The sequence below is a fragment of the Mesorhizobium sp. B2-7-2 genome, from assembly GCF_006440775.1.
Lineage (GTDB): Bacteria > Pseudomonadota > Alphaproteobacteria > Rhizobiales > Rhizobiaceae > Mesorhizobium.
In genome coordinates this window covers 1-57,671 of record NZ_VFTZ01000010.1, presented here as the reverse complement: position 1 = coordinate 57,671, position 57,671 = coordinate 1, and the positions used below count along the sequence as shown (strand labels likewise).

General features: G+C 64.6%; 53 protein-coding genes. 27 read left to right on the top strand and 26 right to left on the bottom strand.

Annotated features, from left to right (window positions below; genetic code table 11):
- Positions 1–124 precede the first annotated feature (124 nt).
- The 3 genes from FJ425_RS15615 to FJ425_RS15605 all read right to left on the bottom strand — a co-directional run bounded on the left by FJ425_RS15615 (position 125) and on the right by FJ425_RS15605 (position 2,662).
- Positions 125–880, bottom strand: a complete 756-nt coding sequence (locus FJ425_RS15615; protein WP_246677948.1) for an SDR family NAD(P)-dependent oxidoreductase — start codon at positions 878–880, stop codon at positions 125–127.
- Positions 881–962: 82 nt separating this feature from the next.
- Positions 963–1,733 (bottom strand): SDR family oxidoreductase, encoded by a 771-nt coding sequence (locus FJ425_RS15610; protein WP_140724689.1) that lies wholly within the window; start codon positions 1,731–1,733, stop codon positions 963–965.
- 95 nt (positions 1,734–1,828) lie between these two features.
- Positions 1,829–2,662, bottom strand: a complete 834-nt coding sequence (locus FJ425_RS15605) for a GNAT family N-acetyltransferase (RefSeq protein WP_140724686.1) — start codon at positions 2,660–2,662, stop codon at positions 1,829–1,831.
- A gap of 465 nt (positions 2,663–3,127) precedes the next feature.
- Here FJ425_RS15605 and FJ425_RS15600 point away from each other — a divergent pair, with 465 nt between their 5' ends.
- Complete coding sequence (locus tag FJ425_RS15600; protein WP_140724683.1) at positions 3,128–3,994, top strand: hypothetical protein; 867 nt, start codon at positions 3,128–3,130, stop codon at positions 3,992–3,994.
- A 130-nt stretch (positions 3,995–4,124) separates the two neighbouring features.
- On the opposite strand, the gene FJ425_RS15595 is transcribed toward FJ425_RS15600, so the two are convergent.
- Positions 4,125–5,327: an ROK family transcriptional regulator gene (locus FJ425_RS15595; RefSeq protein ID WP_140724680.1), complete on the bottom strand. Its 1,203-nt coding sequence runs from the start codon at positions 5,325–5,327 to the stop codon at positions 4,125–4,127.
- Positions 5,328–5,550: 223 nt separating this feature from the next.
- Between FJ425_RS15595 and FJ425_RS15590 the strand changes: the two genes are divergently transcribed.
- From FJ425_RS15590 to ugpC, 6 genes are all read left to right on the top strand, one after another.
- Positions 5,551–6,789 (top strand): extracellular solute-binding protein, encoded by a 1,239-nt coding sequence (locus FJ425_RS15590; protein WP_140724678.1) that lies wholly within the window; start codon positions 5,551–5,553, stop codon positions 6,787–6,789.
- An 88-nt stretch (positions 6,790–6,877) separates the two neighbouring features.
- Positions 6,878–7,762, top strand: a complete 885-nt coding sequence (locus FJ425_RS15585) for a sugar ABC transporter permease (RefSeq protein ID WP_140541781.1) — start codon at positions 6,878–6,880, stop codon at positions 7,760–7,762.
- Entirely contained in the window at positions 7,762–8,607 is an 846-nt protein-coding gene (locus tag FJ425_RS15580; protein ID WP_140724676.1) for a carbohydrate ABC transporter permease, read from the top strand. The genes FJ425_RS15585 and FJ425_RS15580 overlap by 1 nt, the downstream gene beginning before the upstream one ends.
- 2 nt (positions 8,608–8,609) lie before the next feature.
- On the top strand, positions 8,610–9,626 hold the full coding sequence (locus FJ425_RS15575; protein WP_140632204.1) for an SIS domain-containing protein: 1,017 nt from the start codon (positions 8,610–8,612) through the stop codon (positions 9,624–9,626).
- Complete coding sequence (locus FJ425_RS15570; protein WP_140632703.1) at positions 9,626–10,564, top strand: PfkB family carbohydrate kinase; 939 nt, start codon at positions 9,626–9,628, stop codon at positions 10,562–10,564. The genes FJ425_RS15575 and FJ425_RS15570 overlap by 1 nt, the downstream gene beginning before the upstream one ends.
- Positions 10,551–11,627, top strand: a complete 1,077-nt coding sequence (gene ugpC / locus FJ425_RS15565) for a sn-glycerol-3-phosphate ABC transporter ATP-binding protein UgpC (RefSeq protein WP_140632207.1) — start codon at positions 10,551–10,553, stop codon at positions 11,625–11,627. The genes FJ425_RS15570 and ugpC overlap by 14 nt, the downstream gene beginning before the upstream one ends.
- 83 nt (positions 11,628–11,710) lie before the next feature.
- Here the strand turns inward: ugpC and FJ425_RS15560 are convergent, their stop codons facing one another.
- The 8 genes from FJ425_RS15560 to FJ425_RS15525 all read right to left on the bottom strand — a co-directional run bounded on the left by FJ425_RS15560 (position 11,711) and on the right by FJ425_RS15525 (position 24,550).
- Positions 11,711–13,225: an aldehyde dehydrogenase family protein gene (locus FJ425_RS15560; protein WP_140724674.1), complete on the bottom strand. Its 1,515-nt coding sequence runs from the start codon at positions 13,223–13,225 to the stop codon at positions 11,711–11,713.
- Positions 13,226–13,404: 179 nt separating this feature from the next.
- Positions 13,405–14,679, bottom strand: coding sequence for an RNA polymerase sigma factor (locus FJ425_RS15555; RefSeq protein ID WP_140724672.1), 1,275 nt, complete (start codon positions 14,677–14,679; stop codon positions 13,405–13,407).
- Entirely contained in the window at positions 14,676–15,050 is a 375-nt protein-coding gene (locus tag FJ425_RS15550) for a YciI family protein (RefSeq protein WP_095766415.1), read from the bottom strand. The genes FJ425_RS15555 and FJ425_RS15550 overlap by 4 nt, the downstream gene beginning before the upstream one ends.
- 110 nt (positions 15,051–15,160) lie before the next feature.
- Positions 15,161–16,252, bottom strand: coding sequence for a DNA topoisomerase IB (locus FJ425_RS15545; RefSeq protein WP_140724670.1), 1,092 nt, complete (start codon positions 16,250–16,252; stop codon positions 15,161–15,163).
- A gap of 90 nt (positions 16,253–16,342) precedes the next feature.
- Positions 16,343–17,218 (bottom strand): transglutaminase family protein, encoded by an 876-nt coding sequence (locus FJ425_RS15540; protein ID WP_140724668.1) that lies wholly within the window; start codon positions 17,216–17,218, stop codon positions 16,343–16,345.
- Positions 17,219–19,630, bottom strand: a complete 2,412-nt coding sequence (locus FJ425_RS15535) for a circularly permuted type 2 ATP-grasp protein (protein WP_140724666.1) — start codon at positions 19,628–19,630, stop codon at positions 17,219–17,221.
- Positions 19,631–19,636: 6 nt separating this feature from the next.
- Positions 19,637–22,987, bottom strand: coding sequence for a transglutaminase family protein (locus FJ425_RS15530; RefSeq protein ID WP_140724663.1), 3,351 nt, complete (start codon positions 22,985–22,987; stop codon positions 19,637–19,639).
- 366 nt (positions 22,988–23,353) lie between these two features.
- Complete coding sequence (locus FJ425_RS15525) at positions 23,354–24,550, bottom strand: acyl-CoA dehydrogenase (protein ID WP_140632227.1); 1,197 nt, start codon at positions 24,548–24,550, stop codon at positions 23,354–23,356.
- Between the two features lie 105 nt (positions 24,551–24,655).
- Between FJ425_RS15525 and FJ425_RS15520 the strand changes: the two genes are divergently transcribed.
- Positions 24,656–25,567 (top strand): LysR family transcriptional regulator, encoded by a 912-nt coding sequence (locus FJ425_RS15520; RefSeq protein ID WP_140632229.1) that lies wholly within the window; start codon positions 24,656–24,658, stop codon positions 25,565–25,567.
- Here FJ425_RS15520 and FJ425_RS15515 read toward each other — a convergent pair whose 3' ends face one another.
- The 8 genes from FJ425_RS15515 to FJ425_RS15475 form a co-directional block, all read right to left on the bottom strand.
- Positions 25,568–27,889: a Tex family protein gene (locus tag FJ425_RS15515; protein ID WP_140632232.1), complete on the bottom strand. Its 2,322-nt coding sequence runs from the start codon at positions 27,887–27,889 to the stop codon at positions 25,568–25,570.
- Between the two features lie 310 nt (positions 27,890–28,199).
- Entirely contained in the window at positions 28,200–29,378 is a 1,179-nt protein-coding gene (locus FJ425_RS15505; protein ID WP_140632235.1) for a serine hydrolase, read from the bottom strand.
- 29 nt (positions 29,379–29,407) lie between these two features.
- Entirely contained in the window at positions 29,408–30,604 is a 1,197-nt protein-coding gene (locus FJ425_RS15500) for a serine hydrolase (RefSeq protein ID WP_140632238.1), read from the bottom strand.
- A gap of 229 nt (positions 30,605–30,833) precedes the next feature.
- A complete protein-coding gene (locus tag FJ425_RS15495) occupies positions 30,834–31,868 on the bottom strand; it encodes an extracellular solute-binding protein (RefSeq protein ID WP_140541766.1) in 1,035 nt (344 codons plus the stop codon).
- A 28-nt stretch (positions 31,869–31,896) separates the two neighbouring features.
- A complete protein-coding gene (locus FJ425_RS15490) occupies positions 31,897–32,700 on the bottom strand; it encodes an ABC transporter permease (protein ID WP_140632241.1) in 804 nt (267 codons plus the stop codon).
- Positions 32,693–33,616, bottom strand: a complete 924-nt coding sequence (locus FJ425_RS15485) for an ABC transporter permease (RefSeq protein WP_140632243.1) — start codon at positions 33,614–33,616, stop codon at positions 32,693–32,695. Before FJ425_RS15485 ends, FJ425_RS15490 begins: the two co-directional genes overlap by 8 nt.
- Positions 33,617–33,625: 9 nt before the next feature.
- On the bottom strand, positions 33,626–34,726 hold the full coding sequence (locus FJ425_RS15480; protein ID WP_140632246.1) for an ABC transporter ATP-binding protein: 1,101 nt from the start codon (positions 34,724–34,726) through the stop codon (positions 33,626–33,628).
- 140 nt (positions 34,727–34,866) lie between these two features.
- A complete protein-coding gene (locus FJ425_RS15475; protein WP_140724660.1) occupies positions 34,867–36,534 on the bottom strand; it encodes an amidohydrolase in 1,668 nt (555 codons plus the stop codon).
- A 145-nt stretch (positions 36,535–36,679) separates the two neighbouring features.
- Here FJ425_RS15475 and FJ425_RS15470 point away from each other — a divergent pair, with 145 nt between their 5' ends.
- From FJ425_RS15470 to FJ425_RS15455, 4 genes are all read left to right on the top strand, one after another.
- Entirely contained in the window at positions 36,680–37,438 is a 759-nt protein-coding gene (locus FJ425_RS15470) for a TetR/AcrR family transcriptional regulator (protein WP_246677947.1), read from the top strand.
- Between the two features lie 42 nt (positions 37,439–37,480).
- Positions 37,481–38,512: a histone deacetylase family protein gene (locus FJ425_RS15465; RefSeq protein ID WP_140632252.1), complete on the top strand. Its 1,032-nt coding sequence runs from the start codon at positions 37,481–37,483 to the stop codon at positions 38,510–38,512.
- A 437-nt stretch (positions 38,513–38,949) separates the two neighbouring features.
- Positions 38,950–39,660, top strand: a complete 711-nt coding sequence (locus FJ425_RS15460; RefSeq protein ID WP_095766396.1) for a helix-turn-helix transcriptional regulator — start codon at positions 38,950–38,952, stop codon at positions 39,658–39,660.
- Positions 39,657–40,427 (top strand): helix-turn-helix transcriptional regulator, encoded by a 771-nt coding sequence (locus tag FJ425_RS15455; RefSeq protein ID WP_140541759.1) that lies wholly within the window; start codon positions 39,657–39,659, stop codon positions 40,425–40,427. The genes FJ425_RS15460 and FJ425_RS15455 overlap by 4 nt, the downstream gene beginning before the upstream one ends.
- Positions 40,428–40,588: 161 nt before the next feature.
- Here the strand turns inward: FJ425_RS15455 and FJ425_RS15450 are convergent, their stop codons facing one another.
- The 6 genes from FJ425_RS15450 to motA are packed head-to-tail and all read right to left on the bottom strand — an operon-like array spanning position 40,589 to position 45,476.
- Positions 40,589–41,026, bottom strand: coding sequence for a hypothetical protein (locus tag FJ425_RS15450; RefSeq protein ID WP_140632254.1), 438 nt, complete (start codon positions 41,024–41,026; stop codon positions 40,589–40,591).
- Positions 41,027–41,043: 17 nt separating this feature from the next.
- Positions 41,044–42,126, bottom strand: a complete 1,083-nt coding sequence (gene flhB, locus FJ425_RS15445) for a flagellar biosynthesis protein FlhB (protein ID WP_140724657.1) — start codon at positions 42,124–42,126, stop codon at positions 41,044–41,046.
- 24 nt (positions 42,127–42,150) lie between these two features.
- Entirely contained in the window at positions 42,151–43,173 is a 1,023-nt protein-coding gene (locus FJ425_RS15440; protein WP_140541756.1) for a flagellar motor switch protein FliG, read from the bottom strand.
- A gap of 43 nt (positions 43,174–43,216) precedes the next feature.
- Positions 43,217–43,597, bottom strand: a complete 381-nt coding sequence (gene fliN, locus FJ425_RS15435; RefSeq protein WP_140541755.1) for a flagellar motor switch protein FliN — start codon at positions 43,595–43,597, stop codon at positions 43,217–43,219.
- A 30-nt stretch (positions 43,598–43,627) separates the two neighbouring features.
- On the bottom strand, positions 43,628–44,566 hold the full coding sequence (locus FJ425_RS15430) for a FliM/FliN family flagellar motor switch protein (RefSeq protein ID WP_140632260.1): 939 nt from the start codon (positions 44,564–44,566) through the stop codon (positions 43,628–43,630).
- Positions 44,567–44,600: 34 nt separating this feature from the next.
- Complete coding sequence (gene motA / locus FJ425_RS15425) at positions 44,601–45,476, bottom strand: flagellar motor stator protein MotA (protein WP_140632262.1); 876 nt, start codon at positions 45,474–45,476, stop codon at positions 44,601–44,603.
- A gap of 148 nt (positions 45,477–45,624) precedes the next feature.
- Here motA and FJ425_RS15420 point away from each other — a divergent pair, with 148 nt between their 5' ends.
- The 15 genes from FJ425_RS15420 to FJ425_RS15350 form a co-directional block, all read left to right on the top strand.
- On the top strand, positions 45,625–47,436 hold the full coding sequence (locus FJ425_RS15420) for a DUF1217 domain-containing protein (protein ID WP_140632265.1): 1,812 nt from the start codon (positions 45,625–45,627) through the stop codon (positions 47,434–47,436).
- Positions 47,437–47,443: 7 nt separating this feature from the next.
- Entirely contained in the window at positions 47,444–48,166 is a 723-nt protein-coding gene (gene flgF / locus FJ425_RS15415) for a flagellar basal-body rod protein FlgF (RefSeq protein WP_112096306.1), read from the top strand.
- Between the two features lie 4 nt (positions 48,167–48,170).
- Complete coding sequence (gene fliI / locus FJ425_RS15410; RefSeq protein WP_140632267.1) at positions 48,171–49,571, top strand: flagellar protein export ATPase FliI; 1,401 nt, start codon at positions 48,171–48,173, stop codon at positions 49,569–49,571.
- Positions 49,552–50,328, top strand: coding sequence for a hypothetical protein (locus FJ425_RS15405; protein WP_140632270.1), 777 nt, complete (start codon positions 49,552–49,554; stop codon positions 50,326–50,328). Before fliI ends, FJ425_RS15405 begins: the two co-directional genes overlap by 20 nt.
- A gap of 195 nt (positions 50,329–50,523) precedes the next feature.
- On the top strand, positions 50,524–50,904 hold the full coding sequence (flgB, locus tag FJ425_RS15400) for a flagellar basal body rod protein FlgB (protein ID WP_140632272.1): 381 nt from the start codon (positions 50,524–50,526) through the stop codon (positions 50,902–50,904).
- Between the two features lie 2 nt (positions 50,905–50,906).
- Positions 50,907–51,323 carry a flagellar basal body rod protein FlgC gene (gene flgC, locus FJ425_RS15395; RefSeq protein ID WP_095766383.1) on the top strand — a complete coding sequence of 139 codons (417 nt, stop codon included), beginning with the start codon at positions 50,907–50,909 and terminating at the stop codon, positions 51,321–51,323.
- Positions 51,323–51,652, top strand: coding sequence for a flagellar hook-basal body complex protein FliE (locus tag FJ425_RS15390; RefSeq protein WP_140632275.1), 330 nt, complete (start codon positions 51,323–51,325; stop codon positions 51,650–51,652). Before flgC ends, FJ425_RS15390 begins: the two co-directional genes overlap by 1 nt.
- 4 nt (positions 51,653–51,656) lie before the next feature.
- Entirely contained in the window at positions 51,657–52,445 is a 789-nt protein-coding gene (flgG, locus tag FJ425_RS15385; protein ID WP_140632277.1) for a flagellar basal-body rod protein FlgG, read from the top strand.
- 3 nt (positions 52,446–52,448) lie between these two features.
- Positions 52,449–52,973 (top strand): flagellar basal body P-ring formation chaperone FlgA, encoded by a 525-nt coding sequence (gene flgA / locus FJ425_RS15380; RefSeq protein ID WP_140632280.1) that lies wholly within the window; start codon positions 52,449–52,451, stop codon positions 52,971–52,973.
- 149 nt (positions 52,974–53,122) lie between these two features.
- Entirely contained in the window at positions 53,123–54,211 is a 1,089-nt protein-coding gene (locus tag FJ425_RS15375; RefSeq protein ID WP_245442033.1) for a flagellar basal body P-ring protein FlgI, read from the top strand.
- A 68-nt stretch (positions 54,212–54,279) separates the two neighbouring features.
- A complete protein-coding gene (locus FJ425_RS15370; RefSeq protein WP_246673399.1) occupies positions 54,280–54,825 on the top strand; it encodes a MotE family protein in 546 nt (181 codons plus the stop codon).
- A complete protein-coding gene (gene flgH / locus FJ425_RS15365; RefSeq protein ID WP_140632288.1) occupies positions 54,822–55,526 on the top strand; it encodes a flagellar basal body L-ring protein FlgH in 705 nt (234 codons plus the stop codon). Before FJ425_RS15370 ends, flgH begins: the two co-directional genes overlap by 4 nt.
- A gap of 18 nt (positions 55,527–55,544) precedes the next feature.
- Positions 55,545–56,039: a flagellar basal body-associated FliL family protein gene (locus FJ425_RS15360; RefSeq protein WP_140724654.1), complete on the top strand. Its 495-nt coding sequence runs from the start codon at positions 55,545–55,547 to the stop codon at positions 56,037–56,039.
- Positions 56,036–56,767 (top strand): flagellar type III secretion system pore protein FliP, encoded by a 732-nt coding sequence (gene fliP, locus FJ425_RS15355; protein WP_095766375.1) that lies wholly within the window; start codon positions 56,036–56,038, stop codon positions 56,765–56,767. Before FJ425_RS15360 ends, fliP begins: the two co-directional genes overlap by 4 nt.
- A gap of 244 nt (positions 56,768–57,011) precedes the next feature.
- Positions 57,012–57,671, top strand: a 660-nt coding sequence (locus FJ425_RS15350; protein WP_140724651.1) for a flagellin, incomplete at its 3' end; no start/stop codon positions are given.

Here is a 57,671-nt window from a genome sequence, read left to right as displayed (position 1 = left end):
GACAGCGCAGAGAGCGGCCCTATTTTGCGGGTCCCTCTGATTACCGGCCAGTTCCTCGTGTTCCTGGGTTCGCATTTCATCCTGTTATGAGCTGCGTACCAAAGCGGTCCCTGAATCTTCGCGGTCATGCCTTGCGTTCCTGCAGGATGTTGCCGCCGTCCACGACGAGAACGGCGCCGTTGACATAACTGGCTCCGTCGGACGCCAGGAACAGCACGGCCGCCGCGACTTCCTCGGGGCTGCCGGCGCGGCCAAGCGGCGTGTTGCGGGCAGCGGTCAGTTCCTCAGGCGTCGAGGCGCCCGTCGCGATCCATCCCGGTGCCACGGCATTGACCGTGACGCCGCTGCGGCCGACCTCCAGGGCAAGCGCGTGCGTCAGGCCGATCATGCCGGCCTTGGCCGCGGAGTAGGCGGCCTCGCCTTCATTGGATACGTAAGGCCCCGTCACCGATGCCATGTTGACGACGCGTCCATGGCCGCGCTGCACCATGCCGGCCAGAAATCCGCGCGTGCTTAAGAAAGCGGTTTTCAGGCTGACATCGATGCCGCGGTCCCAGTCGCTTTCGCTGAGGTCGAGAAACCGCCGCTGCAATGCCGGCTGGGCGATGGTGCCCATCCCGGCATTGTTGACGAGGACGTCGATCTCGCCGGCCTCGGAGCGTAAACGATCGACATCGCCCGAGAGCGTCAGGTCGGCCATGAAAGCGCGGACATCGAGCCCCTCCGCCCGCAGTTCCGCCGCGCGTTGCTCGACGCGTGCGGACGAAGCGGTGATGGTGACCGAAACACCGGCCTCGGCCAACGCCCGCGCGATCGCCACGCCGATGCCGTCGGCGGCGCCCGCGCCGGTCACCAGTGCCTTGCGGGATTTGCGAAACACGATCATTTCCCCTCCACGATTAGAACGCCGGCATGCCGGCGCAGGCACTCATATCCGCGATGAAACCGATCCCGCGCTGGGTTCAATAACCGGCACTGACGCCGAAATCGATCGAAAGCGCGGCCCCGGTGATCGGCGCCGCGCCCAGCTGGCACAGATAGTGGATGAAGGAAGCGATCTCCTCCACCTGGATGAACCTTGCCTTGTCCCCTTGCGGATAGTGCCCAAGGAGCCGGCGCTTGTAGCCGTCGGGGTCGTCCGCGCCATAGGTCTTGGCCTGATATTCGATCATCGGCGTTGCCGTGTCGCCGGGACAGACTGCGTTGACCCTGATGCCTTGCGGGGCGAGTTCCAGCGCGAGAGCCTTGGTCAAAAGCACCAGTCCGCCTTTTGAGGCGCAATACACGGCCGCCCCGTTATTTCCGACGATGCCGGCGTCGGATGCAATGTTGACGATCACGCCCTGCGCCGCCGACAGATGCGGTATGGCTGCCGAGATCAGGAAGAAGGCTCCCTTGAGATTGACGTCCAGCACCAGGTCCCACTGGTCTTCCTCGACATCGCGTGCCGGTCCCTCGAGCCAGACCCCGGCGGCGTTGACGAGAATGTCGATCGCACCGCCCCACTCCCTGGCCTTGCCCACCACGTCGCGGCAGGCAGCGACGGAGCGGATATCGAGCGGCAAGCCGATCGCGTCCGCCCCGGCCGCGGCAATCTTCGCCACGGCGCCGTCGAGCTTGGAGCCGGGAAGATCCGCGAGCACGATCCGCTCGCCGTCGGCGGCGAAACGCAGTCCGGTCGCCAGACCCATTCCTCCGGCGCCGCCGGCGATCAGAACCGTCCTTCCAGCCATTCGATAATCTCCGAAACGCAGCTCGGCAAAGGCAACCACATCATTGAGCCATGTCGCATGGACCAGCCAGGCAAAACAATGACCTCAGCACGCGATCATCCCAGCTCGAGCGTCGTGACGCCGAAAACCGTCGACTGGTTGTTGCCGGGCTTGCCGCCCTTGTACATGCGTGTCGTCGTGAACCCCGGAACCATGCCGGCGGCCTGCAGCGTGGCGGTGAATTGAACCTGGCCGGCCGGCACGTCGATATGCAATTCCTCGCCGGCAGTTGCGTCCGACAGGTCCGCCAGCATTGCCAGGGCAAGCTCCGTCCTGTCGGCGAACAGCGGCCCGACCTTGAAACCCTGCCTGCAACGGCGCGCCACGCCGTAGCCGGCAATGCCGTCCGATCGGGCTGAGAGCCGCGCAATCCGCGGCGGCCGCAGCCACTCGCCAAGGAAGGTCTCGCGCGGTGCTGGAAAGCACTTGCGATCGTAGGCGAAAATCTCAGCCGTGTCGCCGGCCGTCACGGGTCTTGTCTTGCCGCCCTCGGGCAAGCCGGATGGACCGCCGCTGTGGCGGACGGTCTCATAAGCAGGCACGAAGCCCATGCGCTGGTAGTTGGCCCGCTGCTCGGCCACCCCGTCGAGACCGATGATACGGTTGCTCAGACGCGCCATGCCGGCGTCCCAGACCGCCTTGCCGTGACCTTCGCCACGCCGGTCGGGCCGGCAGATGTAAAGGCCGATGAAGCCGAAGCCGGGGCCGTATACGACGGCCGAAATGCCGGCCACCATCTCGCCGCCGACAAAGGCGCCGATGAACCCTTGTGGATCCGCCGCCCGAAACGCCGCGGCATCGCCGGTGCCCGGATTCCAGCCTTCCTCCGCTGCCCAGCCAACAAGCGTTTCCACCTCGCTGGCGGTCAGCGTCCTGATTGTTCTCGGCATCGTTTCACTCAGGGTTGGCCATCACCGCCAGGATAGGCCGCCCTCCGCAGGCTGCAAAGGGCTGCGCGGATTCCTCGTCACGTTATCGATCGGCGCCGACCGGCGCGGCCGACGCCAGAGCGCATGTGTTGGAGACCGTCGCGATGGCCGACAGAATGCGGCATCCTTGAAGCGCGAATCCTGCAGGATTGTCTGCGGATCGGCACCAGGGACGGAGCCCGACCCGGGAGGCGCTCCCCGCAGCCCGATGGCGCGGAACCCATGCTCGTCTGGCGGGACTCGTCAATTCAGCGCAGGGCTGCGGGCCCGACTATTATTGGGACGGCTTTCCAGAACCGATGCAAAGAGTTAGCAACGAATTCACGGCCTGATCGTTCGTTGTTCCAATGGGCAACTGGACACGACCGGCGAAGACTGGGAATCTTCATTTGTCGTTGCTTGGAATCGCATGGAGTACCATAGGAAATGCCGCTGAATGCCGCAGAAATCGCCCGTCATCCGGCAGCGCTTCGCGGTGTCCAGGAGCAGTCCAAGGCGCTCATCCATATCTATCAAACGAGCCCGCGGCTGGCTGCCGTGTTTGCCACCCAGCAGCGCTGGCTGCTCGCTCATGTCGGCTTGGCTCTGCATTTCCGGCGCGATCCCAACGACCGCCGCACCGACATGACGATGGCGCGTTTCATCGACGTCGTGCGCCGCAATTCCGTGGCCAGCCGCAACACCGCCGAGGCCTTCGTCAAGGAGATGCTGCACTACAACATCGCCGAATATATTTCGGCCAGCGGTGATGGCCGCGCCCACCCGTTGCGGGTCACGGCGGGCACCATAGAGACCTTCACCGGCTGGATTTATGCGCATCTGAGGACGCTGGACCACATAGATGGCGCCAACCGGCTGGAAAACCTCCTCGAGCGACCCGAGATGCTGCCCACCTTGCAGCCGCTGATCGCCGATGGATTGCTGGCCAGCAGCGCAGTGCGGGAGCCTGGGCAGACTTTTTCATTGTTTATCTGGCTAAACAACGGCGGCATCATCATGGACTGGCTGATGTCCGGCATCGATCCTGAGGATGTTCATCTCGACAGGATACCGACCGGCGTCATCTCGGTCAGTGAATTCGCCCACTGGCTGAAGCTCTCACGCACCCATCTGGCGCGCAAACTATATGATGCCGAGGCGCTCGGCAGCATCGGCTGGATCGGCCAGCGCGGCCATTCCGTGATGTGGGTTTCGAGGGCTTTCTTCGACGAATACATGGCCGTCCAGGCAGCCAAGCTCGCCGTCGTCGACGAGGCCTTCGAAGCCTGTATCTCAGCTCTGAAGAATCGCTGACCGTCAAGACTCCGCCCGGCGCCGCGCAAGACCGGTGCCCGCGCTGGCGTCGCCGCGCAGGCGGTCAAGCTCGCCATCATCGACGCGGCTTTCGCCACAAGCATGACGCAGGCGACGGGGCTGGCCGCTTCTATCCGGCCTTCAGGATCGCGGAAAAACGCGGATCGAAGGCCCGGCTGATCGGCTCTGCCGCGGCGCCGACCGCGATCGCCCAGGGATCGGTGGTGCCCAGTTGCAGCCGTGGCAGGCGCCGGACGGGGCGATCCGCGATCGACGGCAGCAGCGGATGCATGGCCCGAAGCAGGAGCCGCGCGAGTGCTTCGGGCGCGCTGGAGGTGAGGATGACGGTTTGCGGATCGAAGATCGTTTCGATCAGATGCACGCTCCAGCGCAGGTCGGACCCGGCTCTTTCGACCCAGCCCATGACCCGCGGATCCTGCGCAAGCGCCAGTGCGCCGAGCGTCTCGTAAAGCCCCCTCTCGGTGGGGTCGAGGCCGAGATGCTGGTAGAGCGAGGCCAGCGACGCACGATGTTCGAGCGGCGTGGAACCGGGGCCGGCCGGCGAAAGCAGCGCCATGCCGACCTCGCCCGCATTGCCGTTGCCGCCGCTGTAGAGCTCGCCATTGAGGATCAGCCCGGCGGCTATGCCGTAACCAACATAAAGGCAGACGGCGTGATCGACGCCATGCGCCGCGCCGACGATCCGCTCCGCCGTCGCGCAGGCCGCCGCATCGTTCTGGAGGCCGACATCGAGCCCGGTGCCGGCCGCAAGCGCCTCCACCAGCGGAAATTGCTGCCAGGCCGGCATCATCCATTTGTTGTCGGGGTTCTTTAGCCCGAACGGTCCCGGCATGGCGACTCCCAATCCGACCAGTCGCCGCTCGGACTGGGCAAACAAGCAAGCCAGTTCGCGCCTGACGCGGTCGACCAGGCCGAGGATGATCCTGACGCCCGCCGAAGGCTCGTCGAACGGCAGCCCCGCCTCGGCGCGCGCGATCACCTTGCCGACGAGGTCGACCACCACCACGCGCGTCAGATGCCGGTCGATCTGCAGCCCGATGGCGAAGGCCCCTTCGGGAACCAACCGGTAGGGCGTGAAAGGTTGCCCCCTGCCCTTGCGCACCGCATCCAGCGCCACGACCAGGCCATCGCGCTCGAGATCCTCGATGATGTTGGAAACCGCTTGCTTGGTAAGCTGCGTCGCCCGCGCCAGGTCGGCGCGCGACAGCGCGCCGTTGAGCCGCAGCGCTTCGATCATGACGCGGCGGTTGTGGGCGCTCGTTCCCTCCTGGTTGGTGCCGCTTTTGGCGCGGATCGGGCTGATGTCGTGCACCGTCGTTTCCCCTCTTGACTCCATTAAAGGATTGATCGACTAATTAAGTCAAGCGAATTGACTTAATAGGGGACATCCGCGCGGTTCTACAAAAAGACGGCAAAAGCTTTCGAGCTCCGCCGCACGCCGTTGGGGATGGATCCGGTCAGACGCGATGCGAATTCGAGAAAGCGGCACAGCCTTGGCCGCCCACTCGCAGCCGTCGAAAATGGGAGAAAGACAAATGCTGAAATCGATCGGTAAGACACTTTTGGGCGCGGTGTTCGTTGGCGGGCTGCTCGTCCCCCACGCCTTTGCTGAAACAACCTTGAACGCGCTCTTCATGGCGCAGGCCGCCTATAGCGAGGCCGACGTGCGCTCGATGACGGAGGCCTTCGCCAAGGCCAATCCGGACATCAAGGTCAACCTCGAATTCGTTCCCTATGAAGGCCTGCACGACAAAACCGTGCTCGCCCAAGGATCCGGCGGCGGCTACGACGTGGTGCTGTTCGACGTCATCTGGCCGGCCGAATACGCGACCAACAAGGTGCTGGTCGACGTGTCCTCGAAGATCACCGATGACATGAAGAAGGGCGTTCTGCCCGGGGCCTGGACCACCGTCCAGTATGACGGCAAGTACTATGGCATGCCGTGGATCCTCGACACCAAATACCTGTTCTACAACAAGGAAATCCTGGAAAAGGCAGGTATCAAGGCGCCGCCGAAGACCTGGGAAGAGCTCGGCCAGCAGGCCAAGATCATTCAGGACAAGGGCTTGCTGAAGACGCCGATCGCCTGGAGCTGGTCGCAGGCCGAAGCCGCCATCTGCGACTACACCACGCTGGTCAGCGCCTATGGCGGCGACTTCCTCAAGGAAGGCAAGCCCGACTTCCAGAACGGCGGCGGCCTCTCGGCGCTGAAATACATGGTCGACAGCTACAAGTCGGGCCTGACCAACCCGAACTCCAAGGAATTCCTCGAAGAGGACGTGCGCAAGGTGTTCGAGAACGGCGACGCCGCTTTCGCGCTGAACTGGACCTACATGTACAACATGGCCAATGATCCGAAGGACTCCAAGGTCGCGGGCAAGGTCGGCGTCGTGCCGGCGCCGGGCGTTGCCGGCACCAGCGAGGTCTCGGCCGTCAACGGCTCGATGGGCCTTGGCGTCACGGCGGTGTCGAAGCACCAGGACGAAGCCTGGAAATATATCGAGTTCATGACCTCGCAGGCGACGCAGAACCAGTATGCCAAGCTCTCGCTGCCGATCTGGGCCTCGTCCTATGACGACCCGGCCGTCACCAAGGGCCAGGAAGAACTGATCGCCGCCGCCAAGCTCGGTCTTGCCGCGATGTATCCGCGCCCGACCACGCCGAAATACCAGCAGCTATCGACGGCGCTGCAGCAGGCGATCCAGGAATCGCTGCTCGGCCAGGCGACGCCGGAAGACGCGCTCAAGACCGCTGCCGAAAACAGCGGCCTCTGATCTGGCGTTCCCCGACGGGCGGGCGGCCTCAAAATACGAGTGCCGCCCGTGCTATTTCTAACCGGATGAAGGAAGAGAGGCGCCTCTGATGTCGGGCACCTGGATGACGACGCGTGCGTGGCTGTTGATGCTGCCGCTTCTGGTGATCATGGTGGCCGTCATCGGCTGGCCGTTGGTCGATACTGTCAGGCTTTCCTTCACCGACGCCCAGCTGGTCGGTACGGCGGGCAACTATGTCGGCTTCGACAATTACACCAAGATGCTGACGAGCTCGAATTTCACCCGCACGCTGACCACCACCACTTGGTTCGCGGTCATCTCGGTCGCCGCCGAGATGGTGCTCGGCGTCCTTGCGGCTCTCCTGCTCAATCAGGAATTCCGCGGCCGCGCCGTGCTGCGCGGCCTGATGATCCTGCCCTGGGCGCTGCCCACCGTCGTCAACGCGACGCTCTGGCGGCTGATCTACAATCCCGAATATGGCGCGCTGAACGCGGCGCTGACGCAGCTCCATATCATAGACGATTACCGCTCCTGGCTAGGTGAGCCTGGAACGGCCCTGGCGGCGCTGATCGTCGCCGACTGCTGGAAGAATTTCCCGCTGGTCGCGCTGATTGCGCTGGCCGCCCTGCAGGCCGTGCCGCGCGACATCACCGCCGCGGCGCTCGTCGACGGCGCCGGCCCGTTCAACCGCTTCCGCTTCGTCATCCTGCCCTATCTTGCAGGCCCGCTCATGGTGGCGCTGGTGCTGCGCACCATCGAGGCGTTCAAGGTCTTCGACATCATCTGGGTGATGACACGCGGCGGTCCGGCCAACAGCACGCGCTCGCTGTCGATCCTCGTCTACCAGGAAGCCTTCTCCTTCCAGCGCGCCGGTTCCGGCGCCTCGCTGGCGCTGATCGTCACCCTGCTCGTCACCGTGCTCGCCGTCGCCTATGCGACGCTGGTCAAGAAGACCGCCGGGAGCGCGGCCTGATGGAACGCAAGAGCTCTGTCTTCACTGCTTTTATCTACGTCTGCGCCATTCTGCTCGCCGCCGTAATCCTGGCGCCGCTCGCCTGGCTCTTCATCATGAGCATATCGCCGGCCGCCGACCTCGCCGCCAAGCCGCTGCGCTGGTGGCCGCAGGCGGCCGACTTCTCCCGTTACACGCAGCTTATATCGAGGGCCGAGAACAGCGCCGGCGCCGCCTTCACGTCATCGCTGCGCAACAGCCTGGAGGTCGCCGGCATGGCGACGCTGGCAGCGATCGTCCTTGCCGTGCCGGCCGGCTGGGCCGTCTCGCGCACGCCTTCGGTCGGCTGGTCGCTGTCGATGGTGATCGCCACCTACATGCTGCCGCCGGTGGCCCTCTCCGTCCCGCTTTACATGGGTCTCTCCTATCTCGGCCTGCTCAACAACGTCTTCGGCCTGGCGCTGATCTATCTGACGATCCTCGCGCCCTTCACCACCTGGCTGATGAAATCGGGGTTCGATTCCATCCCGCGCGAAATCGAGGCCGCGGCGATGATCGACGGGGCGGGACTGCTCCAGACCTGGCGCATCATCACCTTGCCGCTGGCCGCGCCCGTGGTGGCGACGTCGGCGCTGTTTGCCGTGCTGCTTGCCTGGGACGAATTCTTCTATGCCCTGCTCTTCACCTCGGACCAGCGGGCAAAGACGCTGACGGTCGCCATCGCCGATCTCGCCGGCGGCCGCGTCTCCGACTATGGACTGATCGCCACCGCCGGCGTGCTTGCGGCCTTGCCGCCGGTGCTGATCGGCCTCGTCATGCAACGCGCGCTGATCTCGGGTCTGACCAGCGGCGGAGTGAAAGGATAATCATGATTGCGCAAAAGAACCGCCCGGCAGGGCTTGTCGCGATCGACCGCGAGATGGCACGCCAGCATGAGGATGCGCTTGCCTCGTTCGCCAGCAATCGAGAAGTAGCTGCCGAGGTCGCTGCCTCGATCAGCAAGAACGGCAGGCTCCTCCTGCTCGGCATGGGCGCCTCGCATGCCGTCGCCCGCGCCGTCGAGCCGCTCTATCGCGCGCATGGCATCGATGCCATCGCGCTGCCGCTGTCGGAGCAGCTCGGCCAGCCGCTGCCGCTGACCGGCAAGACGGTGATCGTCACCTCTCAATCCGGCGAAAGCGCCGAGGTGTTGCGCTGGTTTGCCGAGACCGGCGATCGCACGGAGACCTTCGGTCTGACGCTGGAGGAAGGCTCCTTCCTCGGCCGCACAGTGCCTTGCCTCGTCGGCGCCGGCGGTAGCGAGCTTGCCTTTGCCGCGACCCGCAGCCTGACCGTGACCTTCGCCCTGCATCTCGCCATCCTGACTGCGCTAGGCGACGATCCCGCCGGCGCGCTCGCCGGGCTCAATGCGCCCCAGGCGGTCGAGATCGATGCCGCGCTCGCGGCGCTGAGGATGGTCACGACCATCGTCACTTCCGGCCGCAAGCTTCAAGGCGTGGCTGAAGCCCTTGCGCTCGGCTTCACCGAACTGTCGCGCCTGCCTTGTTTCTCGCTCGAAGGCGGTCAGTTGCGCCACGGGCCGATGGAGATGCTGGGTCCAAGCATTGGCGTCGTGCTCTTCCGCGGCGACGACCCGACCGCCGACCTCGTCACCGCCATGGCCGTTTCAGTGGTCGAGACCGGGGCGCCGCTGATCGTATTCGACGCTTCGGGCAAACCGCCGGTCGCAGGCGCCGCGACACTCGCCTTCAGACCCGCCTCTGGGCTGGCGGCGATCTTTGCCATGCTGCCGGTGGCGCAGCGCCTGATGATCGCCTTCGCCGATTCCCGCGTCGAGAATGCCGGAACGCCGGTGCGCACCACCAAGATAACCAGGAGCGAATGATGCGGCCGCTCGCGGTGATCGGCAACGTCAACGTCGATCTGATCGTTGGGCCGGTCGCGCCCTGGCCGAAGGCGGGCACGGAGACCGTCGTCGATCATGACGACCTGCGCGTCGGCGGCCAGGCCGGCAACACCGCACTTGCCTGGCAGGCGCTGGGCATCGATTTCGACATCGCCGCCAATCTCGGCGATGACCAGTTCGGGCGCTGGCTGCGCGAGGCATTCGGGAGCCGCGCCGCGAGATGGCCGGTCCATACGGAGGGCACGACGCTGTCGGTCGGTATGACCCATCCGGACGGCGAACGCACCTTCTTCACCACCCGCGGTCACCTGCCGCGCTTCAACCTCGACGACGTGCTTTCGGTTCTGGACGGCAGGCGGCTTTCCGGTGGCTATGCGCTGCTCTGCGGCTCCTTCCTGACCGACGACCTGACGCGCCAGTACGAGGCTTTTTTCGACTGGGCGGAGGCACACCGCATCGCCGTCGCGCTCGACACCGGCTGGCCGATGGACGGCTGGACGGCGCAAAATTGTGCCGCGGCGCGCGCTTGGCTGTCGCGTTGCGAGCTTGCGCTCTTCAACGAGGTCGAGACGACGACGCTGGCGGGGTTGAAGGATCCCACGGACGCGGCACGCAAGATCCGCGACGGCATGAAAAAAGCCGCGACCGTGGTCGTCAAGCGCGGACCCGAGGGCGCGATCGCTATCGGCCCGGACGGCCAGCTCATCGATGCGACCGCGCCACGCGTCAACGTCGTCGACACGATCGGCGCCGGCGATGTCTTCAACGGCGCCTTTCTGGCGGCATTTGCTCGGGAGCACGCTCTGGCACGTTGCCTTGCAGCGGCTGTTCAGGTGGCATCGCGGGCCATTTCCACCCTGCCCCGCGACTATGGCGGGCCGATTTTCTTCGAGGAAGCCATCCATGAGCGCGCTTGAAATCCGCGATATCCGCAAGAATTACGGCAGCGTCGAAACGCTGAAAGGCATCGATGTCGCGCTCGAGAACGGCGAGTTCCTGGTGCTGCTGGGTTCCTCCGGCTGCGGCAAGTCGACCTTGCTCAACATCATCGCCGGCCTCGCCGAGGCGACCAGCGGCGACGTGTTGATCGGCGGCCGCTCGGTGCTTGGCGTGCATCCGAAGAACCGCGACATCGCCATGGTCTTCCAGTCCTACGCGCTCTATCCGAACCTGACGGTGAGCCGCAACATCGGCTTCGGGCTGGAGATGCGCAAGGTTCCCGTCGCCGAGCGCGACAAGGCGGTGCGCGAAGCGGCAAGGCTCCTGCAGATCGAGAACCTGCTCGACCGCAAGCCCGGCCAGCTCTCCGGCGGCCAGCGCCAGCGCGTTGCCATCGGCCGGGCGCTGGTGCGCAAGCCGCAGGTCTTCCTGTTCGACGAGCCGCTCTCCAACCTCGACGCCAAGCTGCGGCTCGAGATGCGCACCGAGCTGAAGCGCCTGCACGAGATGCTGCGCACCACCGTCGTCTACGTCACCCACGACCAGATCGAGGCGATGACGCTGGCGACCCGCGTCGCCGTCATGCGCGACGGTCGTATCGAACAGCTGGGCACCCCGGAAGAGATCTACAACCATCCGGCGACACTCTATGTGGCAGGCTTCGTCGGCGCGCCTGCGATGAACATGCTGGAAGCGGTTGTCGAGGACGGCAAGCTCGCCATTGCCGGCACGGATGCGCGGCTGGCGCTGCCGGCGCGCTACGCCAACGCAGGCCGCGGCGGTGCTCAGGTCATTGCCGGAGTGAGGCCGGAAGCGCTCCGGCTGGGGCCGGGCAGCGGCGCGGATCTGTCGCTGCCGGTCGAGATCGACGTCGTCGAACTGACCGGTCCCGAACAGGTCACCACGGCCCGGATCGGCGCGCAGAACTTGACGGCGACCTTGCCGCCACGCGCCCGCGTCGCCAAGGGTCAGCCATGCGCGTTCGTCTTCGATGCGGACGCGCTCCGCCTCTTCGATCCGGCCACCGGCAAGGCTTTCTGAGCAATCGCCCGCCTTCCGCCTGCACGATCTGATCGATAGTCGGGCCGGATCAGCTCGCGGGCGAGGCTGACCCGGCGCTTCATTCAATCGATGTCGAACGACACGCCCTGCGCGAGCGGCAGCGCTTTCGAATAGTTCACCGTGTTGGTGGCGCGGCGCATATAAGCCTTCCAGGCATCCGAGCCGCTCTCGCGGCCGCCGCCCGTCTCCTTCTCGCCGCCGAATGCGCCGCCGATCTCGGCGCCCGACGTGCCGATATTGACGTTGGCGATGCCGCAATCCGAACCGTCGACGCCAAGGAAACGCTCCGATTCCTGCAGGTCGCGCGTGAAGATCGACGATGACAGCCCGGCGCCCACCGCATTGTGCTGCTCGAGCGCCTCGTCGAAATCGGAGTATTTCATCACGTAGAGGATCGGCGCGAAGGTCTCTTCCGTCACCGGCGAGACCTGGGCAGGCATTTCGACCAGCGCCGGATGCACGTAATAGGCATCCGGATGGCCGTTCTCGACGCGCGTGCCGCCGGTCACGTTGCCGCCATGCGCTTCAGCCTCCTTCAATGCCTTCTGCATGTTGTCGAAGGCCGCCTTGTCGATCAGCGGACCGACCAGCGCCTTGCCTTCCAGCGGATTGCCGACCGAGACGGACTGATAGGCCTTCTTCAGCCGCGGCAAGAGCGCGTCATAGACGCTGTCATGCACGAAGAGGCGCCTCAGCGTCGTACAACGCTGGCCAGCCGTGCCCATGGCGCCGAAGGCAATCGCCCGCAGCGCCATGTCGAGATCGGCGGTGGGCGTGACGATGCCGGCATTGTTGCCGCCGAGCTCGAGCACGGCGCGGGCAAAACGCTTGGCCAGCCTGGGGCCGACCTCGCGGCCCATGCGGGTCGAGCCGGTGGCTGAGACCAGCGGCACCTTCGGATGGTCGACCAGCACCTCGCCGGCGGCGCGGTCGCCGATCAGCACCTGCAGCAGCCCCGCCGGCGCGTCCGCGCCGAAACGCTTGGCGGCGCGCTTGAAGATCGCCTCGCAGGCAAGCGCCGTCAGCGGCGTCTTTTCCGACGGCTTCCACACCACCGCATCGCCGCAGACGAAGGCCAGCGCCGAGTTCCAAGACCAAACAGCAACCGGGAAATTGAAGGCCGAGATCACGCCGACGACGCCGAGCGGATGCCAGGTCTCCATCATGCGGTGTCCGGGGCGCTCGGTGGCGATGGTGAGGCCATAGAGTTGCCGGGAAAGACCGACGGCGAAATCGCAGATGTCGATCATCTCCTGGACTTCGCCCAGCCCCTCGGACGGAATCTTGCCGACCTCGATCGACACCAGCCGGCCGAGCTCGTCCTTATGCGCGCGCAACTCCTCGCCGAGCAGGCGCACCAGCTCGCCGCGCTTTGGCCCCGGCACCAGCCGCCAGGCCTGGAAGGCCTTGTGCGCGGCATCGATGGCCTTGCCGGCGTCGGCGGCCGAGATCGACTTCAGCGCCGCGACCTGTTCGCCCGTCACCGGACTGCGCACGATCAGGTCGCCCCCCCAAAGCGCATCCTTGGCGACACCCAGTTTCTCAAGAAGTGAAGCGGTTTCCTTCGCTAACGTCATCTTTGTCCCTTTCATATCCCGCCGCTCATAGGACGGGCGTGGAAGCTATGCGCCGAGTCCGTGCCGTCGGGCACAGCCGGGCGCTTTCATGGCGTGGCATTACGCGTTTCGGGGGAAAACCGCTACCCCGGCATGGTCCAAGGCCGGATTGCGAAATTGGGCCAGACGGCGAAGCCGGATCAGCGCGCTTTTTGGAAGGAAGACTTCTCAGCGCTTTCCTTGATCAGCCGGTCGATATGCATGCGGATATGCGCCGCCTCGGCCGCGGTGTTGGCCAGGGCGATGGCGCGGTCGAAGGCGACACGCGCCTCGTCGTTGCGCCCAAGCTGCATCAGCAGCCCGCCCCTCAGCCCGAAGAAGTGGAAATAGCCCGACAGCCGCTCTTCCAGCGGCTCGATCATGGCAAGTGCGGCTTCCGGGCCGTGCACCTTGCTGACCGCGACGGCGCGGTTGAGCGTTACCACCGGCGACGGCTGCATCTGCTCCAGCAGACCGTAAAGCAGGTCGATCTCGGTCCAGTCGGTATCCTCGGCCGTCGCCGCCCGCGCATGCAGCGCCGCGATCGCCGCCTGCACCTGATAAGGGCCGGGCTTGCGGTGGCGCAGCGCCTTGTCGACCAGCGCCAAGCCCTCGTCGATCATCTTGCGGCTCCAGAGCGAGCGGTCCTGGTCCTCGAGCAGCACGATCTCGCCATCTTCGTCGAAGCGCGCCGGCGCCCGCGCATGCTGGAGAAGCAGCAGCGCCGTCAGCCCCATGATTTCAGGTTCCTGCTGGAACAGCCTGAGCAGCAGCCGGGCGAGCCGGATCGCCTCCTCGCACAGCGGCGCGCGAGCCGGCGCCTCGCCGCCATTGCTCGAATAGCCCTCGTTGAAGATCAGATAGACCATAGCGGAGACTGCGGCGAGCCGCTCCGAGCGCTCGACCGCGCCCGGTGTCTCGAACGGCACGCCGGCATCGGCAATGCGCGCCTTGGCGCGGGTGATGCGCTGTTCCATGGCGCTTTCGCCGACGAGAAAGGCGCGCGCGATCTGCTTGACGGTGAGGCCGGACACGATGCGCAGCGCCACCGCGATCTGCTGCGTCGCCGGCAGATCCGGATGGCAGCAGATGAACAGAAGCCGCAGGATATCGTCGCGATAATGCGCACCGTCCAGCCGCTCGGCCATATCGCCTTCGGCATCCTCGAGATCGGAAATCTGGTCCTCTTCCGGCATCGGCGCCTGCTTGGCGCGCTTGCGCACGGCGTCGATGCCGCTGTTGCGGCCGACGAAGATCAGCCAAGCCGCGGGATCGCGTGGCGGCCCGTTCTTCGGCCAGTTGTTGAGCGCCCTCAGGCACGCGTCCTGGAAAGCCTCTTCCGCGGCGTCGAGGTCGCGGAAGTAGCGCAGCAGCGCGCCCATCGCCTGCGGGCGGGCATTGCTGATCGCGGCATTTATCCAGGCGAGTTCCGTCATACCGCGACCTTTGTCGGATTGAAGACCGAAACCGGCCGGATCTCGTAGGAGCCGCCGCTCGGATTGACCTCGGAAAGCTCGCGCGCGAATTCGACGGCTTCGTCGAGATCGTTGCATTCGAGCGTATAGAAGCCGAGGAATTGTTCCTTGGTCTCGGCGAATGGGCCGTCGAGCACGATCGATTCCCCTTTGACCTTTCGCAGCGTCGTGGCCGCCGTCGTCGGCAACAGGCGCGCCACCGGCCCCAGCCGGCCCGCCTTGGCGTATTTGTCCTGCACGTTGAGGAGCTTTGCCATGACCTCGTCGTCCTGTTCCTTGCTCCAGGAGCAGACGACGTCTTCGGAGGCGTAGCAGAGGATGGCGTAAAGCATGGCAGGTCCTTTCCGTATCAAAGGACGCGACACTAGGACCCTTCCCGACACCAGGTCGATAAAAAAATTTATCGAGGGATCACTGGCTTGACGATCTCCGCAACCGCCTGTCAGGCGCCGCGCGCCTGCAGCCATCTGAGCACCAGCGTTTCTTCCTCGTCGAGGCCGGGTATGACGCGCTTGTGCTTATTGGCTTCGGCCATTTCGTCGAGCAGGCGTCCGTTGCTCCACGCCTCGAACACCAGCGGGTGGATGTAGCATTTGCGACAGACGGCACGGGTGTTGCCCAACCGCTCGGCGACCTTGTCGACGATGCTGTTCGTCACCCGTTTCCGTAGCGCTTGGCTTTCCGGCAGTTCGGTCTGCGCAAACAGCGAAGCGGCGTGGATGGTGCCGCCCCAGGTGCGGAAATGCCTTGAGCTGAATTCGGCGCCGGAAGCTTCGCGAATATAGCGGTTAACGTCCTCCGAACGCACCGGCCGCCGGTCGCCATCCTCGCCGAGATATTGGAACAGCTTCTGCCCGGGCAGGTCCTGGGCGCCGCGCACGATCTTGGCGACGCGGCGATCGGCCAGCTTCAACTTCCATTCCTTGCCCGACTTGCCCTTGAAGGCGAAGCGCAGGCTGGAGCCTGTGATCTCGACATGGCGGTCGCGCAGCGTGGTCAATCCGAAACTCTTGTTGTCGCGCGCATAGGCCGCGTTGCCGATCCGGATCATGGTGTTGTCGAGCAACCAGACCACCGAGGCGACGACGCGCTCCATCGGCAGCCCGTGGCGGCGCAGATCGGCATCGATCTGCCGTCTGAGGGCAGGCAGGCTTTGCGCGAAGGCGACGAGGCTGGAATATTTGACGCCGTCGCGTTCCTCGGTCCATTGCGCGTGATAGCGGTACTGCTTGCGGCCGCGCTGATCCCGGCCTGTTGCCTGGATATGGCCGTCCGGATTGGGCGATATCCATACATCCGTCCAGGCCGGCGGAATGACGATCGCCTTGATGCGGGCAAGTGTCTGCGCGCTGACCTTGCGCCCGTTCGGACCGACATAGGAAAATCCCTTGCCTTTTCTCATTCGTCGGACGCCGGGATCGGTGTCGCTGACATAGCTGAGCGACGCGCGCTCGGCCGAATCCTGCGCACCGTTCCTTACTGTTTCCTCGCTCCGCGTTGAACGGTCCGAGGACAATTGTGAATGCTGCAACATGCCGGCTCCGCGAAATTATCCGTAGATAAAGCCGCTCGCCGATGACTGGTTCCGATGCAAATGGCGGTGCGCGTCATCGACGCCCGCGGGTCAGGCTTCCACCGGGATGACGTCGACCGCCTGCTCCCCGACCTGACCGCCCGTCGTCTTCAACACGCCGACGATTGGCGCAACGTCGGAATAGTCGCGGCCATAGCCGACCGTGATATGGTCGTTGCTCGCCCGCATGCCGTTGGTCGGGTCGAACTCCTGCCAGCCGGCATCGCGTCCGCACCAGGCCTTGACCCAGGCATGCATGGCATCGGCGCCCTCGAGCCGAGGCTTGCCCTTGGGCGGGATCGTGCGCAAAAAGCCGCTGACATAACCGGCGGGAATGCCAAGCCCGCGCAGGCCAGCGATCATGATATGCGAGAAATCCTGGCAGACGCCGCGTTTCAGCGCGAAGGCGTCGCTTGCCCGCGTCTGCACCGTGGTTGCCTTGCCGTCATAAGTGAAATCGCGATGGATGCGGTTGCAGAGATCGGCCGCCGTGGCGACCGCGGAGCCGGCCAAGCTTTCCCGCGCATAGGCCGTGATCGCCGCGTCGATGCCGGCATGGTCGCTGGCGGGGAGGAAATGATGCGGCGCGGACGGCAATAGCGAGCGCACCAGGTCGAGCTCCGACCTCAGCCCGCTTATGTCGGGCGAGACGTCGAGGCCTTGCTCGGGGCGCGAAACCGACACGCGCGCGCTCATTCGGATGTCGAGCGTCTCATGCGCGTCGCGAAAGGCGATCGATGTGACATTGTTGCCGAAGAAATCGGAAAAATCGGCACGCTCGGCCGGCGACGGCTGGAACGACAGCGAGGCGGCGATCACGCGCTGCACCCCGGCGATCGTCTGCGGCATGACGCGCACCTGGTGCCGTCCCCCACCGGCGGCAGCAGCGTAGTCGTAATGCAAATGGAGTTTGATGTCGTAGAGCATCTAACCGAAATAGGCTCTGGAGAGGCTGTTGTAGAGATCGCCGATCTGGCCGGCGAGGTCGTCGAGCACCTTGGCGCTCATGTCCGACGGCTCCATGACGGCTATTGCCGTGTTGAGCCGCAATATCTCCTTGGCGGCGGGTGACATGTGCCCCTCGCCGCCGATCGAAGGCAGCATGCCGATCTCGGCCTTCAGCCGCTCCAGCTGGAACAGGATCGAGCGAGGATTGAGCGGGTCGAGCGCGAGCAGGTCGATCACCGTGCGCCGCCCGGCCTGCACCGGATATTGCCGGCGATGGGTCATGACGCTGTCGCCGATCTCCAGCATCATGTCCAGCGCCCCTTCCGGCGCCCCATTCCTTGTCAGCTGGCTGAGCGTGCGGGCGATCTGGATGCCGCGTTCCAGCCTGCGGCCGATCTCCAGGAAACGCCAGCCGGTGAAGCGGTACATGTTCTCGTGCAGCAGGCCGGAAAAGCCAGCAAGCTTGCGCAGCATCACCGTCATCGCCCGCGTCGCGTCGTCTCCCGGCGCGACCGTCTCCGCGAATTTGTGGATGGTCTTGGACAGATCCTTCAGCGCCAGCCAGCCATCGGGAGAGAAGCGGTCGCGAATCTGGCCGGCGCTGTAGACCGCGCTGTCCAAAGTGCCGATCAACCCTGGTGGTATCGCCGTGTAGACGTCGATGCCGAACGGCTCCAGATAGTCCCTGATATCGGCAAGCAGCGGCATATCCGGATCGGACGTCTCGGCAAGCCGCACATGATAGGCGCGCAGCACGCGCACCGTGTCTTCGGAGCGCTCGATATAGCGTCCGAGCCAGGTAAGGTTCTCGGCCGCGCGGCTGGGCAGGCTGCCCGGCATGGTGCGGGTGAAGCCGTCATGTTCCTGCGGCAACAATGTCTCGCGTTCGACCGGCCTGTCGCTGACCACCCAGACATCCGCCGCCTGGCCGCCGCGCTGCATGGCGATCGCCGTCGGGTCGAGCGAAAAGCCGACACGGGCGAAGCCGCCGGGCATCACCGTCCAGCCTTCCGGCGTGCGCGCCAGATAGACGCGCAGGCTGGCAGGCCGCGGCTCCAGCAGGCCGTCGACGAACACCGGCGTGGTCGAGAGCGTCACGGCTTCCTGGCCGACGAAGCCGGCGCCGTCCGCCTCGATGCGCGCGATGAGCTCGGCTCGCTCGCCGGCCGAAAGGGACGATCCGAGCCGCGTCGCGCCATCGTCCTCGAAGGCAAGCCGGGTCGAGAGCGCCGGGCCGACCACCATGCGGTCGATATTGGCCAGCACATGGGCGCGCTCGGCCTCCTGCCCGCACCACCAGGTGGCGATGCTCGGCAGTTTGAGATCGTCACCTTGCAGTTCTCGCGCGATCCTGGGCAGGAACGACAGCAATGCCCGTGTCTCCATCAGGCCCGAACCCAGCGCGTTGACGGCCGAAACGGAGCCGCGCCGGATTGCCTCGACCAATCCTGGCGTGCCGATCTGCGAGTCCGGCCTGAGTTCCAGCGGATCGGCGAAGGCGGCATCGAGCCGCCGCCACAGGACGCCGATCGGCATCAGGCCGGAAACGGTTCGCACCATCAGCCTGCCGCCGGAAACGGTCAGGTCCTCGCCCTCGAGCAGCATGATGCCCAGATAGCGGGCGATATAGGCGTGCTCGTAATAGGTTTCGTTGAGCGGTCCCGGCGTCAGAATGGCGACGCGGCCGCCCGACTCCCTTGCCATAGCGTTCAGCGCGTCGCGGAAGCGGCGGAAAAAGCCGGCAAGCCGATGCACATGCATCTCGCCATAGATATCCGACAGCGCACGCGTTGTGGCGACGCGGTTCTCCAGCGCGAAGCCTGCGCCCGACGGCGCCTGGGTGCGATCGCCCAGCACCCACCAGCGGCCGTCCGGGCCACGACCGAGCTCGAAGGCGACCATATGCAGAAAATGCCCGTTGGCCGGCCGGACGCCGGCTATCGGGCGCAGATATTCCGGGCTGGCTGCAATCAGGCCGGCCGGCAGAATGCCTTTCTCGACCAATCGGTTCGGCCCGTAAATGTCGGACAGGATCGCCTCGAACAGGTCGGCGCGCTGGACTAGGCCGGCGCTGATCTCGGCCCATTCCTTCTCGTCGATCAGCAGCGGGACATGCGCGAGCGGCCACTCCCGCTCATTGGCGCCAGCCTGCTCATAGACACGGTAATAGACGCCGGCATCGCGCAGATACTGATCGGCGCGGGCAAACCGCTGCCCGAGCCGATCCGCCCCCAGATCGTCTAGCGCGTCGATGAAGGAGCGCCAGGCCGGGCGCGGGCTGCCAGCCGGGTCGACCATCTCGTCGACGACGCCTTCGATCGGTCGGTAGCGTTCCAGCAGGCTCGGCGCCCGCGGCCTGCCGCCCGCCCGTCTCTGATTCCCCTTGGCCATTGTCGATCAGAATCTCGCCGGCTGCCTGAGGTCAAGGGTCATCGGGAACTCTTCAGCAGGTTCCTCGTCACGCAGCACATATCCGCCCGGCGTGTGGCCGCGCGGTTCGAACCGGGCAAGCCGTCGCGCCTCGGCCTCGTTGCCGTTGACCGGGAAGGTGTCGTAACTGCGGCCGCCCGGATGCGCGACATGGTAGACGCAGCCCCTGACCGAGCGGCCCGACCAGCGGTCATAGATGTCGAAGACCAGCGGCGTGTTGACCGGCAGCGCCGGATGCAGGCCGGACGCCGGCTGCCAGGCCTTGAAGCGAACGCCGGCCACCGCGACCTCGCGATTGTCGGTGACCTTCATCGGCACGACGCGCCCGTTGCAGACGATGGCGTGGCGTTCCGGATTGAGGCCTTCGGTTCGCACCTGCAGCCGCTCCACCGAGGAATCGACGAAGCGGACCGTGCCTCCGATAGCGCCCTGCTCGCCCATCACGTGCCAGGGCTCCAGTGCCTGCCTCAACTCCAGCTTGACGCCGGCATGTTGCACCTCGCCGCAGAACGGGAAACGGAATTCGAGCTGGGCCGCGAACCATTCGGGGCGGAAGTCGAAGCCGTTGAGCTTCAGATCCTCCAGCACGTCGAGGAAATCCGCCCAGACGTAGTGCGGCAGCATGAAACGGTCGTGCAGCGAGGTGCCCCAGCGCGCGAAGCGGCCGTCGAGCGGGTTCTTCCAGGCCCGGGCGATGATCGCGCGGACCAGCAATTGCTGGGCGAGGCTCATGCGCGCATTGGGCGGCATCTCGAAGCCGCGGAACTCGACAAGGCCGAGCCGGCCGGTCGGGCCATCCGGCGAGAACAATTTATCGATGCAGATTTCCGAACGGTGCGTGTTGCCGGTCACGTCGGTCAAGAGATTGCGGAACAGCCGGTCGACCAGCCAGGGCAAGGGTGCTGCGCCCGCGTCGGGATGCGGCACCTGCGCCAGCGCGATCTCAAGCTCATAGAGCGCATCGTGCCGCGCCTCATCGATGCGCGGCGCCTGGCTGGTCGGGCCGATGAACAGCCCTGAGAACAGATAGGACAGCGACGGATGCCGCTGCCATTGCAGCACCAGGCTCTTCAGAAGATCCGGCCGGCGCAGGAACGGGCTGTCATTGGGCGTAGCACCCCCAACCACGACATGATTGCCGCCGCCGGTGCCGGTGTGGCGGCCGTCGATCATGAACTTGTCGGTGCCGAGCCGCGATTGCCGCGCTTCCTCGTAGATGGCCGTGGTGGTGGCAACGCATTCCTGCCAGTTGGCGGCAGGATGGATGTTCACCTCGATGACGCCTGGATCGGGCGCGACGCGGATGACGTTGAGGCGCGGGTCGTGCGGCGGAGCATAGCCCTCGATATGCACCGGCAACCCGATGGCCTTGGCAGCATTTTCCGCCGCCGCCACCAGTTCGAGATAATCCTCCAGCGCCTCGACCGGCGGCATGAACACGCAGAGCCTGCCGTCGCGCGGCTCGACGGTGAGCGCCGTGCGCACCGCGCCGCCGATCTCGGTCAGTCGCTGCTCGACGCGGTCCTGCTGGGCCGTGGCGGCGGTGAAGGAGGCTTCGGCCTGCTGACGCGCCATTTCGTCGGCGCCGCCGCCTGGACCTTCCGGCAGGATCGCATCGCGCGCCGGCAGCGCGCCGCGCGGCACGGACGGGTCGACCGGCACGATGTAAGGAAATTGCGCCGGCGGAACATAGGGCAACGTACCGAGCGGCAAGCGGTAGCCGACTGGAGAGTCGCCCGGCACCAGGAACAGGCGCCCGCGCCTGGTCTTCCATTTCTCCGAGCGCCAGCGCTGCCCCACAGCCTGGCTGTTCCAGCGCTGCACCGGCAACACATAGCCTGACGGCTTGCTCAGGCCGCGCTCGAAGACGCGCGCCATGCGGCTGCGCTCTTCCGGGTCCTCCAGCTTCGAATTGGACGGATCGACATTGTCCGGCAGCTTGCCTTCCTTGAGCAGCCACTCGCCCGGATCCTCATAAGCCTCGCCGACCATCGCCTTGTCGATGCCGAGCTCGCCGGCGATCGCCGTGAGCAGGCTTTCGGCCTGCTCCGGGCCAATGGCGGCGCTGCCCTTCTCCCGCGCGATCAGCGACGGATCGCGCCAGACCGGCTCGCCATCGGTGCGCCAGTAGAGCGAGAAGGTCCAGCGCGGCAGGCTCTCGCCGGGATACCATTTGCCCTGGCCGTAATGCAGGAAGCCGCCCGGCGCGAAGCGCTCGCGCAGCCGGCGGATGAGCTGGTCCGCCTTGTCGCGCTTGGTCGGGCCGACGGCGGCCGTGTTCCATTCGGCGGACTCGAAATCGTCGATCGACACAAAGGTCGGCTCACCGCCCATGGTGAGCCGCACGTCGCCGTCTTTCAGCACCGCGTCGACCTTTTCGCCCAGTCGATCGAGCGCCTCCCAACTTTCGTCCGAAAATGGCTTGGTGATGCGCGGATGCTCGGCGATGCGGTCAACCCGCATGTCGAAGTGGAAATCGACGTTGGCGAAGCTCGCCATGCCTGAGATCGGCGCGGCATTGCGGAAATGCGGCGTCGCGGCAAGCGGCACGTGGCTTTCGCCGGTCAGCAGCCCGGAGGTCGGGTCGAAACCGATCCAGCCGGCGCCGGGAATATAGACCTCGCACCAGGCATGCAGGTCGGTGAAGTCGACAGCGGTCCCCGGCGGTCCGTCGAGCGAGACGAGATCCGGCTTCAACTGGATCAGATAGCCGGAGACGAAGCGCGCGGCGACGCCCAGATTGCGCAGGATCTGCACCAAGAGCCAGCTCGAATCCCGGCAGGAGCCCTTGCCGGCGGCCAATGTCTCCTCGGGCGAATAAACACCCGTTTCCATGCGCACGATATAGGCGATCTCGCGCTGCAGCCTTGCATTGAGGTCGACGAGGAAATTGACGGTGTTTGTCGGACTGCGGTCGATCGTCCGAAGGAATGCCGTCAACAGCGGCCCGGCCGGCTCCGGCGCGCGGTAGATGGCGAGGTCTTCCCTGATCTCCCCCGGATAGTCGAACGGGAAAGTCTCGGCGCTCTCCTCGACGAAGAAGTCGAACGGATTATAGACCGTCATGTCGGCGACGAGGTCGACCTCGATCTTCAATTCCGTCACCGGCTCCGGGAAGACGAAGCGGGCGAGGAAGTTGCCGTAGGGATCCTGCTGCAGGTTGACGAAGTGGTTTGCCGGCTCGACCTTCAGCGAATGGCTGAGCACCTTGGTGCGCGAGTGCGGCGCCGGCTGCAGCCTGATCACCTGGGGACCGAGCACCACCGGCCGGTCATATTTGTAATGGGTCAGGTGATGAACGGCTGCCTGAATTGCCATGGTACCCCGGAGTTCGGCGTTTCGGTCACCGAACCCTGACATAAATGCTGTCCATTCTCCAAGCAGAGATGTTGCGCTGCACCTAATTTAAGCAGCTAATAGACGATCGACGTCGCCGGGTAACGGCCAGTCTCCAACGTCTGCGATTGGCGAAGACCTCTGCGCCTTCGTCATTCTATGGCGGAGCAAGGAGCGAAGCGACGCAGCGCAGACCATAGAATCCATTCCGTGACGCCGGCCGGAGAACGCGGCGTTGCAAACAAACTTCCGTCGTGCTCGTGCACCGAAAATTCCTGTATCGCAGCAGCGCTTCTACGTCACGGCATGGATACTCGGGTCAAGCCCGAGTATGACGAAAGTACTGCCTTAAAAGAACGCCTGGATCCCCGTCTGCGCCCGCCCGAGGATCAGCGCATGCACGTCATGCGTGCCCTCATAGGTGTTGACCGTCTCCAGGTTCTGCGCGTGGCGCATGACGTGATAGCCGATCTGGATGCCGTTGCCGCCATGCATGTCGCGGGCCTGGCGGGCGATGTCGAGCGCCTTGCCGCAATTGTTGCGCTTGACGATCGAGATCATCTCCGGCGCCATCTTGCCTTCGTCCATCAGCCGGCCGACGCGCAACGAGCCCTGCAGGCCAAGCGCGATCTCGGTCTGCATGTCGGCGAGCTTCTTCTGGAATAATTGCGTGCCGGCGAGCGGCTTGCCGAACTGTTTTCTGTCGAGGCCGTATTGCCGCGCCCGGTGCCAGCAATCCTCGGCCGCGCCCATCGCTCCCCAGGAGATGCCGTAGCGCGCCCGGTTGAGGCAGCCGAACGGACCGCCGAGGCCCTTGGCATTGGGCAGCAATGCCTCTTCGCCGACCTCGACGCCTTCCAGCACCACCTCGCCGGTAATCGACGCCCGCAACGACAACTTGCCGCCGATCTTCGGCGCCGACAGTCCCTTCATGCCCTTTTCCAGCACGAAGCCGCGGATCTCATCCTTGCCGTTATCGCCCTTCAGCTTCGCCCACACGACGAAGACGTCAGCGATCGGCGCGTTCGAGATCCACATCTTGGAGCCGGAGAGCTTGTAACCGCTCGCGGTCTTCTCGGCGCGCGTCTTCATGCCGCCTGGATCGGAGCCGGCGTCCGGCTCGGTGAGCCCGAAACAGCCGATCCATTCGCCCGACGCCAGCTTCGGCAGGTATTTCTTGCGCTGCGCTTCCGAGCCGTAGGCATGGATCGGATACATGACCAGCGAGGATTGCACGCTCATCATCGATCGATAGCCGCTATCGATGCGCTCGACTTCGCGCGCCACCAGGCCGTAGGTCACATAGTTGGCGCCCAGCCCGCCATATTCTTCCGGAATGGTGATGCCGAGCAGGCCCGCTTCGCCCATCTCGCGGAAGATCGACGGGTCGGTCTTCTCGTCGGCATAGGCTTCCTCGATACGCGGCGCCAGCTTGTCGGCGGCGAAGGCGGCAGCGCCGTCGCGCACCATGCGCTCATCCTCGGAAAGCTGGTCCTCGATCAGGAAAGGATCGTTCCAGACGAACGCGTTCTTCTCGGCGGCCATGGCCAACACTCCCGGCAAATTCTTGGATTGCGCGGCTTATCCGCCTCCGCAGAGGAAAAATCAAACGAAATTGCATCGCTGATCAATGAGCGTTAGTAATGGATCATGAATGTCCAGCGCCGCCTTCTACCCAACACCGCCACTCTCGCCGCCTTCGAGGCGGTTGCGCGTCTCGGCTCCTTCACCGCCGCCGCGCGCGAGCTCGATTTGACGCAAGGCGCCGTCAGCCGGCAGGTCAGCCTCTTGGAAGAGCAGTTCGGTCGGCGCTTATTTGATCGCGACAGCCGCAATGTGAGGCTGTCGCCGGCCGGCGAGATCTATGCCGAAGCGGTGCGCTCGGCACTTGGCCAATTGCGTGATGCGGCGCTTGGATTGATGAGCAATCGGCATAGCGGCGTTCTCAACCTTGCTATCCTGCCGACTTTCGGCACGCGCTGGCTGATGCCGCTGATCCCGGATTTCGTCGTCCGCCATCCCGACATCACCATCAACTTCGCCACCCGCATCGGACGCTTCGACTTTGCCCGCGAGCGGCTCGACGCCGCGATCCATCACGGCATGCCCGACTGGCCGGAGGCCGACTGCACGCTCTTGATGCGCGAGACCGTCATGCCGGTGGTTTCGCCCGGATTCCTCGCCACCCGCGCCATCGTCACGCCGACCGATATCAGTCGTCTGCCGTTGCTGCATATGGCAACCCGCCCCGGCGCCTGGAGCGAGTGGTTCGAAAATCAGGGGCTCGAGGCCCCGACCGGGCCCGGCATGCAGTTCGAGCAGTTCGGCACCGTCGCGCAGGCTTGCATGGCCGGCCTCGGCGTGGCGCTGCTGCCGGAAATCCTGATTGCCGGCGAACTGCAGCGCAGCCAGCTGGTGCCGGCGCCGGGCACGCCGATGCAGAGCCGCAGCGCCTATTACCTCGTCGTGCCGCACGACAAGCGCGGCCACCCGGCGGTCGCCAGTTTTCGCGACTGGCTGCTGAGTCAGATCGGCAAGGAGCCGGCTGTCCTGGCGTGGTAGCTACTTCCGCTTCATCGCCTCGGCGAGCGCGGCGCCGAACGCGCCCTGCGAAGGTCGCTCCGTCTGGCGCTGCGGCGCCGGCGAGCGCGGCGCTGGCTTACCGCCGCCGTGATCGCGTTGGCCGCCACGAGGCGCACCGCCCTCGCCGCCATCCTTGCGCATCGACAGCCCGATGCGCTTGCGCTTGATGTCGACATCGACGACCCGCACCTTCACGACATCGCCCGCCTTCACCACCTCATGCGCGTCCTTGATGAAGCGGTCGGCCAGTTGCGATACGTGCACCAGCCCGTCCTGGTGGACGCCGATATCGACGAAGGCGCCGAAGGCCGCGACATTGGTGACGGTGCCTTCGAGCAGCATGCCCGGCTTCAAATCCTTGATGTCGTCGACACCCTCGGCGAAGGTCGCCGTCTTGAACCCGGGTCGCGGGTCGCGTCCAGGCTTTTCCAGTTCGGCGATGATGTCGCGCACGGTCGGCAGGCCGAACCGCTCGTCGACGAAGACGCGCGGGTCGAGCGCCTTGAGCGCGGCGCTGTCGCCCATCAGCGCGCGCACGTCGCGGCCGCAGGCTGCGACGATTTTCTTCGCCACGCCATAGGCTTCAGGATGCACCGATGACGCGTCGAGCGGCTCTGTCCCGTTCGGTATGCGCAGGAAGCCGGCACTTTGCTCGAATGCGCGCGGCCCGAGCCGCGCCACCTTGAGCAGGTCCTTGCGGCTGGCAAACGGCCCGACCGTGTCGCGATGCGCAACGATCGCCTCGGCGAGCGACGGCCCAAGGCCCGACACGCGCGAAAGCAGCGGCGCCGAGGCCGTGTTGAGGTCGACGCCGACGGCGTTCACCGCATCCTCGACCACCGCTTCCAGCGAACGGCCGAGCCGGTACTGGTCGACATCGTGCTGGTACTGGCCGACGCCGATCGACTTCGGCTCGATCTTGACCAGCTCGGCCAGCGGATCCTGCAGGCGCCGTGCGATCGACACCGCGCCGCGCAGCGAGACATCGAGACCGGGGAATTCCGCCGCTGCCGTCGCCGAAGCGGAATAGACTGAGGCGCCAGCCTCGCTGACGATCACCTTGAGCGGCTTCGGCCCCGCACCTCCCGGCAGGTCAGCCAGCATGTCGGCCACCAGCTTCTCGGTCTCGCGGCTGCCGGTACCGTTGCCGATCGAGATCAGCTCGACCTTGTGCTGGCGGATCAGGGCGGCAAGCTCGACCTGCGCGCCGCGCACATCGTTCTTCGGCGGGAACGGATAGACGGTCGTCGTCGCCACCAGCTTGCCGGTGCCGTTGACCACCGCCACCTTGACGCCGGTGCGTATGCCCGGATCGAGCCCCATGGTCGGTCGCGAACCGGCCGGCGCCGCGAGCAAAAGATCTTTCAGATTGCGGGCAAAGACATGGATCGCCTCTTCCTCGGCCCGCTCGCGCAAATCGCGCATCAAGTCGAGCGTCAGATGCAATGACAGCTTTATCCGCCAGGTCCAGCCGGCTACGTCCATCAACCATTTATCGCCGGGCAAGCTGCTGCCGATCGCATAGGCATTGGCGATCATCCGCTCGACTGGCTTCACCGGCGATTGATCATCCGCATCGACCTCGATGTCGAGCGACAGCACTTCCTCGTTGCGGCCGCGCAGCATGGCCAAGGCGCGGTGGCTGGGCACGCCTGCCCAGCGCTCGACATGGTCGAAATAGTCGGAGAATTTCGCGCCGACCTCTTGCTTGCCGTCAACGACGCGAGCGCGCAGGAAAGCGCGTTCCTTCATATAGGCGCGCAGCTTGCCAACCAGATCGGCATTTTCGGCGAACTGCTCCGACAGGATGTCGCGTGCGCCTTCGAGCGCGGCCTTGGTGTCGGCCACCTCTTCCGTGACATAGGCGAGCGCAAGCTCGGCGGGAATTTTCGAGCGATCGGCGAGGATCGCCTCGGCGAGCGGCCCGAGCCCGCGTTCCCTGGCGATCTCGGCCTTGGTGCGCCGCTTCGGCTTGTAGGGCAGATAGATATCCTCGAGCTCGGCCTTGGTGGCGGCCGCCGCGATCTTGGCCTCGAGCTCCTCGGTCAGCTTGCCCTGTTCTCGGATCGAGCTGACGATCGTCTCGCGCCGTGCGTCGAGCTCGCGCAGATAGGCGAGGCGCTCGGAAAGGTCGCGCAATTGCGTGTCGTCAAGCCCGCCGGTGACTTCCTTGCGGTAACGCGCGACGAAGGGGACTGTCGCGCCCTCGTCGAGCAGCCCGATTGCTGCAGCTGCCTGCTCCGGCCGCGCACCGATCTCGGCCGCGATGATTGCTGCGATGCGCTTGATGTCCGATGCCATGCTGGTCCCTGCGGAAAAGAGCGGCGACCATAGGCCGGGATGCCGGCTGCGCCAACCGCATTGGACGTGGGGGTCCACAGGAAACCGGTCTAACGTTGGCGCTGCCCCTCACCTGCCTGCCGGCATCCTCTCCCCGTATAGTGACGGGGGGAGGGGCGCTCTCATCGCCGGGTTCGCCAAATCACCAACGCTGCAGAAAAGATGCCAGCGTGGCGGCCAGCCCCTTCTCCCCGTCACTATACGGGGAGAAGTGCCCGGCAGGGCGATGAGGGGCAGCGCCAGCATCGACAACCGAATGCGACGACGCCACTCATACAATCCCGCTCAACGTTTCCAAAAAGACCACAATGTCCCCATCCAGCTTATCGTCCACGGGTTCCGGCTGTGACGACATCTTGGCGATGACCACTTCCGTCTTCGGATTGACGTAAAGCCACTGGCCGTGGATCCCGATGCCGCAGAAGGCGCCGCTGTCGTGGCCGGTCTGGTACCATTTGTTGCGGTAGCGTCCCTTCGGGAACAAAAACGCCATCGTGCCGCGTTGCCAGGCCTCAAAGCTGCCGCCGGTGGCGACCGTGTCGCGCACCCAGGCTTCCGGCACGATGCGGCGGCCATTGGTCGTGCCGCCCTGCCGCATCATCTCGCCGATGCGGGCAAGGTCGCGCGGCGTCATCGACATGCCGCCGGCGGTGCGCGCCGTGCCTTCCATGTCGACCGTCACCGACATTTCGCTTCCAGCACCCAGCGGCTGCCACAGTTTCTCGCTGAGCAATTCGATGACGCGCCTGCCAGACGCGCGTTCGACCAGGATGCCGAGCACATCCGAGTTGGGCGAGCGGTAGCGATAGGTCTGGCCATGCGGCTCGGCAAGGCGCTGGATCGTCATAAGGAACGCGGCGAGGCTTTCGGACCCGCCGCCAGGGTTCCACAGAGTCGAGCGGCGGTAGCGGGCGAAGGCGCTTTCCGGATCGAGATAGGCTTCCTCGAAATCGAGGCTGACCGTCATGTCGAGCACGTTGCGCACGCTCGCGTCGCCATAGGCCGAGGCCTTGGCTTCAGGGATGTAGTGCGTTACCGGCGCGCTGGGATCGAACAACCCCTCGCCTTCCAATATGCCGGCGAGGATCGCCGTCACCGACTTGCTGATCGAAAAGATGATATGGCGCGCTCCGAACGGCATATGCGGCGCCGACCAGTCGCCGACCAGCTTGCCGGCTTTCAGGATCGTCAGCCCGTACGTATCGGAACGCTTCAGGAAGCTCTCGACGGTCTCGCTGCCGCCGGCAAGCGATATCCTTTCCTCAAGCAATGCGCCGAGCGACTTCGCTTGGCTTTCGCCGCCGGGCGCCGCCGCAATATGCGCGCTCGGCACCAGCTCGCCGACATTCTGGAACGACCATCGGTTGAACGGCGAAAGCCGCCAGTTGTCGAGCCGCACATCCTTGCGGGCAAAGCCGTATCTGGCCTCGAACGCGGTCTTGCCGCTCATGATACTCTCCCGGATCTTGTTTTGCGGTTTCAGGCCAGCGCCGCGGCAATGGCATGCACCGCCTTCTGCGTCGCCACCGAATAGGTGGAGTTGACGAAATCCGGATAGCTCGAAAGCTTCACCACGACCATCCTGTGTTCCCAGTCCATATGGATCAATTGGCCGAACACGCCGCGGCACATCAGCGAGCGCGAGCGCGGATCCTCGATCCAGAACTGGTTGCGGTAGCTGCCGTCGGGAAGGCTCGGGCTGAAATTCGGCCCGTGCTTGCCGCTGCGCGTCGCCTCGATCCAGTCGGCCGGGATCACGCCGCCGCCATTGTCGAGGATCAGTTGCCCGAAGCGGCCATAGTCGCGCAGCGTCGCATTGAAGCCGCCATCGGCAAGCGCATAGCCGGCGCTGTCGACGGTGAAGCAGGCGCTCTCGTCGGCGCCGAGCTTCTGCCAGAGCTCTTCCGAGATCAGCTGCGCCAGGCGCTTGCCGCTCACCCGCTCCATGATGAAGGCGAGCACGTCGGTCTCGATCGAGCGGTATTCGAACGCCTCGCCATGCGGGCGCACCCTGTCCTTCAGCCGCAGGATCAGCTCGAACAGGTGCGACGGCCACGCAAAGTCCGGATCGCTGCCCGGCGGGATCGGCTTCCAGCCGGTCGCGACGTCGACCTGACCGATCTCGGAATAGCGGTCGGTATATTCCTCGGAAAAACGCACGCCAGTCGTCATGTCGAGCACATGCTGCACAGTGGCGCCGGCCCAGCCGGTCTCGACAAGCTCCGGCAGATAGTCGGTGACCAGCCTGCCCGGATCGATCAGGCCGCGCCCGACCAGGATGCCGCACACCGATCCGGTGACCGACTTCGCCATCGATTGCGACAGATGCAGCGTGCGCTCGTCCATGCCGTTGAAATAGCGCTCATAGGCGATCCTGCCGTCCTTCAGCACCAGGAAGCCGTCGGCATAGGTTTCGTCGAGCAAGCCGGCAAGCGTCGTCGGCGCTCCGTTGCTGTCGGCCACCGGCAGATCGTCGAGATCCACCTCCGCGCGCTCGAGGCGATGGCGATGGCCGCTGCCGCGCCACACCTCGATGGTCGGCAGGAATTCGCGGATATGCTGGAAGGCCCAGCGGTTCCAGGGCGGCCGATCCCAATCGAGCCTCGGCGGCACCAGCCTGGGCGGCGAGCCCTGCATGATCGGCGGCCGCGGATCGGAGTTGCGATAGGATTGCATGAGAATTTCCCTGCCGCCGCATGCCGCCCCTTCCGTTTACTTGAACGAGGAGCGGTCTGCACAGCGGACGAAAGCCCCGAATGGGCCCTCGAGTGACGACGCCCGACGCCATGGAGAAGGGCAGCCCCGGCATGCCAGGTGAGGGGCGGCGCGAACGTGCGAATTGAGCGCCACCCCTCATCCGGCCCTTGACCCTCTTCGCGCTCGCGCGGGAAGAGGCGGCGTGCCGCTATTTCTGAACGTCCGTCCAGATGCGCGTGTAGAGTTGCTGCACCTCGGGCGAGCAGGGGGTGAGGAACTGGCCCGCTTTCTCCAGTTCTGGCGGTACCACCAGTTCGGGCGCATCCTTCATGTCGGCTGGCATGAACGCCTTTGAGCCCTTGATACCATTGGCATATTTGGCGAAGGCGGAGATCATGGCGGCGTTCTCGGGATCCATGATGAAGTTCATGAACAGCTTGGCGTTGTCGACATTCTTGGCATCCTTCAGGATGGCAACGCTGTCCATGAAAAAGGGGAAGCCCTCTTTCGGGTAGCCGAACTTGATGTCGGGGTTCTTGATGCGCGAGCGCATGATGGCGCCGTTCCAGTAGTAGACGGCCGAATAGTCGCCGGCCGGCAGCTTCTCGGTCACGCTATAATCCATGGCCAGCCATTTCGGCTTGGCCTCCACCAGCTTGTCGCGCACTTTCTTGAGCAGTTCCTTGTCGTCCGTGCACCAGTCGCCGCCCAGATATTTGATGGTGGCGAACAGCACGTCGTTCATTTCCGGCGCGACGTTGATCTTGCCGACCAGTTCCTTCGGCGGATCGAGGAAGATGGCCGACGTGTTGATATCGCCGCCATAGACCTTTGTGTTGACGCCGATACCGGTCACGCCCCACTGCCACGGAACCGTGTAGTGACGGCCCGGATCCCAAGGAACGTTCACCCAGCGCTCGTCGACATTCTTGAAGTTCTCCATCTGGTCGGGCCGTGCCTCGAGCAGAAGCCCTTCCTTCACCCAGATCTGCACGTAATTGGCGGACGGCACTACAATGTCGAAGCCGTGACCGCCGGCGCGTACCTTGGATAGCGCGGTGTCGTTGGAGTCGTAGTCGGTGATCGTCACCTTGACCTTGTAGGTATCCTCGAACTTCTTGATCATTTCGGGGCTGGTGTAGTCGCCCCAATTAAAGATGTTGAGTTCGCCGTCCGCATACGCGCTGCCCGCAAAGGCAAACAATGCGAATGCCGCCGTGGCGGCCGTTGTCTTCCATTTCATTGCTATTCTCCCGTTTGGCAATCGTTGATCATGGCTTGCGCCGATTGACGAAGTAGAACGTGGTTACGAGCACCACCGACAGCGCCAGGAATACGGTGGCGATCGCATTGATTTCCGGGCTCGTTTCGCGCCGCAACTGGCCGAGCATGTAGGTGGGCAGCGTATCCTGCCCGCCGGATTTGACGAATTCGGTGATGACCACATCATCGAGCGAAATGACGAAGGCGAGCATGAAGCCCGCGATGATGGCCGGCCTCAAAAGCGGCAGCGTCACGAAACGGAAGGCTTTCCACGGCGTGGCGTATAGGTCGGCGGCTGCGCGCTCCAGCGTCAGGTCCATGCTCTCCAGCCGCGCCCGGATCGGCAGGTAAGCGAACGGGATGCAGAAGGCGGTGTGCGCGGCGATCAGATAGCCGAGTCCTGAATAACCGGTCCAGACCTTGATGCGCGAGAACACGATCAGGAGCGCGACGCCGGTGACTATCTCCGGCACCATCAGCGGCTGGTTGATGAAGGCGTATTTGAAGGTAAGGCCGGGATAGGGACGCGTGCGGGTCGTGGCAAGCGCAGCCATGGTGGCGGCGATCGTCGACAGCGCGGCGGCCGAGACCGCCAGCACAAGCGAGCGGATGGAGGCGTCCTGCACCGCCGAATTGTGCCAGGCCGAAATAAACCAGCGCAGTGAGACGCCATCCCAGCGCGAAAGCGAATCCGCCGCGTTGAACGAATAGGCGACGAGCGCCGCGATCGGCAGATAGAGCGCGAAGAAGGTCAGAAGCGCCATGAAGCCGAAGCCTGGTTGCGCCTGGATGTCGAACGGACGCTTAGCCATGGGCGCCCTCCGACCCGGATGCATTGCGCACGTAGAACAGCAGCGCGATCATCACCAGCACCATGAGCGTAATCGAGATGGCCGCGCCCAGCGGCCAGTTGCGGCCCGCGCCGAACTGCAGCTCGATCAGGTTGCCGAGCATCATGTTCTTGCCGCCGCCCAGCACACGCGGAATGACATAGGCGCCAAGCGAGGGAATGAACACCAGTATCGAGCCGGCGATGACGCCGGGCTTGATCAACGGGAAGATGATGCGGCGCAGAACCTGCCAGCGGCCGGCATAGAGATCATATCCGGCCTCGACCAGCCTGAAGTCGAGCTTCTCCATCGAGGCGTAGATCGGCAGCACCATCAGAGGCAGATAGATATAGATCATGCCGAGCAAGATGGCGGCGTCGGTATTCATGATCTGCAGTGGTTGCTTGATGATGCCGAGCGCCATCAGCGCCGTGTTGACCAGCCCTTCGTTGCGGATCACCTGCTGCATGGCGAAGGTGCGGATCAGGAGATTCGTCCAGAACGGAATGGTAACGAGGAACACCCACACCTCGCGTGTCTTCGGCGGTCGCGTGGCGATGAAATAGGCTGTGGGGAAGCCGAAGAGCAACGTCAGCACGGTGGTGTAGAAGGACAGGCTTATCGAACGCCAGAAGATGGACAGATGCGCGTCCGCCAGGCCCAGCGTGTCGTCGAAGATGTCACGCTGGAACAGGACCGATGTCCATCCGTCCAGCGAGAAGGTGCCGAACTGCACGTCGCCATAGTCGCCCTTCAGCATGAAGGAATAAGCCAACATCACGAAAAGCGGCCCGGTGGCAGCCAGAAGGATGATGACGAGTGCCGGCGCCGAGAGCAGCCAGCGGTCGCGTATGTCCCTGGCGTCGGCTGCGCGAGCAATTTCCTCGGCGTTGGCCATGATTGTCCTCTAGTCCTTCAGCGCCTGAGCGGCATTCGGGCCGATCGCGACGCCCACGCGGTTGCCCGGCGCAAGCGCTTCGCCACCGCCGCGGCTGTTCTGCCGCCGCACGATGAAGGCGCTGCCGTCGTCGAGCTTGAGATGGAGATGCGTGTCGGTGCCGAGATAGACGACGTTCTCGACCGTGCCCCTGAGCGAAGCGTTGGCGTCGGCCGGACCGATGTGGGCGTGCTCCGGCCGCACCACGAGCGTAACGCTGCCCGACGGCGTAAAACCTTCCGGCAGCGATGCCGGGATTTCCGCGCCGGTCGAGAGCCTGACGGTGGCGCGCCCGTCGGCTGCGCTTTTCACCTCACCTTCGATGAAATTCGTCTCGCCGATGAAGTCGGCGACGAAGCGTTCGGCCGGCCGGTCGTAGATGTCGCGCGGCGTGCCGACCTGCAGGATCTTGCCGGCCGACATGACCGCGATGCGATCGGACATCGTCAGCGCTTCCTCCTGGTCGTGGGTGACGAAGATGAAGGTGATGCCGGTTTCGTGCTGCAGACGCTTCAGTTCGATCTGCATCTCCTTGCGCAGCTTGTAGTCCAGCGCCGACAACGGCTCGTCGAGCAAGAGCACCTTGGGCTGCGGCGCCAGCGCGCGGGCCAGCGCCACGCGCTGCTGCTGGCCGCCCGAGATCTGGCTGGTGCGGCGCGCCTTCAGCGCCTCCATCTTGACCAGCTTCAGCATCTGGGCGACGCGCGCTTCGGTCTCTCCTTTCGGCTTGCCGAGCATTTCCAGCCCGAAGCCGATGTTCTGCGCCACCGTCATGTGCGGGAAGAGCGCGTAGCTCTGGAAGACGGTGTTGACTGGGCGCTTGTAGGGCGGCAGCGGCGCGATATCCTGCCCGTGCAGCAGGATCTCGCCGGCGGTCGGAAAATCGAAACCGGCGATCAATCTCAGCAGCGTCGTCTTCCCGCATCCGGACGGGCCGAGCAGTGTGAAAAACTCGTTCTCGCGGATCGACACCGACACGGTGTCGAGAGCGGCTACCTGGTTCTCGCCTGTTCCAAAGACCTTGCGAACACCGCGAACTTCGATCGCGTTCTTACCCGGTTGTTCCGGCACGATTACCCCATTGAGAGCGCCTGCTCTTCTCGGCAGGTGTGTTCCTGTTTTGATTGTCACCACAAGCCGGTCGGCTTGGCAACTGCGCAGCAGTGACTCGATCCGAGTCCCCATCCAATTAAGCAATTCCTATGCCATCGTTAGGCTTGGTAGGTGATCTTCCCCCCGCAGATGGTGGTCACCGGATGCACCGTGTGCAGCGCTTCAGGCGCGGTCGCCTCGATATCGGGCGACAGGACGACAATATCGGCGAGATATCCGGTCTTGAGGCGGCCCTTGCGATGTTCATTGAACTCCGCATAAGCGCCCTCCACCGTGTAACCCTCTATTGCTTCCTGCAACGAGAAGCTCTGGTCCGGCATGCCTTCTGCCCAAGGCTTGCGCATCACTGCCGCCTGGATGGACAAGATCGGATCGACCGGCGAGACCGGCCAGTCGGAAGCGAACACCACGCGCGCGCCGGCATTTTTCAGCGTGCGCCAGGCATAGCTCAACGGCCACTTGTCGCGGCCGATGCGCGAGATCGTCGGCTCGAGCGGGAAGTTCAGCGCACCGGGCGGATGCGCCGGCTGCATCGACGCCAACACGCCGAGCTCGGCGAAGCGCGGCACGTCGGAAGCCGTGATCACCTCGATATGCTCGACGCGATGCCGGCTGTCGCGCCGACCGTTCTTCTTCAGCGCCGCCTGGTAGCCGTCGAGCACTGCCCGTACGGCGCCATCGCCGATCGAATGCACGGCGATCTGCAGCCCGCGCCTGTCGGCCTCGACCGCCACCTCGGCGAAATGCTCCGGCGAAAACAGCGGCTCGCCGCGCCATCCGGGCCGATCGGCATAGTCGTCGACCATCACCGCCGTCCAGGAATCCAGCACGCCGTCATAGAAGAGCTTGACCATGCCGGACGACAGCCACTCGGAATTGTAGCTCGCGGCCATCCGCGAGGCTTTCTCCAGCATGTCCAGCTTCATGAAATTCTTGAAGTGGAACGGGATCTTGGTGCGGCAAAGGAGCCGCCCCTCTTTTTCCAGCCCGGCCAGCAGATCGAGCTGGTAGAGATTGCCGTCCATGTTCTGGATCGAAGTGATGCCATGCTTGGCGCACCATTCAAGGCCGCGATGCATCAGATCGCGATCGGCCGCCAGTTCCTTCTCCGAAGGATACGGATCCGGCTCGGCACCCTCGAGGCCAAGCCGCGCCCGGCTCGCCCCGTAATGGTCGAGGACCGGTCCGAATGCCTCGCTTTCGCGCAGCTCGCCGGCGGCAAGCCCATCGGCGCCCATGACGATCTCATTGCCCTGCCTGATCTGCCTGCCATGAAGCAGGCCGGCCTCTTCCAGCGCCTTGGTGTTCGCCCACATCGTGTGGTGGTCCGAAGCCGACATGGCGAACGGACGGTCGGGAATGATGCGGTCGAGATCGTGGCGCGTCACCGGCTCCGGCAGGATGGCATAGTCGACGCCGGCCCCGATCAGAAGCCTGGCGTCCGGGCGCTTCGCCGCGAAATCCTGGATCGCGTCGCGCAGCGCCTCGAAGCCGTGCACGCCCGCCAGATGCAGATTGTCGAGCTCGGCCGCGCCGCCGAACAGATGCATATGCGCTTCGATGAAGCCCGGCAGGACCGAGCCGCCTTGGGCGTCGACAATTTTTGTCGCCGGTCCCTTGAGGTCTTCTATGGAAGCGCGGCTACCGATTGCGATGATGGCGCCGTCCTTGACGGCAATGGCCTCGGCAGCGGGATTGTCATCGTCCATGGTCAGCACGCGGCCGTTGACGACCACAAGATCCGCACCACCATCCGCAACCGACATCGCGACTCCACATTTTGCTGAGTGATCGACAGCGCACGTCCAACGGGCTGCCGCTCCACCGGGGCGGCGCCATGGGACAAAATCGATGCCGATGCGCCGTCTTCGAAATTCCCCTTGTTATCATTGAAGACAGCGTGGATAAAGAATGCGACTGTTTATTCGCGTTTGTCAACAGCCGGAATTTGGAATGTATAGTGGACTGCACCGCGCGCCGATGGTGGGGTCGAGCGGGGAACGGGGGCGACGAGCAGTGAAGCGCAGTCTCGACCGCAAGACCAGGATAGCGCTCGAACCGCGCAAGCAGCCGCGGCAGCAACGGTCAAGCAAGGTGGTCGACAGGATTCTCGATGCGGCCCTGATCCTGACGCGAGAGCAAGGAACCAGAACGCCGACGACGCTCGCCATCGCGCAGCGCGCGGCCCTGTCGGTCGGTTCGGTTTATCAGTACTTTCCCAACAAGGAAGCCATTCTTCTGGACCTGGCCCGGCGCTGGCTGTCGTCTTTTCCCGAGGTGATCCGGAAACGCATCAACGTCCCCCGGCCGACCAACCGTGATGAGTTTCGGCGCGAGGTGCGCAAGCTCTTCGCCGACACATCGAGGCTCTATCTCGAAAACGCCACGCTGATGCCGGTGATCGAGGCCATCTCCGGCAACGCCGACCTGAGGCCGATCCAGGACGAATATGACAAAGAGATCGTCGCCCTTTACGCCGCGTGGCTGCGGCATGTGAATCCGGCGCTTGAAGACAAGATCGCAAGTCGGCTCGGCGTGCTGATGATGGAAGTCGGCCATGTCTGTCGGCTTGTCGGGCTGAAGAGGGAACGCAGGACCTACGACCTTATCGAGGACGACGTGGAAACCATGTGGCTCGCCCTGGTCAGCCCCCATCTCAATCTCGAGTGATTTCGTACTTCCAACCGATTTCGCACTTCCAGGGGAGTTTCCATGAAAACTGTCTATTCGCCACTTCATGCCGGCCATTCAGGCCAGATGGAACTGGTCACGTCGGCGATCGTGCCGGGTTTCGAGAAGCCGTCGCGGGCGGAATTCATCAAGGCGCGGGTTGAGAGCGAGAAGCTCGGGCCGATCATCGGACCGGCCGAGCACGACCTCGCCGCCGCAAAGCGTGTCCATGAGGCTCACTACATCGACTTCCTGCCGACGGTGTGGCCGCAATGGGTCGCCGCCGGCTTCACGGGATCGGCGATGGGGTTCACCTGGCCGACACGCGGCCTGCGCGGCGATGTGCCGCCGAAGCGCATCGATGCCTTGCTCGGCTACTATTCCTTCGATGCCGGCGCCACCTTCGTCGAAGGCACCTGGGCGGCGATCAAGTCGTCCTATGATGTGGCGCTGACCGCCGCCGCTTTGGTCAAGGACGGCGAGCGCAGCGCCTTCGCGCTTTGCCGCCCGCCCGGCCATCATGCCGGCGCCGCCTTCATGGGCGGCTATTGCTTCATCAACAACGCCGCCGTCGTCGCGCAGTGGTTCCGCGACAACGGCGCCAGCCGTGTCTCCATTCTCGATGTCGACTACCATCACGGCAACGGCACGCAGGAGATCTTCTATCGTCGCGGCGACGTCCAGGTCCTTAACCTGCATGGCGATCCGATCGTCGAGTATCCCTTCTTCCTCGGTCACGCCGACGAGCGCGGCGAAGGCGACGGCGAAGGTTTCAACATCAATTACCCGATGCCTTTCGGCACCGATTGGGACGGCTGGAGCGCGTCGCTGGAGGACGCCTGCGCTAGGCTCGCGGCCTACGCCCCCGATGTCGTCATCGTCTCGCTCGGCGTCGACACTTTCGAGAAGGACCCTATCAGCCAGTTCAAGCTGAAGAGCGTCGACTATCCCAAGATCGGCCGCCGCATCGCCGGGCTCGGCCTGCCGACGCTGTTCGTCATGGAAGGCGGCTACGCCGTGGAAGAGATCGGCATCAACGCCGTCGGCGTGCTGACGGGTTTCGAGGGTCGCTGAACCAATCCCGTTCACGGAACATACGCCCTCGGATGCCACCGCGGGCGTATTTTTTGTGACCCCGTCGGGAAATCATCCGCCCAATTCGGCATTGAAAGCACCACCAAGCAACGCGAACGTCGGCTGCTGAGTCGCAATGCGAGTCCATCAGATTCGATTTTGTCAAATCGCGTTTGATGTCGGATTCATCTGCGGGTAGATTAGACCCGAATCAGCCGGTCCATGGGGGGCGCGGCGACCACCCAAAGTCTCAAGTTCCGGCGCCAGGCCGGTACCAGACGCGGACGGTTTCGCGTTCCCTAGAGGGATTCGGCGCGGTTGGGCGCCGTTCGCGCCCGTGGGTGTGTCTTCGTAAACGTGACGCGTTTCGGGTCCGGCCGCTGGCTTCGCCAGCACCGGGCACAAGGATCGATTCCGGCAAGAATCCAAGAATTAAAATGAGCAGTCCCGCCGCGCTTCTCCAACCCGACGCTTCAGGCTCGCGCCTGACGTCGCGCGGCGATCTCACCAGTTTCTTCATGCAGCTCGCCGCCGATATCGGCGCCGACAGCTACATGCTAGTCGCCATCGTGCATGACCAGGACCGTAACGATGCGCGCATCGTCTCCTCCAACTGGATCTTCGACGCCATAGAGCTGATCGGCAAAAGGCTGATCGCCAATTTGGCGCTGGGTCCCTTGACCGTGGCGCCGGGCGTACGCCCGAAGCCGTTGGTGGCGGCGCACGCGCCCGACGCCGGCGCGTTGCTGACCGGCGAGGAAGCCCGCCTGCTCGACGTGCTCGGCCACGCCGAAATCTATTCGCTGCGGCTCAATGTCGGCCGGCAGCGCCTGTTCGTGCTGTTCTCGGCCGCCGAGGCAGGCAGGATCGATCTGGCCGCGCTGATGAAGGCACAGCTCAAATGCTGCTATGCGCTTTCCAGCATCCCGCAGCTGATCGCGGCGGCATCCATGCAGGACCCGCTGTCGGACCGCGAACGCGAATGCCTGTTCTGGGTCTCGGAAGGCAAGACCACCGATGAAGTGGCCGTCATCCTCGGGGTCTCGTCGAACACCGTCAACAGCTACATCACGCACGCCATCCAGAAGTTCGCGGCCTCGAACCGCGCGATGGCGATCGCGACCGCGATCAGGAGCGGCATCATTTGAAGCACGCACAGGTCAAAGAGGCGGCCGCCGCCCTTTTCAACGATCAGCGCAATCCGTTCGGCGCCTTCTCGCTCGGCTCGGAAACCCATCAAGCGGTCACCATTCCGGATGCCGTGCGTCGCTGCCGCTGGATCGCCGTCGATATCAACGCCTCGGCGTTCGGCCTCTATTTCGTTAGCCCCTCGCCCGAGCGCGCGCGTCTCGTGGCGTGTTTCGATTCCGACTATCCCGGCACCGCTGTCGCGACCAAGTTCATCTCCGGCGCCAATGGCGAGGACATGGTGCGCCACAGCCGCCTCTCGACGGCGCCGCGCTGGTGGGCCGACGACGGCAGCGCCGGATCGCGGCAGGTCTTCCACTCGCTCGCCTGGGCCGAGCCGACCACGCCGCTGGCGCCCGGCACCAACGGCATCGCCTTTCCGGTGCATGCCGATCGCGGCCAATGCGGGCTGGTCGTCTTCCTGGGCTCGGAGATCGCGCTGTCCGACGAAACGCTGTGCGAAATCCACGCCCGCTCCTTCGCGCTTTTCGCGGCGGTCGCCCGCATCCGCCCCGGCGACACCGGCAGGGCACGTTCGATTTCCAAGCGCGAGCTCGAATGCCTGAAGCTGACCGCCAACGGCAACACCAGCGAGGAGATCGCCAAGCTCCTCAAGCTCTCGGTGCATACCGCCAACCAGTATCTCACCCAGTCGACGCAGAAGCTCAACGCGGTCAACCGCAACCAGGCTGTCGCCAAGGCATTGCGGCTCGGCTTGATTGAGTGACGTCACGCCTGCGACGCTGAACGTGCTGCGGCTAAAGCATGTCTCCCGAAAGTGGGAACCGGTTTCGGGGCAAAGGCATGCGCAAAATCAAAAGCCTAAAGCGCAGGGAGCGAATCTAAAAGATCGCGATGCGCTTTAGTCGGCTCGCCTGCTATCAAATCTCAGGGGAATGCCAGCGGCTCGGTCCTGCGGATGCGAGCCTCTTCGATCGCGTCCTCGAGCAAGGCCGTGTTGTGCTCGGGCGTTTCGCCGGGCTTCTCGAACGACACGTAGTTGACCGTCACGGATGCCTCGCACTCGGTCAGCGTAAGCTGGAAATAGACCGTCACGCCGCGCGGCCGAAGCTCGAGGTCGAGCACGATGCGCGGGCTGCCGCTCCAGTCGACATGCGCCTCGCCGCCATGGCCGAGCCGCAGCGTGCCCGGCCGGAAGTAGAGCTCGGCCGCCGAATCCACCAGGTCCGACAGGCAGGCGAAATGCTCGAGCCGGATGAAGGCGATATAGTCGGCAACGTCGATGAGCCTCAATTCGCCCACCACAGGCTCGATGGCGCTGGCGACGATCAGCTCGCGGGAATTGGCGTGTGGTTGCCGGTCCATGGGTTAGCGGCGTCCGTTCATTGGGTTGCTTTTCGCGCTGCCTTCTTCGAGTAGACGATCCGCACCAACTCGGCGACCGCCTGGTAGAATTGCGACGGGATCACGCTATCAACCGAAACTTGCTTGTACATGGAGCGCGCGAGCGCCACGTCCTCGAAGATCGGGATGTTGTTCTCCCTGGCGATCTCGCGGATCTTGAGCGCCACTAGGTCCTGTCCCTTGGCCAGCACGATCGGCGCGGAATCCTCCTCGCGCACATATTTCAGCGCGATCGAATAGTGCGTCGGATTGGCGATCACCAGCGTCGCGCGCGGCACGGCCGTCATCATGCGTTTGCGCGCCCGGTCGCGCGCCAGCGAGCGCAGCCGCGACTTGACGATCGGATCGCCTTCCGACTGCTTCAGCTCGTCCTTGACTTCCTGCTTGGTCATGCGCAGGTCGCGCCGCCAGTGGAAACGCGACCAGACGATGTCGACCACCGCGATCAGCCCCATGACGAAGACGATCGCCACCAATATGTCGACGAAGATGCCGCGTATGACCAGGCCGAACGAGGCCGGATTGGTGATCATGCCGGCGAGCAGCTTGCGATGATCTTCCGAGAGCGTGAAGGTCAACACCGCGATAGCGAAGCCGAGCTTGGCCAGCGACTTCAGGAATTCGACCCAGCCCTGCACGCCGAACATACGGCTCCAGCCCTTGGCGACCGAGATGCGCGACAGCTGCGGCCTGATCCGTTCGCCGACGATTTGCGGCATGTTCTGGAACACCGAGGCGCCGATGCCGGCAACCGTCAGCAACACCAGCAGGCTGACGACGGCGCCGCCGATCTCGACCAAGACCTGCTTGTAGAGCGAGATGACGTCGGTCTCGGTGTCCATCGGCCAGGCTTCCGGCTTTTCCAGGAACGTCGACAGGAACATGCCGAGATCGACGATCGCGTCCTTGGCATAGAAGACGGCGAAAACCAGTATGGCGAGGAAAGACGCAAAGATCGCGGTCTCACGCGAATGGGGCAGCTTGCCCTGTTCGATCGTGTCGCGGATCTTCTTTTCTGTGGCTTCCTCTGTTTTGGAATCCTTGTCGACCGCTTCAGCCATGGCGTCGTGACCGGGCTATGATCGTCAGGCGGCTTCGGCGGTGGCGGTCTGCGTCGAGGGCAGTTCGAAAGCCCCTTCGCGCGACAGCCGGATGGCGGCGACCGATATGCTCTTGCGCGCCGCCATGATGTCGGCAAGGCCAATGCCTTCCGAACCTTGTCCGAGTTCGGATTCGATCATGCGGCGAGAGCGCGCGCCGATCGCCGACAACGCGGATTCGGCGAGTTCCGGCGACGCGCCGCGCAGTGCCAGCGTGACGAGCTCCGTCGACAATCCGTCGAACAGCAGAACCCGGGCTTTCTGCGGCAGCAGCGGCAGGTCGTCGAAGGCGAACAGCCGCGACTTGACGCCGGCGAGATCTGGCGTGCCGGCGTCCTCCAGGTCCTGCATGAGGTCGTCCAGCTCCGGCTTCGCCATTTCGTTGAGCATGCTGGCGACGCGCTCCTGGCCGGCAGTGGTGTCCCGGCTGGCTTTCTGCGACAGCACGCTCACGCGCAGTTGGTTCTCGACGATCCGCGATGCCGCGTCCGGGATGTTGGCCATTGTCACCATGCGTTTTATGATCTGGCTGCGCATCGGCTTTTCCATCGTGAGCAGCACGTTGGCGGCTGTCTGCGGCGCAAGCTTCGACAGCACCATGGCCGATGTCTGCGGATGCTCGCCGGCAAGGAAGGAGCCGAGACGCGACGGCTCGAGCTTCTCGAGGTCCGGCCAGATCGGCGCAGGTCCTTCCGGGACCGGCTCGAACTTCTTGTCGCCCATGATGGCGCTCATCTCCTCGGGCGACAGCGATTCGTTGAGGATAGTATCCATCCGGTCGGCTGAATCGAGCAGGCCGGCGCCCTCGGTGAACTCGGCTTCGAACTCGGCGACGATGCGTTCCAGATCAGCCTGCGGAATGGTGCGTAACAGACGCGCGCCCTCGATCAGCGCCTTCAGCTCGTCCTGTTTGAAGAATTTGAGTAGGCGGCTGGCCGCCGGCTTGCCCATGGCCACCAATATGGCCGCCGCCTTTTGCGGACGTGTGAGCGCCAATGCCGTCGTCATGCGTGTTGTCCTCGCTGCCGATTGGTCCGCCCGCCGGCCATTCTCAGGCGCTCTTCGTCGCGGCGATGATTTCGGTGAGCCGGATGCCGAAACGCGTCGGATCGCTTTCCAGCACCGTGATCTCGCCGCGCGCTATTCTGCGGCCGTTGACCACGACGTCGACCGGCTCGCCGATGCGGCGGTTGAGCGCGACGGTGGAACCCTTTTGCAGCGCCATCAACTCCGAAACGGGCATTTCCGTGCTGCCGAGGATGATCTGCACATCGACCGGAATGGTCATGATGATCGAAGAATTGGCACCCGAATACAGCGCGCCATCCGGGCGCTTTTCCTCCTCCCGCAGCACGCCGCGCAGTTCCTCGATGGCGCGGTCGAGCTGTTCGTCGGGCTGATCGGGTTCGGCTTCCACCTTGGTTTTTGCCATCTGTCGTCTCCATGAATCCCGTGCCTGGCGTCAGCCCGGCAACAGTCCGTCGATGAAATCCTGCCCGGCATCATGCGGATGGCTGATGCGGACGGTGTAGTTCTGCCCCAGCTTGCCGAACTCGCAGACAAACAGGGTCTTGTCGCGGGCGCTTAGCTTGGCGTTGATCTGCGCGTTCTCCTCGAATTCGATCACCTGGCCGGGCTCGAACGCGGCGAGGTCGCCGAGCGTCAGCCGGGCGAGCGGCATCGTCGCTTCGAGCCGGACGGTCGAGCGCATCACTTCTTCGGAGAAGCGGGCCCGCCAGTCGAATTCCGTGGTCTCGCCGTCCTCGCCCGTCGCGATGTCGCCGCTGCGCGAAGAAAGCAGCAGGCGCTGCGGGATCATCACGGTGAGCGTGCCGCTGTCGGACGGTATCGACAGGCCAAAGACGATGCGCACGGCGGCGCCGTCGCGCAGCACGCGCCGCCTCGCATCGTTGCCCGACATTGCTTTCGGCACCGGCAGCCGCAGGTCGAGCGAACGTTTGCCGGAACCGTTGAGCGCCGCCGCGACCTCCTGGAACACGCTGGTCGCGACATCGGCCTCGATCTGCGACAGGTCGCGCTCGATCGGCGCCACCGGTTGCTCGGGATCGCCGCCGAACAGCGCGCTCACCATGACGGCGACCGCTTGCGCATCCATCACCAGCGTCATGGCGTCGGCTGAGGTCGGCGAGGAAACAACGGTCAGCGCGAAGGCATCGCCGGCGCGCGAACGCGCCTCGGGAACGCGGCCGACCTCCACCACTTGCAGATCGACGGTCACCGGCGCGCCCAGCTCGCCTATAAGCGCCTTCTGCAGCACCGGCAGCGCCCGCTCGGCCATGCCGCGGCCGGCGCCGATCACCTGCGCCGCCTCGCCGCTGTCGCCGACGAGCCGCTCGATGATGAGCTCCCGGGTTTGCGAAGGACTGCCCGGACTTGTCATGACGGCAGGCGGCCCTGTCTGCGCTGCTGCATGCTCAGGCCGCCTTCTTCTCGGCGCTGCCGGCGTTCATGGTGCTCTGCTCGACGGCATCGATCGTCGGACGCTCGTAGGAGGATATGGTTTTGCGGCCGAATTCGATCGCCACCTGCGGCAGGGCGCCGTTCATATACGCAAGCAGCGTCTGCTTGACGATGATGTAGAGGCGGTTCTTCTTTTCGCGCACCGTCTTGATCTTGGTGGCCACCGGACCGACCACGGCATAGGACAGGAAGATGCCGAGGAAGGTTCCGACGAGAGCCGCGCCGATCAGGCCGCCGAGGATCTCCGGCGACTGGTCCAGCGCGCCCATCGCCTTCACCACGCCGAGCACCGCCGCGACGATGCCCAGCGCCGGCAGGCCGTCGCCGACCGCGACCATCGCGTGATAGGCCTTCAGCTTGTCGGTACGGATCGTCTGGATCTCCTCGTCCATCAGCGCCTCGATCTCATGCGAGCGGGCGTTGCCGATGATGATGATGCGGCAGTAGTCGCAGATGAAATGGGTTAGGTCGTGGTTCTTCAGCACGGTCGGGAAGGCCTGGAAGATGGCCGACTCCTCCGGATTGTCGATATGCGCCTCGACCTCGCTGCGCGACTTCGAGCGCAGTTCGCGCATCAGGCTGTGCAGGACGCCCAGCGTCTCGAGGTAGTCGCGCTCCTTCGGCACCGCCTGCTTGAAGGCTTCGAGAATGCCCTTGCCGGTATCCTTGACCGTCTTCATCGGATTGGCGACGAGGAAGGTGCCGAGCGCCGCGCCGCAGATGACCACCGCTTCCCACGGCTGCAGCAGCACATGCAGATGCCCACCCATGGCCATGAAGCCGCCGAGAACGCAGCCGAGCGTCACCACAAGTCCGATCAGAATGCCCACGGCAGGTCCTTCCGCATGTCACATCGCGGATCAGGGATAGTCCCCGTGCCTTGTGTGAGGCTTGAATCGAAGGCATCGAACGCGATTCAGCTTCGCGCAAGGAAGTGACGCTATTGTGCGGGGATAGCTTCGGCCGGAGGCATGCCCTTTGCTTAGCACCTACATCAGCTACCAGTTGATCGCCAAAGACATCCCTAAATCTATCGCCCGCATCGAGCAGCAGCCGACGGTCGATCGCGACACCCAATACTATCTGGCCAACATCACCAAGGTGAAATCGATCGACGATTTCGTCAAAAACGACCGCCTGTTCAAATACGCCATGAAGGCTTACGGGCTGGAGAACATGGACTATGCCAAGGCCTTTATGGTCAAGGCGCTGAAGGAAGGCGTCTCCAATCCCGACAGCTTCGCCAACAAGCTGACCGACAAGCGCTACGCGCAGTTTGTCGCCGCATTCAACTTCGCCGCCAACGGCGCCGATGCGACCGTCTATAACAAGGCGCAGCAGTTGGTGCCGAAGAATTATGCGCTGCAAGTCCAGATCGGCGCCTCGCAGACCGGGCTCGCTTACTATCAGAGCGAGACCGCCTACTACGCCACCAATATCTCCAAGGTGAAGTCGATCGACGATCTGATGGGCGACAGCCGCCTGCTGACATATGCGATGGCCGCATTCGGTCTGGACGCCGAAACCGAACCGGCAGCAACCGTCAGGGCGATGCTGGAAGGCGGCGTAAGCGATCCCAACAGCCCCGCCAACAAACTGACCGACAAGAGCTACGCCAATTTCGTCGCGGCTTTCGACTTCACCCAATACGGCGACCAGACGACCACCCGCGATAAGGTCCAGCAGGGAGTTCCGGCAGGCTACGTGGCTGGAACCGGATTGAAACTGGTCGAGCCGAGCGCGCAATACATCAAGAGCGAGGCGGACTATTACGCGGCAAACATCTCCAAGGTGAAGTCGATCGACGACCTCATGGCCGACAAGCGCCTGCTCACTTTCGCCATGGCCTCGTACGGACTGGATGCCACGACAGAAAAACCGCAGCAGATCCGCGCTATGCTCGAAGGCGGCGTCAGCGATCCCGGCAGCCCCGCAAACCAGCTGACCGACAAACGCTACGCCAACTTCGTCACGGCTTTCGACTTTGCCCAATATGGCGATCAGACGACGTCGCGCGATGTGGTGCTGAAAGACACCCCGAAAATCTACACGACGGAGTCGCCGCTTGGCCTGATCCCGCCCAACGCGGACTACATCGCGTCGGAGACCGCATACTACCTTGCCAACGTCACGAACGTGAAATCCATCGACGATCTGATGGCCAACAGCCGATTGTACAATTATGCACTCTCGGCCTATGGGCTCGATCCGGCCACGCAGAGCAAGGACCTCATCCGCAGCGTCCTTGCCGGCGGCGTTCGCGACCCCGACAGCGTCGCCAACAAGATGACCAACAAGGCCTATGCCGGCCTCGCCACCGCCTTCAACTTCGAGCAATACGGCGAAAACGCGACCACCATCAACCCGGCGCAGCAGCCGACCGTCGACATGTACATGCGCCAGACGCTGGAGGAGGATGCCGGCAAGACCAATGAAGGCGTGCGGCTGGCGCTCTATTTCCAGCGCAAGGCACCCGACATCACCAGCTGGTACGACGTGCTCGCCGACACCGCTTTAGCCAGCGTGGTCCGCACCGCGCTCGGCCTGCCCGATTCCTTCGCCACCGCCGATATCGACAAGCAGGCGCAGCTCTTCGAGCAGAAGCTCGACATCAAGGACTTCACCGACCCGGACAAGCTCACCAAATTCCTGACCCGCTTCACCAGCATGTACGAGATCAACCATCCAACCTCGACGGCGGTGACGTCCGTCAGCGTGCTCTTCGCGCAGCCGACCAGTGTCGGCATCTCCACCGATTTGATGATGGCCATGCAGCAGTTGAAGTTCTGAGAAGATCATGCAGGATAGCCTTTACGTCGCCCTTTCCTCGCAGATCGCGCTCGAGCGCCGTCTCGACACCATCGCCGACAACGTCGCCAACGCCTCGACCATCGGCTTTCGCGCCACCGGCGTGAAGTTCGAGGATGTGGTTTCGGGCACCGGGCCGAAGTCGGTTTCCTTCGCCTCCTCCGGCAAGACCTATCTTTCCGGCGCGCATGGCGCGCTGACCGAAACCGGCAACCCGTTCGACTTCGCCGTCCAGGGCGACGCCTGGTTCGCCATTGACACGCCCGCCGGCACGGTGATGACGCGCGACGGCCGCTTCTCGATGAACGAGAACGGCGAATTGATGTCGATCGAAGGCTACCCCGTCCTGGACGGCGGCGGCGCCCCGATCCAGCTCGATCCGCGCAACGGCCCCCCCAAGGCGGGCGCCGACGGCTCGCTCAGGCAGAACGATCAACTGGTCGGCGCGATCGGCCTCTACAATTTCGACCCCGGCGAGAATTTCGTCCGCTACGGCAATTCGGGTGTCGTTCCGGCGCGCACGCCCGAACCCGTCACCGACCGCTCGGACGTCGGTATCGCTCAAGGCTTTCTGGAAGAGTCGAACGTCAACCCGGTGCTGGAAATGACCCGGCTGATCCAGGTGCAGCGCGCTTTCGAGAACACGGCGGCGCTGATGCGGCAGACCGATTCCTCTACCGATGACGCGATCAAGACGCTCGGCTCGAAGTGACGGCATGACGACCGGCTCGTCCCTGTTGCGCGCTTCCGACAGCCTGGCGGATACCGCCGACAGGCTGGCCGCGCTCGAACGCGTCTGGCGGCGGTTCGATGATCCGCAGGCACTGCTTTCACGCGGCGGCCGCGTCGTCGAGATATCGCCGACGCATTACAAGGTCCGCGGGCTGTCCGGGGTTGCCAGGCTCGGCGACATCGTCGAGCAGCGCGGCAAGACCGGCGCACGCCGCGGCGAGATCGTCAAGATCGGCAGCGACGAGGTGGTGGTCGCGCCTTTCGAACGCAGCGCCGACGCCGGCATCGGCGATGCCGTCTTTCGCCGCGGCCCGCTCGCGGTCGCGCCGCATGTTTCCTGGCGCGGGCGCGCCATCGATGCCTTGACTCGCGTTATTGACGGCGGACCGCCGCTGATCAGGCCGAATGCCGCCGATGTCGCACATGGCGCGACGCCCGGCGCCCTGGCGCGTCAGCGCGTCGGCACCGGCTTCCTCACCGGCGTCAGGGTCATAGACATCTTCACGCCGCTCTGCTTCGGCCAGCGGCTCGGCATCTTCGCCGGCTCCGGCGTCGGCAAGTCGACGCTGCTTGCGATGCTGGCCGGCGCCGAGGCCTTCGATACGGTGGTCGTGGCGCTGATCGGCGAGCGCGGCCGCGAGGTGCGCGAATTCCTCGAGGATACGATCGGCGCCCAGAGCATGGCCAAGACCGTCGCCGTCGTCGCCACCAGCGATGAAAGCGCCATGATGCGCCGGCGCGCGCCCGACACCGCCATGTGCGTAGCCGAGCATTTCCGCGACCAGGGCCATCGCGTGCTGCTGGTGCTGGATTCCATCACCCGCTTCGCCCATGCGCTGCGTGAGGTAGCGACGGGAACCGGCGAGCCGCCGGTCGCGCGCGGCTATCCGGCCTCGGTCTTCACCGACCTGCCGAAGCTGCTCGAACGAGCCGGGCCGGGGGCCGAAGGCAAGGGTTCGATCACCGCCATCATCTCCGTGCTGGTCGACGGCGACGACCATAACGATCCGGTCGCCGATTCGGTGCGCGGCATCCTCGATGGCCACGTCGTGCTCGACCGCGCGCTTGCCGAGCAGGGCCGTTATCCGCCGGTCAATCCGCTGTCGTCGATCTCACGCCTCGCCGACAAGGCCTGGAGCGCGGAGCAGCGCATGCTGGTGACAAGGCTGAAATCGATGATCGCGCGCTTCGAGGACACGCGCGACATCCGTCTGCTGGGCGCCTACCAGAGCGGCGCCGATACCGAGCTCGACATCGCGGTGCGCCAGGTGCCGCTGATTTACGAGGCGCTCACGCAATCGCCGAGGGACCGCGCATCGGCCGATCCGTTCGCCGACCTCGCCCGCCACCTCAAGGGGAAGCTGAATGGCGATCAAGGAGACTGAGCTCCAATACACCGAGCGCATGTTGCGCGACATGCTTGCCGAGGCCGAGGCGGCGGAGAAAGCCGCTGCCGATGAAGCAAGGATTGCCAGGAACAAAGCCGCGCGCGCCAGGACGGAGAAGGCGACGGCTCTTCTAAGCAGAGCCAACAGGCCGCATCCGCCGAGGGCAACCGCCGACATTGCACAGGCCAGCCGCGATTCGTTGCTCGACGGGCTTTTTCCCCGCACCGAGTGGCCGGAGCCGCCGAAAGCCCAGTTCCCGCGCCTCGCCGACAAGAGCTCGGACCGCCGCAGCGATTTCGTCATCGCCGCGCTCGGCATCACGCTCGGCCTGATCTGCGCCTTGTTTCCCTGGTACATCTTCTTCAACCAGGAGCAGTTCGGCGTTCAGGCCATCAAGTTCGGCGGCAGCGGCAGCAATTCCGGACGCGAGGGCGGCGGCGTTGTGGCCGAACGCAGCGGGCCGCTGACGGTCAAGGATATTCCAAATGCCGATATAGACCTGCTTGCCACCGGAACGGTGCAGGACGACCCCGCGCCGGCGCCCGGCGACCAGCCCTTCCCGGCCGCCGCTTCGGAATTCAAGATGGTGCATGTCGCCAACGGCCGCGCCATGATCGAGGACGATACCGGTCTGTGGATCGTGCAGCGCGGCTCCGTCCTGCCGGATTCCAGCCGCGTCGCCTCGATCGAGCAGCGCGGCGGCAAATGGGTGATCGTCACCAGCGCCGACAAGGTGATCCAGCTCTCGAAGTAGCCGCTAGAGCATGATGCCGAAAAGTGTGAAGCGGTTTTCGGACGACATCGTGCTCTATTTCTTGATCCAGAAGCGGATTCAGATTTCAGGTCCATAGACCTGAAATCATCCGGCTCCAGGGCGCAAGCCCACCCCGCGCAAGGTCCACGCAAGACTGGCCGCCTAGTCTTGCGCGTACTTGCCCGGGAGATTCCCATGGAACCCGTAAATCTTTTCGATCTCGCCACGCGGCAGTCGCAATGGCTGGCCGTGCGCCAATCGGCGATTGCCTCCAATATCGCCAATGCCAACACGCCCGGCTACACCGCCAATGACGTCGAGCCCTTCGAAAAGGTCCTCGACCGGACCGCGGTGACGCTTGCCGCCACGCAGACTGGCCACCTTGGCGCCGAAAGGGCCAATGCCGGCTTCAACGTCAAGCCCGAGAACCCTGACGGCGCGATCATGCCGTCGAAGAACACCGTGGTTCTCGAACAGGAGTTGATGAAAGCCGGCGAGGTCCGCCGCTCCTTCGAGCTCAACACTGCGATCGTCAAGGCCTTCCACTCGATGATGACCATGGTGGTGAAGAGCTGATCATGGACGCCCTCACTGCAGCCCTCAAAGTCGCGGCTTCCGGCCTTGGCGCCCAGTCCGAGCGGCTGCGCGTGGTCTCGGAAAACCTTGCCAACGCCCAGTCGACCGGCAGCACGCCCGGCGCCGATCCCTATCGCCGCAAGACCATCACCTTCCAGTCCGAGGTCGATCGCGCAACCGGCGGCTCGCTGGTGGAAGTCAACGCGATCTCCCGCGATCCTTCGGACTTCCCGATCGAATTCCAGCCCGGCAACGAAGCCGCCGACGCCAAAGGGTACGTCAAGATGCCCAACGTCAACACGTTGGTCGAAATGGCCGACATGAGCGAGGCGAACCGCTCCTATGAAGCCAACCTGCAGGTCATCAAGCAGGCTCGCGATCTGATTTCCATGACCATCGACCTGATGAGGAACCAGTAATGATCGGCGGTATCGGGGCAATACAATTCAAGACGGCGGTTGACGGGGCGGGGCAGGCGTCACCGAACCTGCTGCAGGGCGGCGTCGGCACGCAGGCCGGCGAAAGCGTCGGCAGCAGCTTCGCCGAGGTGCTCAGCCAAGCGGCGACGAAGACCGTCAACACGCTGCAGGGCGCCGAGCAGATGTCGATACAGGCCCTGAAGGGCGACGCCGATACGCGCCAGGTTGTCGATGCGGTGCTGAGCGCCCAGCAGGCGCTGCAGACCACCATCGCGATCCGCGACAAGGTCGTCTCGGCCTATCTCGAAATCAGCCGCATGAGTATCTAGCGTCATGAAAGCCCTTGCCATCGCCGCCACCGGCATGAATGCCCAGCAGACCAATTTGGAAGTCATCGCCAATAACATCGCCAACATCAACACCACCGGCTACAAGCGGGCGCGGGCCGAATTCTCCGACCTGCTCTACCAGGTCGACCGCACCCAAGGGGTGCCCAACCGCTCCAACACCTCGCTGGTGCCGGAAGGCGTCTCGATCGGTCTTGGCGTCAAGACGACGGCGGTGCGCAACGTCCACACGCAAGGCGAGCTGACCAGCACCGGCAACAGCTTCGACCTGGCGTTGACCGGCAGGGGCTGGTTCCAGATCGAGGGCGCCGATGGCGCCACGCTCTACAGCCGCGCCGGCGCCTTCAACACCAATGCCACCGGACAGCTCGTGACGGTGGACGGCGCCAATGTCGTTCCGGCCATCACCGTGCCGACCGACGCGGTCGAGGTGATCGTCAACAAGACCGGCCAGGTCTTTGCTCGCATCGACGGCCAGACCGACCTCCAGCTGCTCGGCCAGCTTCAAATCGCCAACTTCGCCAACGAGGCGGGCCTCGCGCCGCTCGGCGACAACCTCTTCCAGGAAACGGCCGCCTCAGGCCCGGCCAATGTGGGCGTCCCCGGCGATCCCGGCTTCGCCACGATCCAGCAGGGTTACCTCGAATCCTCCAACGTCGATCCGGTCAAGGAAATCACCGAGCTGATTTCGGCGCAGCGCGCCTACGAGATGAATTCCAAGGTCATCCAGGCCGCCGACGACATGGCCTCGGTGGTCTCCAAGAACATCAGGTAACGGATGATGGCCTGGCCGATCTCCTCCGCACTCCGTCGCGCCGTGCTGGCCACCGCCCTGGCGGCCGCCGGCACGCCGGCCTTGGCGCAGGAAACGACCGGCCAGTCGGCGACCCAGATCGCCGCCGGCCAGGCCGTCGGCGAGGCCGTGCTGATCCCCAACCGGGTCATCTATCCCGGCGAGACCATCGAGCCCGCCTCGCTCAAGCAGGTGACGCTCATCCCCGGCAAGCACAAGCCGGACGGCATGGCGACGCGCTCCGAGGAACTTCAGGGCAAGGTCGCCAAGCGCACGCTGCTGCCCGGCCGCTACATCCCGGTTGGGGCTATCCGCGACGCCTGGCTGGTCGAGCAGGGCGCTTCCGTGCAGGTCTATTTCACCGCCGGCGCGCTCACCATTTCGGCCGCCGGCGTCACGCTGCAGCCAGGTGCTGCCGGTGACCAGATCAAGATCCGCAACACCGACAGCGGCAAGATCATCTCCGGCACGGTGATGGCCGACGGCACCATCAAGGTCGGCGCTTCGTGATGCGCGCCTCTGTTCTTCTGCTGAGCGCTGCCATCGGCCTGCAGCCGGCATTGGCGGATGGGCTGACGCCCAAGGCAAAGCGGGAACTCGCGCAGAAAAACGGCGGTGTCTACGACGATCCGGAATACGATCCAGCCACCACCCAGCGCATGTTCCGGGTCTCGACCGGGCCAAGCACGCTGCCGCCCGGCCAGGTCGCGGCGCGCATCAAGGACATCGCCCAGCTGCAGAGCGCGCGCGACAACCAGCTCGTCGGCTATGGCCTGGTCATCGGCCTCGCCGGAACCGGCGACAGCCTGCGCAACTCACCGTTCACCGAACAGTCGATCCGCGCCATGCTGGAGAATCTCGGCATCGCCACCGAAGGCGGCAGCGCGCGCGCCAAGAACGTGGCCGCCGTCATCGTCACCGCCAACATGCCGCCCTTCGTCCAGTCGGGCAGCCGCATCGACATCGACGTCTCCTCGATGGGCGACGCCACCTCGCTCGCCGGCGGCACGCTGGTGATGACGCCGCTGAAGGCGGCCGACGGCGAGATCTATGCCGTCGGGCAGGGCTCCGTGATCGTCGGCGGTTTCACCGCCCAGGGCCAGGCCGAGCAGTTGACGCAAGGCGTGCCGACCGCCGGCCGCGTGCCGAACGGCGCCATCGTCGAGCGCTCGGTACCGGCCGAGTTCGATGACCAGGGCGTGTTGACGCTGCAATTGCGCAATCCCGATTTCTCGACCGCCATCCGCATCGCCGACGCCATCAACGACTACACCTCGCAGCGCTTCGGGATGCGGGTCGCCGCCGAACGCGACGCCCGCACGGTGCAGATCAGGCGGCCGAAGAATGTCTCCGCCGCGCGTTTCTATGCCGAGATCGAAAATCTCGTCGTCGAATCCGACGCCCCTGCCCGGGTCGTCATCGACGAGCGCACGGGTACGATCGTCATCGGCAGCAATGTCAGGATCTCGCGCGTGGCGATCAGCCACGGCACCCTCACCGTGCGCATCACCGAAGCGCCGAAGGTGGTTCAGCCGGAACCCTTCTCCAGGGGGCAGACCGCCGTCGAGCCCTTCACCGCCATCGAGGCGAGCCGGCCCGACGCGCGCGTTGCCGTGCTCGACGGTCCCGACCTCGAAACGCTGGTCTCCGGCCTCAATCGCCTCGGCGTGAAGCCCGACGGCATCATCGCCATCCTGCAAGGCATCAAATCGGCCGGCGCCTTGCAGGCCGACCTGGTTCTCCAATAGGCACGCCGATGTTCGCGCTTTCCTCCCCAACACCCCGCCGTCACCTGAGCTTCCGCGCCATCGCGGCAATGGTTGCTCTGCTTGGCGGGACCGCTGCCCACGCGGAAGAAGTGCGGCAGGTGTTGCCGGGCGGTCAGGCGCCGGTTCAGCCGGCCCAGCTCACACACGAGAGCGCGCCGCTTCAGCCCGCTGCGCTCGCAGGCGGCAAGGCGCCGGACGAAAGCGAGATCCAGCGCTTTTGCTCCAACATCGCGGATGCTGCGCGCGACCGCCGCTACGCTCTCCAGGCCGAGGAATTGAAGCAGCTGCAGGCCGGCATCGACGAGCGCATGAAAGCGCTGGAAGCAAAGCGGGCCGAATACGAGGAATGGCTGAAGCGCCGCGAGGTGTTCCTGGCGCGTGCCGAGGACGGCGTCGTCAAGATCTATGCCGGCATGAAGCCCGATGCCGCCGCCGAGCGTCTGGCGATGGTCAACGCCGAGCTCGCGGCGGCCATCCTGATGAAGCTCGATTCGCGCAAGGCCGGCGTCATCTTGAACGAAATGGACCAGAAGGCGGCGGCGACGCTCACCGGCATCATGGCCAGCGCGGCGCGAAGGGTTGATCCGTCATGAAGTTGAAATTGCTGGCCCTGATCGCCCTCGCCACCCTGGCCGGCTGCGGTACCGATCTCAGGGAGGTCGGCAGGGAGCCAGCTTTGTCGCCGGTCGGTTCCGGCATCGGTGAAGGCGGTCCGGGCCCTTACAGCTATCCCGAGCCGCCTGCCTCGCGGCCGAAGAAATTCTCGCTGTGGGACGATCGCCAGAGCCGGCTCTTTACCGATCCGCGCGCGCTGAGCGCCGGCGACATCCTTACCGTCAACATCAAGCTCAACGACAAGGCCAATTTCAAGAACCAGAACGACCGCAGCCGCACCGCCGCGCGCAAGCTTGGCTACGACGTCAATCTCGGATGGGAAAAGGCAAGCACCAGCGGCAAGGGCGACGCCGGCCTGAGCTCCAGCACCGAGACCAATGCCGACGGCGAGATCAAACGCTCGGAAAACCTTGAGCTCAATGTCGCCGCCGTCGTCACCGAGGTGCTGCCCAACGGCAATCTGATGATCAGGGGCTCGCAGGAGGTCCGCGTCAATTACGAGCTTCGGGTGCTGACCATCGCCGGCATGGTTCGTCCGTCCGACATCGGCGCGGAAAACACCATCCCCTACGAGCGCATCGCCGAGGCGCGCATTTCCTATGGCGGCCGTGGCCGTGTGAGCGAGGTCCAGCAGCCGGCCTATGGCCAGCAGATCCTCGACCAGGTTCTTCCCTTCTAGGGCCGAGAGAGCGCTGCCGTGGCAAATGTCGAGCAAGTCCAGCCGAAAAAGGGACCTTCCCTGGCGATCCAGCTCGCCATGCTGTTGGCCATGACCGGCGCGGCGGTCGGCATGGGTTGGCTTGCCGGCGGCTATCTCAAGCAGGGCGAAACGCCGGCAGCGGTGCCCGCGGCGCCGGAAAACGCCGGCGCCGCGGAAAAACCCGCCGAAGGCGGCAAGGCGGGCGCCGGACCGGCGCTGGTTCAGCTGGCGCCGATCACCACCAATCTCGCCTCGCCGTCGGAAGTCTGGATCCGGCTGGAGGCATCGCTGCTCTACGATGCTCCGCAGTCGCAGGAAGTGACCGAGCAGATCCACCAGGACCTGCTCGCCTATGTGCGCACGCTCAAGCTGCATCAGATCGAAGGCGCCAGCGGCTACCAGCATCTCAAGGCCGATCTCGAGGAGCGCGCGGCGCTGCGCAGCGGCGGCCACGCCAAACAGGTTCTCGTTAGGACGATGCTGCTCGAATGAGAAAGTTCCTCATAGCCACGGCGCTCATCGTCGTCACCACGTCCGTCGCCGCGGCCCAGCAGCTCGATCTCGGCGGCATCGGCAAGGCCGACGGCACGACCGTCGGCTATCTGATCCAGATGTTCGGCCTGCTCACCGTGCTTTCGGTGGCGCCGGGCCTTTTGATCATGGTGACGAGCTTCACCCGCTTCGTCATCGCCTTCTCGATCCTGCGCGCCGGCATCGGCCTGCAATCGACGCCGGCCAACCTGATCCTGATCTCGCTGTCGCTGTTCATGACCTTCTATGTCATGGCGCCGACCTTCGACCAGGCCTGGAACACTGGCGTCAAGCCGCTGATGGACAACCAGATCACGCAGGGCGAGGCATTCGAGAAGATTTCCGGTCCGTTCCGCGACTTCATGCTGCACAATGTGCGCGACAAGGATTTCGACCTCTTCGCCGACCTTGCCCGGGAGCGCGGCCAGACCGTTTCGCGCGAGACCGTCGACCTGCGCATCCTGGTGCCGGCCTTCATGATCTCGGAGATCCGCCGCGGCTTCGAGATCGGCTTCCTCATCGTCCTGCCCTTCCTCGTCATCGACCTGATCGTCGCCACCGTCACCATGGCCATGGGCATGATGATGCTGCCGCCGACGGTGGTATCGCTGCCGTTCAAGATCCTGTTCTTCGTGCTGATAGACGGCTGGAACCTTCTGGTCGGCAGCCTGGTGCGATCCTTCACCTGATCGCCCCGCCGGGCCACGCAAGTGTGCCGCGCCAAGCCTCGACGGCTTGAGCAAACTGCGCGCAAATCTTCCAACATTATTTTCGATTAACCGTCCGATTTAGGTCTTTGGTAGCAACTTGCCGCCATAGTCGCCTGCAGATGGCGGGTGACCCAATCGAGCGGTCATTGGCATGATGCCGCACCGTCATACCGGACATACCGGTATGTCAAAAAAATCCGTGTAAAAATAAGGTACGAGTACCATGGCCAGTATCATGACCAATGCCTCGGCGCTGACCGCGCTGCAGAGCTTGAACGCCACCCAGAAGAACCTCGACACCACCCAGGCCCGCATCTCGACGGGTTATCGCGTCTCGCAGGCTTCCGACAACGCCGCTTACTGGTCGATCGCCACCACGATGCGCTCCGACAACCAGGCCATGTCCACCGTCTCGGACGCGCTCGGCCTCGGCGCCTCGAAGGTCGACACCGCCTACACCGGCATGGACAGCGCGATCACGACCATCAACCAGATCCAGCAGAAGCTGACCGCTTCCTTCGGCCAGACGGATGCTTCGAAGGAAAAGACCCAGGTCGAAATCGCCGCTCTTCAGAATCAGTTGAAGGCCTATGCCGACGGCGCCACCTTCTCGGGCACCAACATGCTGTCGGTCAACAGCGGCGCCACCGCCACGACCGCAGCCGACGTCAAGATCGTTTCGGCTTTCAACCGCAGCTCCACTGGCGCGGTTTCGATCTCCACGATCGACGTCAACGTGGAAAGCATCAAGCTGTATGAAGCCGGCACCGCGGCAACCGTGTCGAAGGGTATCCTCGACGCCAACCGTCTCGGCACCGATGGCAGCGTCGTGACCGCGGCCTCGGCCCCGACGCTCCGCGCTGCTGCGGCGGCCACCGCCACC

Bases quoted from the DNA above. Each gene is read 5' to 3' on its own strand.
- FJ425_RS15490 (WP_140632241.1), bottom strand. From the start codon at position 32,700: ATGGCTAAGCGTCCGTTCGACATCCAGGCGCAACCAGGCTTCGGCTTC.
- flgH (WP_140632288.1), top strand. From the start codon at position 54,822: ATGAAGTTGAAATTGCTGGCCCTGATCGCCCTCGCCACCCTGGCCGGC.
- FJ425_RS15515 (WP_140632232.1), bottom strand. From the start codon at position 27,889: ATGGCATCGGACATCAAGCGCATCGCAGCAATCATCGCGGCCGAGATC.
- FJ425_RS15520 (WP_140632229.1), top strand. From the start codon at position 24,656: ATGAATGTCCAGCGCCGCCTTCTACCCAACACCGCCACTCTCGCCGCC.
- FJ425_RS15580 (WP_140724676.1), top strand. From the start codon at position 7,762: ATGGAACGCAAGAGCTCTGTCTTCACTGCTTTTATCTACGTCTGCGCC.
- FJ425_RS15605 (WP_140724686.1), bottom strand. From the start codon at position 2,662: ATGCCGAGAACAATCAGGACGCTGACCGCCAGCGAGGTGGAAACGCTT.
- FJ425_RS15530 (WP_140724663.1), bottom strand. From the start codon at position 22,987: ATGGCAATTCAGGCAGCCGTTCATCACCTGACCCATTACAAATATGAC.
- FJ425_RS15575 (WP_140632204.1), top strand. From the start codon at position 8,610: ATGATTGCGCAAAAGAACCGCCCGGCAGGGCTTGTCGCGATCGACCGC.
- FJ425_RS15475 (WP_140724660.1), bottom strand. From the start codon at position 36,534: ATGTCGGTTGCGGATGGTGGTGCGGATCTTGTGGTCGTCAACGGCCGC.
- FJ425_RS15440 (WP_140541756.1), bottom strand. From the start codon at position 43,173: ATGACGACGGCATTGGCGCTCACACGTCCGCAAAAGGCGGCGGCCATA.
- FJ425_RS15550 (WP_095766415.1), bottom strand. From the start codon at position 15,050: ATGCTTTACGCCATCCTCTGCTACGCCTCCGAAGACGTCGTCTGCTCC.
- FJ425_RS15470 (WP_246677947.1), top strand. From the start codon at position 36,680: ATGCGACTGTTTATTCGCGTTTGTCAACAGCCGGAATTTGGAATGTAT.
- flgC (WP_095766383.1), top strand. From the start codon at position 50,907: ATGGACGCCCTCACTGCAGCCCTCAAAGTCGCGGCTTCCGGCCTTGGC.
- FJ425_RS15560 (WP_140724674.1), bottom strand. From the start codon at position 13,225: ATGACGTTAGCGAAGGAAACCGCTTCACTTCTTGAGAAACTGGGTGTC.
- flhB (WP_140724657.1), bottom strand. From the start codon at position 42,126: ATGGCTGAAGCGGTCGACAAGGATTCCAAAACAGAGGAAGCCACAGAA.
- FJ425_RS15590 (WP_140724678.1), top strand. From the start codon at position 5,551: ATGCTGAAATCGATCGGTAAGACACTTTTGGGCGCGGTGTTCGTTGGC.
- ugpC (WP_140632207.1), top strand. From the start codon at position 10,551: ATGAGCGCGCTTGAAATCCGCGATATCCGCAAGAATTACGGCAGCGTC.
- FJ425_RS15600 (WP_140724683.1), top strand. From the start codon at position 3,128: ATGCCGCTGAATGCCGCAGAAATCGCCCGTCATCCGGCAGCGCTTCGC.
- FJ425_RS15375 (WP_245442033.1), top strand. From the start codon at position 53,123: ATGTTCCGGGTCTCGACCGGGCCAAGCACGCTGCCGCCCGGCCAGGTC.
- FJ425_RS15465 (WP_140632252.1), top strand. From the start codon at position 37,481: ATGAAAACTGTCTATTCGCCACTTCATGCCGGCCATTCAGGCCAGATG.
- flgF (WP_112096306.1), top strand. From the start codon at position 47,444: ATGCAGGATAGCCTTTACGTCGCCCTTTCCTCGCAGATCGCGCTCGAG.
- FJ425_RS15390 (WP_140632275.1), top strand. From the start codon at position 51,323: ATGATCGGCGGTATCGGGGCAATACAATTCAAGACGGCGGTTGACGGG.
- fliI (WP_140632267.1), top strand. From the start codon at position 48,171: ATGACGACCGGCTCGTCCCTGTTGCGCGCTTCCGACAGCCTGGCGGAT.
- FJ425_RS15570 (WP_140632703.1), top strand. From the start codon at position 9,626: ATGCGGCCGCTCGCGGTGATCGGCAACGTCAACGTCGATCTGATCGTT.
- flgA (WP_140632280.1), top strand. From the start codon at position 52,449: ATGATGGCCTGGCCGATCTCCTCCGCACTCCGTCGCGCCGTGCTGGCC.
- FJ425_RS15450 (WP_140632254.1), bottom strand. From the start codon at position 41,026: ATGGACCGGCAACCACACGCCAATTCCCGCGAGCTGATCGTCGCCAGC.
- FJ425_RS15430 (WP_140632260.1), bottom strand. From the start codon at position 44,566: ATGACAAGTCCGGGCAGTCCTTCGCAAACCCGGGAGCTCATCATCGAG.
- FJ425_RS15500 (WP_140632238.1), bottom strand. From the start codon at position 30,604: ATGCAATCCTATCGCAACTCCGATCCGCGGCCGCCGATCATGCAGGGC.
- FJ425_RS15535 (WP_140724666.1), bottom strand. From the start codon at position 19,630: ATGGCCAAGGGGAATCAGAGACGGGCGGGCGGCAGGCCGCGGGCGCCG.
- FJ425_RS15405 (WP_140632270.1), top strand. From the start codon at position 49,552: ATGGCGATCAAGGAGACTGAGCTCCAATACACCGAGCGCATGTTGCGC.
- FJ425_RS15495 (WP_140541766.1), bottom strand. From the start codon at position 31,868: ATGAAATGGAAGACAACGGCCGCCACGGCGGCATTCGCATTGTTTGCC.
- FJ425_RS15485 (WP_140632243.1), bottom strand. From the start codon at position 33,616: ATGGCCAACGCCGAGGAAATTGCTCGCGCAGCCGACGCCAGGGACATA.
- FJ425_RS15540 (WP_140724668.1), bottom strand. From the start codon at position 17,218: ATGCTCTACGACATCAAACTCCATTTGCATTACGACTACGCTGCTGCC.
- flgB (WP_140632272.1), top strand. From the start codon at position 50,524: ATGGAACCCGTAAATCTTTTCGATCTCGCCACGCGGCAGTCGCAATGG.
- FJ425_RS15585 (WP_140541781.1), top strand. From the start codon at position 6,878: ATGTCGGGCACCTGGATGACGACGCGTGCGTGGCTGTTGATGCTGCCG.
- FJ425_RS15545 (WP_140724670.1), bottom strand. From the start codon at position 16,252: ATGTTGCAGCATTCACAATTGTCCTCGGACCGTTCAACGCGGAGCGAG.
- FJ425_RS15505 (WP_140632235.1), bottom strand. From the start codon at position 29,378: ATGAGCGGCAAGACCGCGTTCGAGGCCAGATACGGCTTTGCCCGCAAG.
- FJ425_RS15610 (WP_140724689.1), bottom strand. From the start codon at position 1,733: ATGGCTGGAAGGACGGTTCTGATCGCCGGCGGCGCCGGAGGAATGGGT.
- FJ425_RS15460 (WP_095766396.1), top strand. From the start codon at position 38,950: ATGAGCAGTCCCGCCGCGCTTCTCCAACCCGACGCTTCAGGCTCGCGC.
- FJ425_RS15555 (WP_140724672.1), bottom strand. From the start codon at position 14,679: ATGACGGAACTCGCCTGGATAAATGCCGCGATCAGCAATGCCCGCCCG.
- fliN (WP_140541755.1), bottom strand. From the start codon at position 43,597: ATGGCAAAAACCAAGGTGGAAGCCGAACCCGATCAGCCCGACGAACAG.
- fliP (WP_095766375.1), top strand. From the start codon at position 56,036: ATGAGAAAGTTCCTCATAGCCACGGCGCTCATCGTCGTCACCACGTCC.
- FJ425_RS15370 (WP_246673399.1), top strand. From the start codon at position 54,280: ATGGTTGCTCTGCTTGGCGGGACCGCTGCCCACGCGGAAGAAGTGCGG.
- flgG (WP_140632277.1), top strand. From the start codon at position 51,657: ATGAAAGCCCTTGCCATCGCCGCCACCGGCATGAATGCCCAGCAGACC.
- FJ425_RS15525 (WP_140632227.1), bottom strand. From the start codon at position 24,550: ATGGCCGCCGAGAAGAACGCGTTCGTCTGGAACGATCCTTTCCTGATC.